This window comes from Oceanimonas baumannii (assembly GCF_002245495.1).
Classification (GTDB): domain Bacteria; phylum Pseudomonadota; class Gammaproteobacteria; order Enterobacterales; family Aeromonadaceae; genus Oceanimonas; species Oceanimonas baumannii.
In genome coordinates this window covers 1-55,040 of the sequence record NZ_NQJF01000011.1, presented here as the reverse complement: position 1 = coordinate 55,040, position 55,040 = coordinate 1, and the positions used below count along the sequence as shown (strand labels likewise).

Below are 55,040 nucleotides of genomic sequence, written 5' to 3'. Positions count from 1 at the left end.
GTGCCAGGGTAGTGCCTGAGTATCCGCCGTGCGTAGCACGGTGCCGGCCAGCCTGGCCCGACCGGGCAAGCCGGCCAGATCTGCCAGTTGTCCATAGCTGACCACGTTCCCGGCGGGGATCAGTGCCAGCACCGACAGAATGGCCTGCTCGCCGGAATGAGCCATATCAGGAGAAAGTACGGCTCAGGTTATTCAGGCTCTGAGAGCGTTCAAGCAGCTCCTTGCTGGAATCTTCCACCTGGGTAATGGTGTTCAGGTTGGCAGAGGAGGTTTGCGAAATCTGATGGACATTGCGGCTGATTTCTTCCGCTACCTGCTGTTGCTGGCCGGCGGCGGCAGAAATTTCAACGGTCACATCCACAATGTGATCGATTTCCTGCACTACTTTGCCCAGGCTTTGGGTGCCCGCCTCGGCGGCGTCCACGCACTCCTGGCTGTGGGCCATATTGGCATCCATCATGGTGCGCCAGTTGGCAAGGGTTTGCTGAATCTGCCCGATGCTGCTCTGGATCTGCTCGGTTGCTCCATGAGTGCGGGTAGACAGTGCCCGCACTTCTTCTGCTACTACCGCAAAGCCACGACCGTGCTCACCTGCCCGGGCTGCTTCAATGGCGGCATTCAGGGCCAGCAGATTGGTTTGATCGGCAATGCCCTGAATTTCTGTCATCAGAATACCAATGCGGTTGGACTCTTCCGACAGCGCCACGGTGGCGTCGGCGGCATGCTCGGCTTCACGGGCCAGCTCAACGATTTTTTGCCGGGTCTGCTCCAGCTGGCTCTGGGTCAGGTGGCACTGATGCTGAGCTTCTTCGGCATTGCTGGCGGCTTTTTGAGTATTTTGTGTGATCTCATGGGCAGTGGCCGACATTTCATCAATGGCAGCGGCAATCTGGTGAGTATCGCTGTCCTGACGGCTGAGATCATCCCGGGCACTGGTCATGGCCTGCATCATGCTGGTAGCCAGGGATTTGAGTGAGCCGGTGGCATCATCCACCCGGCCCAGTATGGTACGGGAACGGGCTTGCCATAAGCCAAGATGGTAGTCAGCAATGGAATGAGGGGCATCACCGGAATATACCTGCCGGGAAATGCTGTCATATTCCTGATGCAGACGCTGAAAAAAGCGTGCACTGCCGAATAACTGCTGGCGGTAGCACACTAACAGCCAGGCGATTGGTAACAGGCTCCAGGCCAGACCGCTGATGCCGTTGTTCTGCCAGGCTCCGGCCAGCAGAGCAAGCATCACGGCACCGCCCAACCAGGGCTTTAGTACAGCCAGCGAAGCGCCGGTCTTATTGCTGCTGCGCCTGTTTTTTTCTGCCGCCAGCAGGCTGGCATAGGCTTTTTCGGCGCGATCCCGCACCGTCGGATCCAGTTTGGTTCTGACAGACTGATAACCGGTAATTTCGCCATCTTCATAGATGGGAGTGACATAGGCATCTACCCAGTAGTAGCGGCCATCTTTACAGCGGTTCTTGACGGCACCTCGCCAGGCCTGCCCTTGCTTCATGCATTTCCACAGATCTTTAAACGCGGCTGCGGGCATATCGGGGTGGCGCACTATATTGTGGTTTTTCCCCTGTAACTCTTCCGAGGTAAAACCGGCAACCTGGCAGAAAATGTCATTGGCGTAAATGATGACACCGCGTTTGTCAGTGGTAGACACCAGCTGTTCCCGGTCACTGTAGGTTACTTCTTCATCGATGACGTGCTGATTTCTGCTGTTCATTGTGTTTTCTTTTATTCTGCGGGAGAGACCTGATTGTTAATTATCGGCCCGTGACATGGAATCTTGAGCTGTAATCTTTGCGCTCAGGGCTTTCGGTCTGACTCTGCACTGCTTTTTTCCGGCACCACGGTGACGGCCAGTGCGGTTCCTTCCTGGCGGGGATCGGCAACCCCCGCCAGGCCATCTGCCTGTCGCATGATCACATGCAGTCCGGAATCCAGTTCAGTAAAACGGGTGGTAAAACCCAGTGTCGCCATGGCTGGCTGCAGGGCGGTGTTAAGGGGAGAGGGCTCCATCTCAAGTGCGCTGTCTCGATGTAATACATGAGGCTGATGTAATGCCTCCCGAATGTCCATGCCCCAATCCAGGATGCTTATCAGGCTGTGCAGCACATAACCGACAGTGCGGCTGCCACCGGACGAGCCAGCCAACAGCAGCAGTTCACCTTGCTGATCAAACACCAGGGTCGGGCTCATGAAGGAGTGGGGACGTTTGCCGGGTGCAAAGGGCAAGCGGCTCACACTGTTATTGAGCATAAACCCCTGCACCATCAACCGGGAACCAAAGATGCTTTCGAGGGATGAAGTCAGGGACACCGCATTACCGCTGGCATCAATAATGCTGATCTGTGTGCTGGAAGCAAGCGTTGGAAACATCTCGGATGAGGGGGGCTCCGGTTGCCCTGTGATCAGTGCAGGCTGCGCTTTGTTACTTTCTTTCAGCAAGCCTGCCCACTCACCGAGGTGATCGGCATGCAGCCGTTCAGCAATCGTCTCAACGTCGCCATCTGTGATGTTGTGGTGGTGATGGTCGGCAAAGGCCAGTCGCGAGGCATCAGCAATCAACCGCCAGGCATCGGGGGAGGTGGGACCCATTTTGCTCAGTTCAAAGTGCGACAGTGTGCCCAGGATCTGGCCGAGTGCCAGCGCACTGGAGCCGGGAGGTCCCATGCCGCAAATACGATATTGACGATAAGGCGCACAGAGAGCAGGCCGTTCTTGCACCCGGTAGCGAGCCAGATCATAGAGAGACAGCAAGCCGGGCTGAGGGGATTGAGCCACTTTCTCGACGATCAGCTCTGCAATTTTCCCCTGATAAAATGCCGTTGGCCCTTCAATGCTGAGCCGGGTCAGTATAGCGGCAAGAAGCGGGTTCTGCAGCCGGTAGCCGGCAGGCAAAGATGCCCCCCGGTCATCAAAAAATAGCTGGCGGGCCTGAGGATCCTGCTTCAGACTGTTACTGTGTCTGGCTATCAGGCGGGCAAGCCGGGGCGACACCTCCACGCCGTTGAGAGCAAACTGAATGGCAGGAACAAATAGCTCACGCCAGGGGAGCCGGCCAAAACGCTGGTGGGCCTGCCACATCAGCATAACGGTACCCGGTGTTCCGACAGAGCGCTCGCCGGTTTGCTCCAGAGACAGCTCCTGTCCGTTCAGGAAGCAGGTAGCAGGCACTGACAACGGGGCAGTTTCGCGACCGTCAAGGGTGGTGATTTCCTGTTTATCCTGTTGCCAGTACACCAGAAAGCTGCCGCCTCCCAGACCGGATGACTGAGGTTCAACCAGTGCCAGCACCATCTGGGCGGCAATCATCGCATCCACGGCACTGCCCCCGTTGGTCAGTATTCGCTGCGCGGCCTGGCTGGCGTGCGGGTTGGCGGTGACCACCATGGCTTGTCCGGCCCTGACCAGGGGTTTGTCTTGCCAGCCGGTGGTTCCGGGAATGGCCCGGTTGTCGGCATGGGCCACGGGCAGCCAGAGCAGAATGAGCAACAGCAACGGCATTATGATGCTCCTGAACGGATGTGAAATCACAGCTTAGCAGGCGGCGGCAACAGAGCCTGCTAAAAAACACCCAAGATGCTGAAAATAAAAGCAAATAAACTTCATTAATAAAAAATGGCTTGTATTAACAACACACCTGCCTATAATGCCAGTCCATCAGCAGCGGCAAGCTGTTGAGCCGGAATATAAGAGAACAGCATGTTTTATCTTATCCGTATAAAGATAGTATCGCTATCTTCTTGTCAGTATGTAAATGGTATGCGGGAATAGCTCAGCTGGTAGAGCACAACCTTGCCAAGGTTGGGGTCGCGAGTTCGAATCTCGTTTCCCGCTCCAATTTACCCTCTGTGGCGCGTTAGCAAAGCGGTTATGCAGCGGATTGCAAATCCGTTCAGTCCGGTTCGACTCCGGAACGCGCCTCCATTATTTTCTATTGATTCCATTCCTTTTCCACGCGTACATACCAGTTACCTTCGCTGTCCTGGTAGTTTTTTCGATCCCGTCGTTCAGTCGTGGCACGGCCACCGGTCATCCAGCCCAGCTTGTGCTGTGCTTTGAACTGCGCGTCCGGAAGTTCATGACCCCACCGTCCCAGCGTGCCCGGAGCTCTTTCAGGTAATGTTGTATGTTGAGGGTAAAATAATCTTCCTTTTAATATTAGTCGTTTGTGCTCGGGCATCAGTCCTTCGGAGATAAGTGCCCGGCGTACTACCGGTTGCTCACTGAGGCGAAGTTGGTGCTGCTGCATATGATCCAGCTTGCGTCTCAGCCTGTCGCAGGGGTTGATGCCAAGTGCACTGTCTTCCGGGGTGGCGGTATCGGTGATCAGATAAAACTTAACCGACAGCTCCCAGTGCTCCACCCGCATGTGCTGGCTGTCCCACAGCAAAAAATCAAAGGCACCGAGGGTTTTCCCTGCCACTACTTGCTGACGGTTATAGCCCAGCACCTGAAAACGCGGAGAATCAAGCAAAAAGAAGTGCCATAAGGTCTCAAAATACTGGCCCAGCCGGCGACAGTGGGCACAATGACGCTGCAACAGTGCCGGCTGGCGATCCAGTGCCAGTAATCGAGGCCAGTATGCATGTAGCAGTTCGGCATACCAATCATCATCAGGTGCCATGGGTAAGCCGGGCAATAGCCCGGGGCTGCCGATGGCCCAGGCAAGATCCCGTACTTCATGATGGACAAAGCAGGCCAGGGTCTGCTTCGGTAAAAGGCACATAAAACCGTTCTCTTTTGTTTTACAATGAGCGCATTCAACCATACAACCATGGGAGCCAGCATGAACAATCTGGAGCTCGAGCAGCTGTTAAACAAGCAGCTGAATACACAGGCTATTCGTGATTATTGCCCTAATGGGCTGCAAGTGGAAGGCCGGACCGGGGTGCAGCACATTGTAACCGGGGTAACGGCCAGTCAGGCGCTGATTGATCAGGCTGTTGCGCTGAATGCCGATGCTATTCTGGTACATCATGGCTATTTCTGGAAAGGGGAAGCGCCATCGGTGCGGGGCATGAAGCGGCACCGGCTAAAGGCGCTGCTGGCCAACGATATCAATCTCTATGCTTATCACCTGCCTCTTGATATTGCTCCGGTACTGGGTAACAACGCCCAGTTGGCGGAGCTGCTCGGCATCCAGGTTACCGGCCCCCTTGAACCGGATAATGCCTTATCGGTGGCAATGCGGGGGGAATTAACTACGCCCCTCAGTGGTACTGAGCTGACGGCTAACATAGAGCAAAAGCTGGGACGGTCAGTATTGCATGTGGGGGAGACCGGCCCTCAGCTGATCCGGCACATCGGCTGGTGTACCGGTGGTGGTCAGGGGTATATCGAGCTGGCAGCAGAGCAGGGCATGGATGCGTTTATCAGCGGTGAAGTGTCAGAGCAAACAGTGCATTCGGCCCGGGAGCTGGGTATTCACTTTTTTGCGGCTGGCCACCACGCCACCGAACGTTACGGAGTGAAGGCGCTGGGGGAGTGGCTGGCTGTGGAGCATGGTCTGACCGTGCAGTTTGTGGACATTGATAACCCGGCATAAAAAAGACCAGGGCCGAATGCCGACCCTGGTTTTGCAGCAGCCACACGGGCAAAAGCATGGTTCTTAGTGCGCAGATGCATGGAAATGCAGACAGTGTTCTAACGCTAACAACTCATCTCTGATGTTTAAAATATGTTAACATCATGTTGTTGCAAGGCAAGCTTTTTCAGCCAGGAATCATAAAAAGTGACAATGGATACAATGAGAGAAATACGATGGTAGATAAAAGGCTAACTGTATTGATGGTGGAAGACACGCCATCACTGGCAGCCATGTATCAGTTGTTCTTGCAGGATGAGCCTTTGACGCTGACGACGGTCAGTAACGGCCAGCAGGCGCTCGAACACATTCGCCGGCAGCCTCCGGATATTCTGTTACTGGATCTGATCCTGCCCGATATGCCGGGGATGGATATATTGCAATGGCTGCATCAGGAACAGCTGAATGTCACCACAATTGTGATGACGGCGCATGGTTCGGTTGATGTGGCCGTTGATGCCATGCGTCTGGGAGCCCATGACTTTATCAGCAAGCCGGTTGAGTCTGAACGGCTGAAAGTGACCTTGCACAACACCATGAAGTTTCGTCATCTGAATCAGCTGGTGAATAAGTATCGTCATGAAATGGAGCGTGAGCGTTTTCAGGGGTTTATTGGCGAAAGCTTGCCCATGCAAAAGGTCTACCGGCTGATTGAAAATGCCGCTCCCAGTACCGCCACCGTGTTTATTACCGGCGAAAGCGGGACCGGTAAGGAAGTCTGTGCTGAGGCTATTCATCAGCTGAGCGGGCGTGCCGAGGGACCCTTTATCGCTCTGAACTGTGCCGCCATTCCGCGGGACTTGATGGAAAGTGAGCTGTTTGGGCATATCAAAGGGGCGTTTACCGGCGCACTGCAGGACCGGGACGGAGCAGTGATCCGTGCCAATGGCGGCACCTTGTTCATGGATGAGATCTGTGAAATGGATCTGGAACTGCAAAGCAAGTTGTTGCGCTTTTTGCAGACTGGCCTGATTCAGCCGGTGGGTAGCTCCAACCACATTAAGGTGGATGTACGCATTGTCTGTGCCACCAACCGTGATCCGCTGGTTGAGGTAGAGCAGGGCCGTTTCCGGGAAGATTTATACTACCGGCTGCATGTTATTCCGGTGCATCTGCCGCCTTTGCGTGAGCGGGGGGGGGATGTTATCAGTATTGCCACTGCACTGGTACGGCAGGCATCGCGGGAAGAAGGCAAAGATTTTGTGGGGTTGTCGGAGTCTACCAAAGACAGGCTGCAGGCTTATCACTGGCCGGGTAACGTCCGCCAGTTGCAGAACGTGATCCGGAATGCGGTGGTATTGCATCAGGGCGAGTGGATTGACGTAGACATGTTGCCGGCACCGCTGGATCGTGCCATGTCCGGTATGCCGGTCAGTGATGGCGATGGCACTCCTGCTCCCCAGCCAATATTGCCTCTGGCAGTGATTGAGCGTCAGGCCATAGAGCGTACCATAGCCTATTGCGACGGTAATATTTCCCGTGCCGCGGCCATGCTGGAAGTCAGCCCGTCCACCATTTACCGCAAGTTGCAAAGCTGGGGGGAAGAACATGGCTGACTGGCAAACCCTGTACCCGAGATTACCACTGCTTGAGCCTGCGCGGCTTAAGCTGCTGGCCCAGGACCTGGGTGATGATGCCTTGGGCCGCTTGCTGGTGTTATTTGCAGAGGATGGCATACAGCAAGGAGAAGCATTGGAACAGGCCTTCGGTAATCATGATCATGAGCTGATGGCACGCTGGTGTCATAGCCTTAAGTCGGCTTGCGGAAGTTACGGTGCCCTACGTTGTCAGTTTCTGGCAGAAAAACTGGAAACAGCCTGTCGTCAGCAAGACGGCGGTGATATTGCATTGCTGATGGCGGCCTGGCAGATGACGCTGGCGGATACCCTGAAGGCGGTGAACTCAAGAAGAGAAAGTCGTTAAACAGGTAAAAAAAATGGCCAACCCAATGGGTTGGCCGAACTTCAGCGGGAGCTGAAGAGAGCACGGGATAAAAACGACTGCTTAGATATATGAAATTATCGTGCCAACTTTTTAAAGCCCCGTCATGACGGGCTTTTCGGCACAAGAGCTCAGAAAACGCTCGATGCAAAGTGCAAAAAAACGCATAATGCCAATAGGGTTTATTGCAATATGCGATTTTTGGTGTGATGTCCGAGGAAAGCCGGTGTTGAAATCAGTGTAAATATTTCTTGAACTGAAGCTATGTTTACACCTAAGGTGAAGCTGAAGATACACAATTTTTACAAACTCCGAGTCCGCTACACCTACGTTGATGCTTCAATAGGGTGACCGGACCGCTCGGGTCAGAAAGGCCCGTAAGGGTGCCATCAGAAATGGTGTCGCCTCCCATTTTGGAAAGGTGTTTATGCTGGAGTTACAAGACGCATTCGCGCGCAAGTTTCATTATTTGCGGCTGTCGGTGACCGACGTCTGCAATTTTCGTTGCCAGTACTGTCTGCCCGATGGTTACCGTCCTGATGGCCGGAAAACCTTTCTGACCCTGGATGAAATTCGCCATATTACTCAGGCCTTTGCCACCATGGGCACCAACAAGGTGCGTATTACCGGTGGCGAGCCTTCCATGCGCCGGGATTTTACCGACATTATTGAAGCCGTGGCTTCAACCCCGGGAATTCGCAAGGTAGCCACCACCACCAACGGTTACCGTATGGCGGAGCGGGTAGCAGACTGGCGTAGTGCCGGTCTTGATGCCATTAACGTGAGCCTGGACAGCCTCGATCCGCGCATGTTTCACCAGATCACCGGACAGAACCGCTTTCATGAGGTCATGGCGGGCATTGAGGCTGCCTTTGCTGCCGGCTTTGAGCAGGTAAAGGTGAATACCGTGCTGATGCGCGGTCTCAACGACGGTGAACTGGGGCAGTTCCTGGCCTGGATAAAATCCAACCCAATTCAGCTGCGCTTTATTGAGCTGATGCAGACCGGTGAGATGGACCAATTGTTTGAGCGTCACCATGTCCGCGGGGCTGCCATTAAGGAAAAACTGCTTGAGTCGGGCTGGCAGCAAAGGGTTCGGGCCCACAACGACGGTCCGGCTGAGGTGTTCTGGCACCCGGATTATGTGGGGGAGATCGGTCTTATCATGCCCTACGCCCAGGACTTTTGTGCCAGCTGTAACCGGCTCAGGGTCTCGGCTCTGGGTAAGTTGCACCTGTGCTTGTTTGGTGAGTACGGGGTGGAGCTGCGAGACTTACTGCAGCACAAGGGACAGCAGGCCGCGTTGCAGCGACGTTTGCGTGAAGCGCTGGCCGACAAAAAAGCCACTCATTTTCTGCATCAGGGTCAGAGTGGTATGACTCCCCATCTGGCTTCCATCGGCGGCTGATACCAGCAATTTCACCACGGCGGTTGTGCTGACGACCGCCCTCAATTTGACCCTGCTCAAACCTCCTTCGATTTTCTTATTTTTGTCATGCCTTCCGGTCTTGCCTTTTCATACTCTGTAACCAGGAATCTGGATTAGACTTACAGCTTAACATTCCGGCTACATTGGTAGATTGGTACAAGAGATGAGGGCCATATGGATAGCACTCCCGATTTATCTCGACGGCGCTTGCTCAGGGGCGGGGCAGGTACCGGTCTTCCCGTTCAGGCGTTGCCCTGGACGGTGTCGTGGGCGCAATTTACCGACCGTTGCAGCCGCTGTGGCGACTGCGTGAACGCCTGTCCTGAACATATCATTGTCAATGCCGACGGTGGCTTTCCGGCCATTGATTTTACCCGGGGAGCGTGCACGTTTTGTGGCGACTGCGCCATGGCCTGTGCGGAGCCCCTGTTTCACCCCGAAACAACACCTCCCTGGCATCAGCATGTCGTCTTTGAACATGCCTGCCTGGCGTATCAGGGCGTGCATTGCCGCAGCTGTGAAGACGGCTGCGAGCCTGCCGCGATTCGTTTCAGCCCCCGGCTGGGAGGCCTGGCTGTACCTGAGCTGAATAAGGATGCCTGCAACGGCTGTGGTGGCTGCGTGGCAGTCTGCCCGGTGAGTGCCATCGGCATGGTGAAGGAGGAGCAAGCATGAAGGAGCATGAGTGGCATGTGGCCAGTCTGGTGGTGCATTGCCGGCCCGAATTCAGGCGGGCTGTCATTAATGCCATTGAGCAACTGACCGGTGCCGAGGTACCGGTCAGTAGTGAACAGGGGAAGCTGGTGGTGTCTCTGGAGGGGCCTGGCCAGCAGCACATTGTTGAGCACATCGACATCATTGCCCTGATGGACGGCATTCTTTCCACCACCCTGATTTATCATGAGTTTGCCGAGCTTGAGCCCGGCAAGGAGCCAGCATGACACTGAATCGTCGCGATTTTATGAAAGCCAATGCCGTGGCTGCAGCCGCCGCTGCCGCCGGACTGGCGTTGCCGGCCGGAGCCACCAATCTGATTACCAGCCGGGATGAAACCGCCATCAAATGGGACAAGGCACCCTGCCGGTTCTGCGGTACCGGCTGCTCCGTGTTAGTGGGCTCACAAAATGGCAAGGTGGTGGCCACCCAGGGGGATCCCAAGGCCCCGGTAAACCGGGGACTGAACTGCATCAAGGGTTACTTTTTATCAAAGATCATGTACGGCAAGGACCGGCTGACCACACCGCTGCTGCGTATGACGAACGGCGAATATGATAAACACGGTGAATTTACGCCCGTCAGCTGGGAGCGGGCCTTCGATATCATGGCCGAAAAATGGAAAGCAGCGCTGAAGGCCAAAGGTCCCGAAGCGGTGGGCATGTTTGGCTCCGGCCAATGGACCATTATGGAAGGCTACGCCGCGGCCAAGTTATTCAAGGCCGGTTTCCGCACCAACAATCTGGATCCTAACGCCCGCCACTGTATGGCCTCGGCGGTGGCCGGCTTTATGCGGACCTTTGGCATGGATGAGCCCATGGGCTGTTATGACGACATTGAAGCCACCGACGCGTTTGTGTTGTGGGGCTCCAACATGGCGGAAATGCACCCCATTCTCTGGTCCCGGCTGACCGATCGTCGCTTGAGCACGCCCCATGTACAGGTGCACGTTCTATCCACTTTCGAGCACCGCAGCTTTGAACTGGCCGACAACGGCATGGTATTCCGACCCCAGACCGATCTGGCGATTCTTAACTATATTGCCCATTACATCATTACAACCGGCCAGGTGAATCAGGGCTTTGTAAGCCGCCATGTGCGTTTTGCCAAGGGTGAAGACGACATCGGCTATGGTCTGCGGCCTGCACATCCACGCCAGGCAGCAGCAGCTCACCCCGACTCGGGGGCCTCCAGCCCCATGAGCTTTGAAGAGTTTGCCGCGTTTGTTGCCGACTATGATGTCGATACCGTAGCCAGCCTTTCCGGCGTGCCTGCCGAGCGGCTGGAAGCGCTGGCAGCTGCTTATGCGGATCCTGCCACCAAGGTGGTGTCATTCTGGACCATGGGCTTTAACCAGCATACCCGGGGCACTTGGGCCAACAATATGGTCTACAACATTCATTTGCTGACCGGCAAGATTTCCGAGCCTGGCAACAGTCCGTTTTCCCTGACCGGCCAGCCCTCCGCCTGCGGTACTGCCCGGGAAGTGGGCACCTTTGCTCACCGCCTGCCCGCCGACATGGTGGTGGCCAACCCTGAGCATCGCGTTGTGGCGGAAAAGATCTGGAAGCTGCCCGAGGGCACCATTAATCCCAAGCCGGGTTACCACGCGGTGCTGCAAAACCGCATGCTCAAGGACGGCAAGCTTAATGCTTACTGGGTCATGTGTAACAACAACATGCAGGCGGCGGCCAACATGAACGAAGAGAGTCTGCCCGGTTACCGTCACCCCGAGAATTTCGTGGTGGTGTCCGAGCCTTATCCCACTGTCACCGCACAGGCGGCGGATCTGGTGTTGCCTACCGCCATGTGGGTGGAAAAGGAAGGGGGCTATGGCAATGCAGAGCGGCGGACTCAGGTGTGGTATCAGCAGGTGAAGGCCCCTGAGGGTGCACGCTCGGATCTGTGGCAGCTGATGGAATTTTCCAAGCGCTTCACCATGGAAGAGGTCTGGCCCGAAGAGCTATTGGCGAAAATGCCGGAATATCAGGGCAAGTCTCTTTATGAGGTGCTGTTTAAAAACGGCCAGGTCGACCGGTTCCCCGCCGAGGACTGCAAGAATGAGTTAAATGACGAGCGGGATCACTTCGGTTTTTACGTACAAAAGGGGCTGTTTGAGGAATACGCCGGGTTTGGCCGGGGTCATGCGCACGATCTGGCGCCCTATGACCGTTATCACCAGGAGCGTGGTCTGCGCTGGCCGGTGGTGAATGGCGAGGAAACCCTGTGGCGTTACCGGGAAGGTTACGACCCTTACGTGGAAGCGGGCAGCGGGGTGCAGTTTTACGGCCATAAAGACCACAAGGCGGTGATTTTTGCCTTGCCCTACGAGCCGGCGGCGGAAGAGCCCGATGACGAGTTCGATCTCTGGCTGTCCACCGGCCGGGTACTGGAGCACTGGCACTCCGGCTCCATGACCCGGCGGGTGCCCGAGCTGCACCGTTCGTACCCGGCAGCTCAGGTGTTTATGCATCCGGACGATGCCGCTTCCCGGGGGCTGCGCCGGGGGGATGAGGTGGTGGTGGCATCCCGCCGGGGTGAGATGAAAACCCGGCTGGAAACTCGGGGCCGCAACCGGCCGCCACAAGGGCTGGTGTTCGTTCCCTGGTTTGATGAAAGCCAGCTGATTAATCGCCTGACCCTGGATGCGACCTGTCCGCTGTCCAAGGAAACCGATTACAAGAAATGTGCCGTCAGAGTCACCAAGGCCTGACCGACCCGTGAGCAAGGTGGAGAACAGATGATGACCATCACCGCAAGATATCTTATCGCCCCGCTGCTGGTCCTGTCGGGACTGGCCGTGGCTGCCTCCGGTGCCGGTAACCTCGGTTCCCTGCGTGGCCAGATGGCACTGGATCAGGACCCGGCACCGGCGCGTATTGAAGATCCGCTTAAAGACCAGGGTATTCAGGACAGGGTGTACATTCATCAGCCGCCACTGATCCCGCATCAGGTGCGGGACTATGAAGTGGATCTCAAGGTTAATCAGTGTCTTTCGTGTCACGGCTGGAAGAATGCCACCGAACGCAATGCCCCCCGGGTCAGCCCGACCCATTATGAAAACCGGGACGGTCTGACCCTGAGCGATATCAGTCCGCGGCGTTATTTCTGTCAGCAGTGCCACGTGCCCCAGACCGGTGCCGGGCTGTTGGTGGAGAACACCTTCATGCCGGTTGAGTCATTGCGCTAAGGAGGCCTCATGGCGAACAACAACGGACTGCTCAGGAGATTGTGGCAGGTGTTCCGCACACCGGCGCGGGCTGCTGCCGGACTGGTACTGTTGCTGGGTTTTATCGGCGGGATCATCTTCTGGGGGGGCTTTAACACTGCGCTGGAGATGACCAACACCGAAACGTTTTGCATCAGCTGCCATGAAATGCGTGACAACGTGTATCAGGAATACCGGGACACCATTCACTATGCCAACCGCTCCGGCGTGCGCGCCAGTTGTCCGGACTGTCATGTGCCGCATGAATGGACCCACAAGATAGTGCGCAAGATTGCTGCTTCCAAGGAAGTATGGGGCAAAATTACCGGTATTATCGACACGCCCGAGAAGTTTGAAGTTCACCGCCGGTATATGGCCGGACGGGAGTGGCAGCGGATGAAGGAAACTGACTCCCGGGAATGCCGTAACTGCCACAACTTTGACTATATGGACTTCAGTGTGCAGGGTAACCGGGCCGCTGAAGCCCACTCCACATCCCTGGCCAGTGGTGAGAAAACCTGCATTGACTGCCATAAAGGTATCGCACACCGGTTACCCGATATGACGGGAGTGAGCGGATTCTGATCCCGAACCATGCAGTGGCAATCAGCCTGTGGCAATATGGCCACGGGCTTTTTTACGGGCTTGACCCGCCGCCGCCCAGCAGGAACAATGCCCCAGAGTATTTTCAAATAAAAGGATTAAGGTGACCCTATGAGTCATGCAAGCCAGGAGCTGGTACCGCTTAATATCGCGGTGCTGACCGTGTCTGACACCCGAACCGAAGACAGTGATACTTCCGGCCGCTTTCTGGCGGAAGCGCTGACCGGTGCCGGTCACAATCTCGTGGAAAAAGCGATTTTAAAAGACGATAAGTATCAGATCCGGGCACTGATCTCACGCTGGATAGCCAGCCCGGAAGTGCAAGTCGTGATCATCACCGGCGGTACCGGTTTTACCGGTCGCGATACCACCCCTGAGGCGGTAGGGCCACTGCTCGATACCCAGATTGACGGTTTTGGTGAGTTGTTCCGCCATATCACTTATCAGGAGCTGGGCACTTCCACCGTACAAAGCCGTGCGCTCGGCGGTCTGGCCAACCGGACGGCAGTGTTCTGTCTGCCGGGCTCCACCGGGGCCTGTCGCACTGGCTGGAACGGCATTCTTGCCGAGCAACTCGATGCCCGTCACAAGCCCTGTAACTTTGTACAGCACCTGGTGTAACTCATGAACCAACTGACCCACATTAATGCGTCTGGTGAAGCCAATATGGTGGACGTGAGCGACAAGGCAGTGACCAGTCGGGAGGCCAGAGCCGAGGCGTGGGTGCTGATGGCTCCCGACACGCTGGCGCTTATCGTGGAAGGCCGGCATCACAAGGGCGACGTGTTTGCCACCGCCCGCATTGCCGGCATTATGGCGGCCAAGAAAACGTCCGACTTGATCCCGCTGTGCCACCCGCTGGCGCTGTCCAAGGTGGAGGTTAAACTCGAGCCCGACAGTGCCCGGGGCGGGGTCCGGATTGAAAGCTACTGTAAACTGTCGGGCCAGACCGGCGTCGAGATGGAAGCACTGACCGCCGCCTCGGTAGCGGCACTGACCATTTACGACATGTGCAAGGCGGTGCAGAAAGATATGCTGATTGAAGGTGTGCGCCTGCTGGAAAAGCGGGGCGGCAAGTCCGGGGAGTTTAAAGCCAAATGATTAAAGTGGTATTTTTTGCCCGAGTGCGGGAACAGCTGGGCATGGATGAGCTGGCGTTGCAGGCTGAGTTCGCTGATGTTTCCAGCCTGCGGACACACCTGGCAAAGCGTAATGACAACTGGGCCAGGGTGTTTGCCGATCACAACCTGCTGGTGGCGGTGAACCATGAAATGGCCAGCTCGGCTACTGCCTTGACAAGTGGCGACGAAGTGGCGTTTTTTCCGCCGGTTACCGGAGGCTGAGATGATTCGGGTACAGACCGACGACTTTTGCCTTGCCACCGAATACGCCGCTCTCAGTCAGTCTCACCAGACCGGCGCCGTGGTCACCTTTGTGGGCAAGGTGCGCGACATGAATCAGGGAAGTGTGGTCAGCGGCATGACCCTGGAGCACTATCCGGGTATGACCGAACATGCCCTGCAGCAAATTGTGGCCGAGGCAAAACAGCGCTGGCCGCTGCTGGAGTGTCGGGTTATTCACCGGGTCGGTGCGCTGGCGCTGGGGGATCAGATCGTGTTTGTGGGCGTGGCCAGCCAACACCGGGAAGCGGCGTTTGCCGCCTGCCATTTCATTATGGACTACCTGAAAACCCGCGCTCCTTTCTGGAAAAAGGAGCGTACCGCTGACGGTGAACGCTGGGTGGAGGCCAAAGACAGTGACACCGATGCGGCCAAGAAATGGTAGGTTGCGATGACTGAGGAACAGGCGAGGGTGATACCGGCCTTCAGCCGGCATGACGGCTAACAAGAACAAGGCCCCTCCAATGGCAGGGGCCTTTGTGTTACCAGTACAGCCCGTCGATCAGCTCCAGGGTGACGGTTTCGCCTTTTTCCACCTGGCCTCTGTCCTGCTCCAGGTGCAGCAGGCAGTTGGCTTCGGCCATGGCGCTGAAGACCGCCGAGCTTTGGGAGCCGGCCGGCACGACTCCCAGGCTGCCATCGGCCTGACGAGCCACCTGACCACGCTGAAAGTCCATACGCCCCGGGGTCTTTTTAAAGGGCATCAGGGCGGTGGCCTGCAGGATCACGCCAGGGGTGAGCTGCTCGCCGGCCAGCTTGGCCAGCGCCGGGCGCACCAGCAGGTGAAAGGTCACCGCCGCTGATACCGGGTTGCCCGGCAGACCGAAAAAGGCGCATTGCTCAATATGGCCGAAGGCAAAGGGTTTACCGGGCTTGATTGCCAGTTTCCAGAAGCCAATACGACCCACTTCTTCCAGTACGGTTTTGGTATGATCCGCATCGCCGACCGATACGCCGCCCGACGTGATAATGGCATCATGGCTGGCCGCCGCCTTGATAAAGGCGCTGCGGATCAATGCCGCATCATCGGCAATAATGCCGTAATCGGTGATCTCTGCGCCCAGCCGGTCCAGCATGGCTGTCAGGCCGATGCGATTGGAGTCATAAATTTCACCCGGAGCCAGTAATTCGCCCGGGCGTTTCAGTTCATCGCCGGTAGACAGCAGGGCCACTCTGAGCGGCCGGCGTACATAAACCTGTTCCAGCCCCAGTGAAGCCAGCACCGCCAGTACTCTGGCATTAATACGCATACCGGCCTGAAACACGGTCTCGCCCTGAGCCACATCCTCTGCCGCCTGACGCACATGCTGCCCCTGCCGGACCGGCTGCTGAAAGGTCACCCGGTTGTTTGCCGACACGCAGTTTTCCTGCATTTCTACGCTGTCGGTGCCCAACGGCAGGGCGGCTCCGGTCATAATACGCACACACTGACCGGCTTCCACCCGGCCGGTAAACGGATGGCCGGCAAAACTGGTGCCAATAAGCTCAAGTCCCTGTTCGGTGCTGGCATCCTCTGCTCGCAGGGCATATCCGTCCATGGCTGAATTGGCAAAGGCCGGTACATCCATCGGTGAGGTTACCGTATCTGCCAGTATCCGGTTCAGTGCCTGCTCAAGAGGCACCAGCTCCGCGGCGGTAATTGTCTCCAGCTGCCCCAGCATATCGGCTTTGGCATCTGCAAAAGGGCGAAGGCCCGGCTGACTGCAACAATCCTGAATGGCCATATTCCGGCTCCCTGAATGGTATGGACTGATCGCATTATTCCAGACCCGGGTGTCAATTGTCATGGCGGTTTCACTAAAATGAGCGATACTCCGTCATTCACAGCCAGTCCCAAATGCACTAACATGCCCAAAGCTTGTATACCCTCACGGAGAAGATCATGACTGCATTGAGCGATGAAGCCATTCGGGTCCGCTCGGCCCTGGAAGCCCGGGGCCTGGAAACTCCGATGCGCAGCAATAACCTGACGACGGCCCAGCAGCAGGAACAGATTACTGGCCTGATGACCCAGGTAATGGATGTACTGGGGCTGGATCTGGAAGATGACAGCCTGGCTGAGACGCCGCAGCGTATTGCCAAGATGTATGTGCGGGAGATCTTCTCGGGGTTGGATTACACTCAATTTCCCAAAATTACCCTGATCGATAACAAAATGAAGGTTGATGAAATGGTTCAGGTGCGTGATATCACCATGACCAGCACCTGTGAACATCATTTTGTTACCATCGACGGTACCGCGACGGTGGCTTATATCCCCCGCGGCAAAGTGATCGGCCTGTCCAAGATTAACCGTATTGTACAGTTCTTTGCCCGCCGGCCTCAGGTTCAGGAGCGGCTGACCCAACAGGTGCTGCTTGCCTTGCAGACGCTGCTAGAGTCCGACGACGTTGCGGTGAGCATTACCGCCACCCATTACTGTGTGAAGGCCAGAGGGGTTATGGACGCCACCAGTACGACCACCACAACGTCATTGGGCGGTATTTTCAAAAGCCGGCAGGAAACTCGTCAGGAGTTTCTGCGCGGTGTGCGTTGAGCCATGCAGTCCAGGCCCAGGATAGAAATACGCTACTGCAGTCTGTGCCGCTGGCTGTTGCGCTCTGCCTGGCTGGCTCAGGAGATCCTGTCCACCTTTGCCGATGAGGTCGGTGAAGTCGCGCTTATCCCCGGAGATAAAGGACAGTTTCAGATTTTTGTTGATGGCACCCTGATCTGGTGCAGGGTGGCCGATGACGGTTTTCCCGAAGCCAAGGAAATCAAGCAGCGTATCCGGGACGAGATCGCGCCCGGGCGCGATCTCGGGCACAGCGAACGTCGTCCCTGAAGGTGTTGATTATTCTTCTGCATGAGGTGCGATATAACGCCGGTATCGTTCCGGTTTGAGTCGTGCCAGGTCCACCATCACCAGGCCGTCGACGCAATCGGCAAAATCCGGATCCGTACCAAAGTCAATAAACTGTACACCGCCTGGCTCGCACAGCTCGGCATACTGCTTATACAAGGTTGGTATTGCCACTCCCAGGTGATCCAGCCGCTGTTTCAGGTGTTGCAGATCCTGACGGTAGTCATTACCGGTGAATGCGTTCAGCAAATGGTCCGGGCTGGCCGGTAACGGCCGGCGTGAGCGGGCCAGTTTTCCCCGGGCGGGAAAATACAGCCGGTAGAAGGCCACCATCAGGTCCCGGGCGGCCACCGGCAGAGAGGCGCTGAGCGACACCGGACCAAACAGATAGCGATATTGGGGATGGCGGGCCAGAAAGGCACCAATACCGAACCACAGATAATCCAGGCTTCTCCGGCCCTGATAGGCGGGCTGAATAAAGCTGCGACCCAGCTCAATGCCTTGTTCAAGGTAGGGGCTCATGGCCTCATCAAATTCGAACAGCTGCTGGGTGTACAGCCCGTTGGTGCCATGACGCGCCAGCTGTTGGGCTGCAGGAACAAAGCGATAGGCACCGATAACTTCCAGGTCTTGCGGATCCCACAACAACAACTGGTAATAGTCATCATCAAAGGGATCCAGATCCCGGCGTTTACCCGTGCCTTCTCCCACGGCCCGGAATGCCATTTCTCGCAGCCGGCCTATTTCCCTCAGGATCACACAATGTCCCGATGGATCTCTCTGGGCGAGGTAAATGGCTTTACCATCCCGGGTGCTGCCCAGTAACTCGCATTTTTCCACCGCTTTTTTCAGTACCTGACGGGGCTCAGGTGGCGCAATGGCAATCTGGGTTTCAAACAGTCCGCTTTTGCCTTTACCAATATGATAAAGGTGGCTGCGAAACAGCATGGCCAGCCCTTTGTCGCTGACACCACTGCGCCGGCAATGCTGCCATGCCACCGGCCGGCCAATCCGCAGGCTGACCTGACGGTTACGCTGACGAAACATTTCACGCACCAGCAGCACGCCGCTCAGCGGACGATACAACAATGAGCTTAAATAAAAGAAAGTGGAATTACGGCCTTCCAGGTGAATGGGGACGATGTCGGCCCGGGCCCGGATGGCAAAGCGGATGAAGCTGGCGTGCCAGCGGCCATCGCGTATGCCGGTGGCGCCCAGGCGGGAGACCTCGCCGGCAGGAAAGATGATGACCACACCGCCGGTACCCAGATGATGCTGCAGGGCATTGAGCTGGGCCCGGCCGGTTCGGCCTCCCAGGTTGTCTACGGGCAATAACAGCGAGCTGAGCGGCTCTATTCTGGCCAGTAACTGGTTGGCGACAATTCGGGTATCCGGGCGCAGCCGGCATACCAGACGCAGCAGGGCCAGCCCATCCAGAGAGCCGATGGGGTGATTGGCAACGATGACCACAGGGCCGGTGGCCGGTATATGTTCCAGTTCCTGCTCGTGAACCTGCACGTGAAAATGAAAATATTCGAGCACCTGCTCAACAAAATCGAGACCACGCAGATGGGGATATTCGGCGGCGAAATCGATAAAAGCCTGCTCGTGTAACAGGTAACGCAGCACTGCCTTGCAACCGGGCACATGTTGCAGCCGGGGCAAAAACTCGGCGGCCAGGGTGTCTACTGAAAACATGACGGGTTCCTTTTACTGGCAGTTGGCCCAGTGTGAGCAGTGACCATGACGTTCCTGTGGCCTCGCCATGATGATTTGATGACAGGGTTGTCCATGTTCAGACAGCAAATGGAGTTAACGCATCAGGTGCCCGCAGGCGGGACAATGCAGGCGGGCAAGATTGCATTGGTTTGCGAGGGCGGCGGCCAGCGGGGGATTTTCACTGCCGGGGTGCTGGATGCCTTTATGGCCGAGTCCTTTGATCCTTTCCGGCTGTTTATCGGCTCCTCGGCCGGTGCCCAGAACTTATCCAGCTTTGTCTGTCACAGCCGGGGCTATGCCCGGGAAGTGATCACCGGCTACACTACCCGTTCCGATTTTTTTCGCCCTCTGCGTTTTGCCCGGGGCGGCGATCTGGTGGATCTGGACTGGTATTTTGAGGTGTTACGCTATGAGTTGCCGCTGGATATTCACGGGGGACGCCGGCGTCTGGGCGAGCGGGAGCTGCTGTTTTGCAGCACCCGGGCGCGGGATCACCGGGCACACTATTTCCATCCCGGCAGTGCCGACTGGCTACTGGGGCTGAAGGCATCCAGTGCCATTCCGCTGTTTTATCGGAAAGGGGTGGAATGGCAGGGAGAGCGTTACCTGGACGGGGGTGTCGCGGATGCGATTCCGGTGCGTGAAGCCTGGTTGCGGGGAGCCAGTGTGCTGGTGGTGATCCGTACTCAGCCCGCAGCTCAGCACATGAACCTGAGCTGGTTGCGCCGGCTGGAAGCCCTGGCCGGCAAGGAGCGGATCGGCGAGCTGCTGGCCATTGTAAGGGCACACCAGCGATGCTGTTATGATGCCTGTCGTTTTATGGCGCAGCCACCGGCCTCGGTGAAAATATTTGAAATCGCGCCACCGGCTCCGCTGCACAGCTGGGTACTGGGCTCTGGCCGGGTACAACTGGACCAGGATTACCAGCTGGGAGTGCACTGCGGGCAGGCGTTTTTGCTGGAACATGGTGAGCGTCTGACACAATGGGCGTCTTGCTGATGATATTTACTGTTGATCCCCGCTGGTCAGCCGGGACCGGCGGTTGTAAACTCGCGGCCCCGGTTTTTTATGATGGCCATTACTGGCAAACTGTTAAACCGATTCATACTCGTACCGGGCCCATCGGGGCCCGGATTTCCTGTGACCCTGAACAAAAAAGGGGACAAAGAGCATGGCTGAATGGTCCGCAAACGATGCGCTGAAGGTGTATAACCTGCCTTACTGGGGCGCCGGTTTTTTTCATCTTGACGAGCAGGGGCGTGTATATGTCACGCCCGATAAAACCAGGCCGGACGCCAAAGTCGTGCTGGCCGATGTGGTGGAGCAACTGAAGGAAGAAGGCTATGCCGCACCGGTGTTGCTGCGTTTTCCGGACATTATTAAAAGTCGCATTGATGCGTTGTTCCACGCCTTTAATGGTGCTATCGAAGATTATGGCTATGAAGGCGATTATCTGACCGTTTATCCCATCAAGGTAAACCAGCAGCGGGGCGTCCTGGATGCCGTGACCAAAGCCTACAAAGACAAGCCCCGGCTGGGGCTGGAAGCCGGCTCCAAGCCCGAGCTGCTGGCGGTACTGGCGCATACGCACGAAACCGAATCGGTGATTGTGTGCAACGGCTATAAAGACAAGGAATATGTACGGCTGGCCCTGCTGGGCATCAAGATGGGCCATCAGGTATACATTGTCATTGAAAAACTGTCCGAGCTGGCGCTGGTGATGGAAGAAGCGGCCAAACTCAAGGTCTCGCCACGGCTGGGCGTGCGTGCGCGGCTGGCGTCCCAGGGGGCGGGCAAGTGGCAGTCAAGCGGTGGCGAAAAATCCAAGTTCGGCCTCAGTGCCACTCAGGTGCTGAGCCTGGTCAACCAGCTGAAAGAAGCCGGCTGTATTGACTGGCTGCAATTGCTGCACTTTCACCTGGGTTCACAAATCGCCAATATCCGGGATATTCAGAAGGGCATCCGTGAGTGTGGCCGTTTCTATGCGGAACTGCGCCGGCTCGACGTGCCGGTGAATATTGTAGACGTGGGCGGTGGACTGGGCGTGGATTATGAAGGCACCCGCTCTCAAAGCTATTGCTCTGCCAACTATAACCTGCGCGAATACGCCAATAATGTGGTGTGGGGCATTGGTAATGTGTGTCGTGAATATGATCTGCCTCATCCGCGTATTATCAGCGAATCTGGCCGGGCCATTACCGCGCATCATGCCCTGCTGGTGGCCAACGTCATCAGTATTGAATCGCCGCAGGCCAGCCATCCGGTGGAGCTTGCCGATGATGCCCCGTTCCTGCTCAGGAACATGTGGGAAACCTGGGAAGATCTGTGCCGGGAAGATCCGCCGCTGCTGGAAATCTACCACGACACGGTGGCCGAGCTGGCCGACGTACACGGGCAGTACAGCATGGGCATGATGACGCTGGAAGATCGAGCCTGGGCGGAAGAAGTGCACCTGAATATTTGTCTGGGCATCAAGCAGAAGCTGGATCCGGTGAACCGGGCGCACCGGCCGATTATGGATGAGCTGAACGAAAAGCTGGCGGACAAATGTTTTGTTAACTTTTCGCTGTTTCAGTCGCTACCCGATGCCTGGGGGATTGACCAGATCTTTCCGGTGCTGCCCCTCGATGGCCTGGATCGGGCACCGGCACGGCGGGCGGTGATCCTGGACATCACCTGTGATTCCGATGGTGCCATCGATCAGTATGTTGACGGCCAGGGAGTGGAAACCACCTTGCCGATGCCGGAGTTTGTACCCGGGCAGGCTCAGTATCTGGGCTTTTTCCTGGTGGGGGCCTATCAGGAAATTCTGGGCGATATGCACAATCTCTTCGGTGATACGCACAGTGCGGAAGTGGTGCTGGATGAAGATGGCACCCCGCGCATCACCAATATCAAGGAAGGCAGCAATGTGGCCGAGCTGCTGCGTTATGTGGACATCGATCCGACCGTGATCAATGCACAGTATGAGCTGCAGGCCAGTCATCCGGATCTTGATGAAGAAACCCGAGCCCTGTTGCTGAAAGAACTTTCCGCCGGGCTGGAAGGTTATGCCTACCTGGAGGATGAGCTCTGAGTCGGGATCTGAGTCCCGATGAGCAAGGGCGAGCCGGTGGTATGGCTGTGACGCTGATGGCGCACGTCTAACCCCGCCGGTTAGCTAAGTCAGGGCCGCGAAGTTCAGTCTTCGTGGCCCTTTTTTATGTTATCCGTTGGCTGAGTGGCCAGTTTGCGCTCGAAATCCCGGGTCACGATGGCCAGTGCGGCCAGGGCCTGCTCGGGTGGTATGTTGTTGGCTTCCAGCAGCTCGATCAGATCGACGGCCAGCTGTATATGGGCGGGAGCATCTTTCAGGCTCATGGTGGCAGTACCCCGGGAACAAAAGCCCAGAGTGTATCCGAAAAATGGCAGACAAAAAAACGCCCAGCAATGGGCTGGGCAAAGACTTAGTGCTTAATTGCAGTGGCACTATGTATGAACCCCTGCCAGCGAAAAGGTTCCTGCTTTTTTCAGAAATTGAATAAAAAACATTCAGCTCCGTCCATCCCTTGACAGCTGACGCCATCAAACATAGATTTTAAACAGTTGTTTAAAACTCAGCGAGGTGTCCGGTGGCGCAACACAATACCAAGCAGAAAATACTGGATGCTGCCGAGGTGCTGTTTGCCGGGCAGGGCTTTAACGACACCTCCCTCCGGCAGATCACCAGTGCGGCGGATGTGAACCTGGCATCGGTCAACTACCATTTCGGATCGCGGAAAGACTTGATTAAGGCGGTGATGGACCGTTATCTGGGGCTGTTTATGCCAGAAGTGAACCAGGCTCTGAAACAATTACTGGCACAACCCGAGATCAACGTAAAGCAGGTATTTGAATGCTTCGTGGGGCCCTTGATGGGGCTGAAACGAGTACGCCGGCGCGGGCCGGAAATCTTTCTGCAGTTGCTGGGAGGGGGCTATATGGATAACCAGGGGTTTTTACGCTGGTTTATCGTCAATCACTACGGTGAGGTATTAACCAACTTTTCCCGTTGCATCCGGCGGGCGGCTCCCGGGCTGCCGTCTGCCGAGCTGTTCTGGCGACTGCACTTTACGCTGGGCACCGTAGTCTTCACCATGGCATCCAGTGATGCCTTAAGAGACATCGCCCGTAACGATTTTAATGAAGACATTGACGTGGAAGGCCTGGTGCACAAGGTCATCCCTTATCTGGCTGGCGGCATGGAAGCCCGCAACGATTGACGCAACCAGAGAGGTTGAGGAGGTCATAATGAGTTTACGCAAAAAATGGATCAGTACGCCGGCGTTCAAAATCTTTAAAAAGGTGTTACCGCCGCTGTCGGCAACGGAGCGTGAAGCCATGGAAGCCGGCTCGGTCTGGTGGGACGGCGAACTGTTCAGTGGCCGTCCCGACTGGTCAATGCTGTTGTCTTACGGCCCGTCATCGCTCAGTGAGCGGGAGCAGTCGTTTCTTGATAATGAGGTGGAAACCCTGCTGGCCATGCTGGATGACTACAAGATTGTCAGCGAAGAGCGGGAACTGCCCGGCCCGGTATGGGACTATCTGCGTCAGCATGGTTTCTTCTCGCTGATCATTCCCGAGTCTTATGGCGGGCGGGCATTTTCGGCCTTCGCCAATTCGACCATAGTGGCCCGCATTGCCAGTCGCAGTACCAGCGCCTCTGTGACCGTGATGGTGCCCAACTCACTGGGTCCGGGGGAACTGCTCACCCATTATGGTACCGATGCGCAGAAAGAGCGCTGGTTACCGGGCCTGGCTGATGGCACCGAAATTCCCTGTTTTGCGCTGACCGGTCCTGAAGCCGGCTCCGATGCCGGTGCCATTCCCGATACCGGCGTGGTGTGCATGGGGGAATATCAGGGCGAACAGGTGCTGGGTCTGCGTCTTAACTGGGATAAACGCTATATTACCCTGGCTCCCCGGGCGACAGTGCTGGGGCTGGCCTTTAAACTGTATGATCCCGATGGCCTGCTGGGTGATAACACCGAGCCCGGTATTACCTGTGCCTTGATCCCCACATCGCATCCGGGGGTAGAAACCGGCGACCGGCATTTGCCCATGGGACTGGCGTTTCTGAACGGCACCACCCGCGGCAAGGATGTGTTTATTCCCATTGACTGGATCATCGGTGGTCCCGACTATGCCGGACGTGGCTGGCGCATGCTGGTTGAATGCCTGTCGGCGGGGCGGGGGATCTCTCTGCCGGCCCTGGGGGCAGCCAGTGGCCACCTGGCCACACTCAGTACCAGTGCCTATTCGGTAGTGCGCAAACAGTTTGGCTTGTCCATTGGTCATTTTGAAGGGGTACAGGAAGCCCTGGCCCGTATCGGCGGCCTGACCTATCAATTGGAAGCGACCCGACGGCTGACCACCCGGGCGCTGGATCTGGATCAAAGCCCGGCTATTGTGACTGCCATTTCCAAATATCATATGACGGAAATGGCACGGACGGTGATGAACGATGCCATGGATGTACATGCCGGCAAGGCCATTCAGATGGGGCCGAAAAACTACCTGGCCCACAATTACATGGGCATGCCCATTGCCATTACCGTGGAAGGGGCCAACATTCTGACCCGTAATCTGATGATCTTTGGTCAGGGTGCCATCCGCTGCCATCCTTATGTGCTCAAGGAAATGGAAACCGCTGCCAACCCGGATCCACAGGCGGGACTGGCAGAATTTGACCGTCTGCTGTTCCGCCATATGGGGTTTGCGACCGGCAATGCGCTGGGGGCACTGTGGCAGGGGCTGACCGGTGCCCGTTTCAGCGGCTCGCCGGTATCCGGTGAAACCGCGGTTTACTTTCGCCAACTGGGTCGCATGAGCCGGGCGCTGGCCTTGTGTGCTGATGTGTCGATGCTGATGCTGGGTGGCAACCTCAAACGCAAAGAAATGCTGTCGGCGCGGCTGGGGGATGTACTGAGTCATTTGTACCTTGCCAGTGCCACGCTCAAATATTTTGAAGATAACGGCCGGCCGGCGGAAGAGCTGCCTTTTGTGCATTATGCCGTGAGCCGTAATCTGCATCTGATCGGTGATGCGCTCAGTGGATTTTTACAGAATTTCCCCAACCGGAGCGTGGCGTTTGCCCTGAAGGCACTGATCTTCCCTCTGGGTAATCGTTACCGTATGCCGGCAGACCACCATGTTCATGCCATTTGCCGGCAATTGATGACGCCGGGAGGGGTACGTGACCGGTTGTCTGCCCTGTGTTACCGGCCACCGGCCGGTGAGCCCGGACTGGGTGAGCTGGAAGCAGCCTTTGAAGCCATGGTCGCGGTGTCAGAGCTGGATAAGAAAATTGCCCGGGCTCAAAAAGACGGTATTGTTCCCCGTAAGCTGGGTCTGGCCGACTTGCTGGAGCAGGCTCAGAATGCCAAGGTGATCAGCAGCGCGGAGGCACAGCAACTGCAAGAGGCCGATCAGCTTCGCCGCCGCGCCATTGCGGTAGACAGTTTTGCTCCCGGCGTATTAAGCCGGCAACAGGTGAAAAGAGAAAATGCAGCCTGACAAGATGATGGAGGCGCTGACCGAGCGTATCGGCAGTCTGAAAATACTGCCATTGATCACCCTTGAGCGGGCAGAAGACATTCTGCCCCTGGGGCGTATTCTTGCCGGTAACGACCTGCCGGCGGCAGAAATTGCCTTTCGTACGCCGGCGGCTGCCGGAGCGATAGCACTGTTGCGCCGGGATCAGCCCGATATGTTAATCGGTGCCGGTACCGTGCTGAACCGGCAGCAGGTTCAGGCGGCAAAAGAGGCCGGTGCCGATTTTATTGTGTCACCGGGCTTTAATGCCAACACCGTCCGGAGCTGCCGTGAGCTGGGCATCCCCATTATTCCCGGTGTTAACAATGCCAGTACCATTGAGGCTGCACTGGAAATGGGCCTGACAACCCTCAAATTTTTTCCTGCCGGGCCCTCGGGTGGTGTGGCCATGATCAAAGCCTTGCTCGGGCCTTTCGCTCAGCTCAGGCTTCTGCCCACCGGCGGCATTCATGCCGGTAATCTGATGGAGTACCTGGCTGTGCCGGGGGTACTGGCCTGTGGTGGTTCCTGGCTGGCAGACACTCAGCTGATCGCCGCAGGGCGGTGGGATGACATTTCCCGCCAGATCCGGGAAGCCGTGGCACTGACGGGACAATAACAACGAAAAAGGCCGGGAAACGCCCGGCCTTTTGCTGTATGTGCCAGCAGTTCAGGGCTTATTCGACGGTCAGGATCTTGCAAGTATTGGTACTGCCCACCACTTCCATCATGTCGCCATGGGTCAGCAGCACCAGATCGCCGCTGCTGACATGACCGGAGGCTTTCAGTACGGCCAGGGCATCGCGGCAGATCTCGGAAATGTTTTTGCTGTCGTCGGTCTTGAAGTAAACCGGTGTGACCCCACGGAACAGGTTGGCCCAGGACAAGGTTTTTTCTTCCTGGGAAAGGGCAAAAATGGGCAGGCCGGAGCTGATGCGTGACAGCAACAGCGGAGTGGTGCCCGAGTGGGTCAGAGCCACAATGGCCTTTACACCCTGCAGATGGTTGGCGGCATACATGGTGGACATGGCCACAGTTTCTTCCACCGAGGTGAACGTAAAGTTCATACGGTGATTGGACACATTGATGCTGGGGTGTTTTTCGGCGCCCAGACATACTTCGGCCATGGCCTTGACGGTCTCAACCGGAAAATCACCGGCGGCCGTTTCTGCCGAAAGCATCACGGCATCGGTGCCGTCGAGTACCGCATTCGCCACGTCCATGACTTCGGCCCGGGTAGGCAGCGGCGCGCTGATCATCGATTCCATCATCTGGGTGGCGGTGATCACGATACGGTTCAGGCGACGACTGGTGCGGATCAGTTTTTTCTGAACACCAACCAGCTCGGGGTCGCCGATTTCCACACCCAAGTCACCGCGGGCTACCATCACCGCATCGGATGCCAGCACCACGTCTTCCATCGCCGCATCGGTGGCCACGGCTTCGGCACGCTCTACCTTGGCCACCAGTTTGGCATTGCTGCCGGCGGCACGGGCCAGTTCACGGGCGATGCGCATGTCTTCGCCGGTACGGGGGAAAGACACGGCCAGGTAATCCACGCCGATCTTGGCGGCGGTTTTGATGTCTTCCTTGTCTTTCTCGGTCAGGGCCGGGGCGGACAGGCCGCCGCCTTTCTTGTTGATACCTTTATTATTGGACAGCGGGCCGGCCACGGTGACTTCGGTCAGCACCTTGTTGCCATCCACGTCTTCTACGCGCAGTTGTACCCGGCCATCATCCAGCAGCAGAATGTCACCGCTTTTCACGTCTTTGGGCAGTTCTTTATAATCAATGCCCACGCTTTGCTGGTTGCCTTCTCCTTTGGGCAGGTCAGCGTCCAGGATAAACTTATCGCCGATATTGAGCTGAATTTTGCCGTCTTTAAACGTGGATACACGAATTTTGGGGCCCTGCAAATCACCCAGAATGGCGACATGCTTGCCCAGTTTTCTGGCAATTTCCCGTACTTGATTGGCACGGTTCATATGATCTTCCGGGGTACCGTGGGAAAAGTTCATGCGAACCACGTTGGCACCGGCAGCGATAATCCCTTCGAGATTATTGTCGCGATCGGTTGCAGGACCCAGAGTGGTAACAATCTTGGTACGTCTTAACATGAGAGACTCCAACTGGAAGAAAGAATGAATACGACGGGTAAAACAAAATTGTGCATCAGAGCGGATGAACCCGGCTGTGAAAAAATCCGGAATATGTCGGTAGTGGCAGAGGAAACAGCTGCATCCTGAGCCGAAATTGGCGATTTATGGTAAGGCCACGGCATGCTCACAGTCCGACGCTTCATCCTTGGTTTATGAAATTGTTATCGATGATAACTGAAGTGGCAGAAAAAGTGTAGACGGGATCACAAAAATGCCGTGCTTTTCACGCTGTGTTGATCCGTGTCAATGTTTGAATGAGGGAAAATGCTTGTATTGTTTCAGTACAATGACAAGTTAATGATATATATAGAAAATAATGATTAATTATAGTTGGCAGGAGCTGGTTGGCCGTACTGAATGAATCCCGCTGAACAAAAAAGTGTGTGCATTTTAAGCAGGAAATTGCTCTGACATATGGTTAACATTTTCACGCTAAGTTAACATTTTCGGGGCGTCCGCGTCCGGAGCCTGTGCCGGACACGGACGCTGAACAAGACTCAACTATGAGGGTTGTCGAAACGGGAGTTCTTGATGCCTTCCTTGACTTTTTTCAGGTTCTCGCGGAAACGGGCACCCCGGCGCAGAATAAAGCCGGTGGCGAGTACATCGATCAGTACCATCTGGGTCAGACGCGAGGCCATGGGCAAATACACATCGGTGTCTTCCGGTACGTCCATCGACAGGACGACATTGCACTCGCGCGCCAGGGGAGAATCTTTGGCGGTTAAGCCGATGACCACGGCGTCGTTCTGGCGGGCCAGTTGAGCGACTTCTACCAGCGCCTTGGTACGGCCGGTGTGGGAGATAAGCACGACCACGTCGCCTTCCGAGCTGGCAATGCAGCTCATGCGCATCATCACCACATCGTCAAAGCACAATACCGGAACATTGAAGCGAAAGAACTTGTTCATGGCGTCGTGGGCCACGGCGGATGAGGCACCCAGCCCAAAGAAAGACAGCTTGCGGGCCTGGGTAAGAATATCGACGCAGCGATTGACGCCCTGCGGATCCAGACTCTGACGGGCGGAATCGAGGCAGGCCATGCTGGACTCAAAAATTTTGGCGGTGTAAGACTCGGGGCCGTCGTCTTCTTCTACATGCCGGTTTACATAGGGAGTGCCGTTGGCCAGGCTCTGGGCAAGGTGCAGCTTAAAATCGGGAAATCCCTTGGTATCGAGGCGGCGGCAAAAGCGGTTGACCGTGGGCTCACTCACATCGGCCAGTTTGGCCAGTGCGGCAATGCTGGAATGAATGGCCGTCTGCGGTGAAGCCAGAATAACTTCGGCGACCTTACGTTCGGACTTGCTGAAACTATCGAGATGTTTGGTAACTTTTTCCAAGGTATTCATCTGAACTTCCGGCTCAGTGAAGCGGGGAGTACCCGCCGGAATGATACAAAATAACGGGAGCCACTATACAGGACAAGTGGTGGGCACGAGAGCCCTGATATACCAAAGTATTACAAATTCGGGAAAAAAGCAGTCAGGTGATGAAAAATAAACCAATAAAACTGTAGTTAAACAACAAATGAAATGAATGAACGACAGGCGAAAACAAAAAAGCCCCGTTACCGGGGCTGAATACTGTGGGTAGCGTGGCTCAGGCCAGCTCGGCCCACAGATCATATTCGTCGGAGTGAGTGACGGTCACACTGACCATGTCTCCGGGCTTGAGTCCGGTTTCACCGTTCAGATACACCATGCCGTCGATTTCCGGCGCATCGGCGCTGGAGCGGCCAATGGCACCTTCTTCATCCACTTCGTCGATCAGCACCTTGATGGTTTTGCCCACCTTTTGCGCCAGGCGACGGGTGGAAATTTGCTGCTGCAGTGCCATAAAGCGCTCATAGCGCTCCTGCTTGATGTCTTCCGGCACCGGATCTGCCAGCTCGTTGGCACGGGCACCTTCCACCGGGCTGTAGGTAAAGCAACCCACGCGGTCCAGTTCGGCCTGCTCGATAAAGTCGAGCAACATCTGAAAGTCTTCTTCGGTTTCACCGGGAAAACCGACGATAAAGGTGGAACGGATGGTCAGCTCGGGGCAGATTTCCCGCCAGCGGCGAATGCGCTCCAGCGTACGCTCTACGGCACCGGGGCGTTTCATCAGCTTGAGAATACGCGGGCTGGCGTGTTGCAGCGGAATATCCAGGTAAGGCAGGATTTTACCGTCGCGCATCAGCGGAATCAGGTCGTCCACGTGCGGGTAGGGATACACATAGTGCAGGCGCACCCAAACGCCCATTTTACCCAGCTCTTCACACAGGGCCTGAATGTGGGTTTTTACCGGAGTGCCGCTGGCAAAGCCAGTCTTGTGCTTTACATCCACGCCATAGGCGGAAGTATCCTGGGAGATCACCAGCAGTTCTTTCACGCCGGCATCCGCCAGACGACCGGCTTCGGCCAGTACATCGCCGATAGGACGGCTGTCCAGATCACCACGCATGGACGGAATAATACAGAAAGTGCACTTGTGGTTGCAGCCTTCCGAAATCTTCAGGTAGGCGTAATGCTTGGGGGTCAGTTTGACGCCTTGCTCGGGCACCAGATTGACAAAGGGGTTGTATTCGGGGCGAGGCACATACCGATGAACATGCTCCAGTACCTGCTCATAGGAATGAGGGCCGGTAATTTCCAGCACCTTGGGGTGGACTTCGCGAATTTGATCTTCCTTGGCACCCAGGCAGCCGGTCACGATGACCTTGCCGTTTTCGTTCAGGGCCTCGCCGATGGCTTCCAGAGATTCCTGAACGGCACTGTCGATAAAGCCGCAAGTATTGACGATCACCATATCGGCATCATCGTAGGAAGGCACGACCTCATAACCTTCAATACGCAACTGGGTCAGAATACGCTCGGAGTCGACCAGGTTTTTCGGGCAACCGAGAGACACAAAGCCGATACGGGGAACAGACATACTCACTAGAAAGAACTCACTCTGAAGAACGAACACAAGAAAGGGCGCATTTTACACCCAGGCGGGCTGATTAAAAAACCCCCAATAACAAAAACACCCCGGCAGGCCGGGGTGTTTTCCTGACAGAAAAACTTACTTGGAGAAGTTTTCTGCTACGAAGTCCCAGTTAACCAGGGCCCAGAAGGCTTTAACATAGTCAGGACGCACGTTACGGTAATCGATATAGTAGGCGTGCTCCCAGACGTCACAGGTCAGCAGCGGAGTCAGACCGGCTTCGGTCAGCGGGCAGCCGGCGTTGGAAGTGTTAACCAGACCAACGGTACCGTCAGCTTTTTTCACCAGCCAGGTCCAGCCGGAGCCGAAGTTGGTGACGGCAGACTTGGTGAACTCTTCTTTGAAGGCGTCGAAAGAGCCGAAAGCGGCCTTGATGGCATCGGCCAGGGCACCGGTAGGCTCGCCGCCACCGTTAGGGGACAGGCAATGCCAGTAGAAGGTGTGGTTCCATACCTGAGCGGCGTTGTTGAATACACCACCGGTAGAGGTTTTGATGATCTCTTCCAGAGACTTGCCTTCGAACTCGGTACCCGGAACCAGGTTGTTCAGGTTAACCACGTAGGTGTTGTGGTGCTTGCCATAGTGGTATTCCAGGGTTTCCTGAGAGATATGCGGCTCCAGGGCGTTCTTGGCATAAGGCAGTGCGGGAAGTTCAAAAGCCATTTTAAATTCTCCATTATTATGCGCCGGCTGAACCGGCGAAGACATTGCTGCTTCTTCTTTGGTGACAGTGACGACTGATCCAGCATAGCCGCACACCGCTAAATTGCTGAATAGATTGTAACAGTTTGCGCGCGGGCTAAACAACAACAGCTTTTGTACGGATAACCGGGATAGTAATTTATGGGCTGCGGCCCTTGAGACCGGCAAGGGATGAAGTAGAATGGAACCTTTATCACTCCTGTCCGAGGTGGTCATGGACACCATTGAAAAGATCAAAACCCAAATCAGTGAAAATCCCATCCTGCTGTATATGAAGGGATCTCCCAAATTTCCCAGCTGCGGTTTTTCCGCTCAGGCATCTCAGGCGCTGATGAATTGTGGCGAACCTTTTGCCTATGTCGATATTCTGCAAAATCCGGAAATTCGCGCCGAACTTCCCAAATATGCCAACTGGCCGACTTTCCCCCAGCTGTGGGTGGACGGTGAGCTTATCGGTGGTTGTGACATCATTATCGAGATGTTCCAGCAGGGTGAGTTACAGACCCTGATCAAGGACACCGCCGCCAAGCATCCCAAGCCTGAGCAGGCATGATGCTTCTAACGGCAGCCAGAGGCTGCCGTTTTTTTACCTTTCAACGAGTGATGCAGGAGCCAGGAAACCCTCTGGCCGCTCCTGTTCTGTGGCGAAGGCCAGATGATGACGGATGCTGACATTCTTATTATTGGTGCCGGCTCGGTGGGGATGGCTGCGGGGTATTACGCAGCCCGCCGGGGAGCCCGGGTACTTCTGATCGACGAGGGGAGTCCTCCCCATGCGTTGGGTTCTCACCACGGCAGCACCCGTCTGACCCGTACCGCTTATGGTGAGGGGGCGGTTTATATTCCGCTGTTGTTACGGGCCAGAACTCTGTGGGCCGAGCTGGAGCAACTGAGCGGAGAGCCGTTGTTTGAGCCCTGCGGTGTGCTCAATCTGGGCGAGGCCGACAGCCCCTTCCTTGCTCAGGTGGAGCGCAGTGCCGCTGACTATAAACTGGCACTGGAGACGGAAAATGCGGCTGGCATTGAAGCTCGCTGGCCGGGCTGGCGAGTCCCTGCCGGCTTTGTGGGCGGTTTTGAGCCTGACGCCGGTGTGCTTTATTGCGAACGGGCACTAAGTGCCTGGCATCGCCTCGGGGCCGGCCATGGCGCCTGTTTGCTGGGCGGGCGCATCGTCACCGGCTTGCGGGCGTTTTCCGGCGGGGTGGAGGCGGAGCTGGCCGATGGTGCCCGGCTGACCGCGGCCCGGGTGCTGGTTTGTGCCGGTCAGAGGGTGGCCCCCCTGATGGCGTCACTCGGGCTGGCCCTGCCGTTACAGCGGGTGCGAAAAACCTTTGCCTGGTACCGCGCTGAATCCGGCCGTTACGGGCCTGCGGCGTTTCCCGGTTTTTCCGCTGATCTGGCTGATGCCATCTATTACGGCTTTCCTGCCCTGAACGGAGAAGGGCTCAAGCTGGGGCGGCACGATGCCGGCCAGCCACTGGCACCCGGAGAGCCGCTGCTGCCTTTTGGTGGTTGTGCCGAGGACAGGGCTGAGCTGGATGCCTTCGTGCGTCGTTTCCTGCCGGGAGTGGGGGAGTGTCTGGAGGGCAAAGTCTGCCATTATATTCGGACACCGGACGAGCATTTTCTGCTGGACAGGCATCCCGAGTTTGAACAGGTATTTTATGCCAGCGCCTGTTCCGGGCATGGCTTCAAGTTTGCCGGGGTACTGGGCGAGGTCTTTGCCCACTGGATGCTCGACGGTGAGCCGGGCTTTGATCTGAGCCACTTTGCACTCAGCCGTTTCGGTGCATAAAAAAGCCGGGGTCGGTGAACCCCGGCTTTAAATACGTCAACGGTGTTTATACCGCCGGGATCTGCTGGGTAATGCAGTGAATATTACCACCGCCGAGCAGGATTTCCCGTGCCGGTATACCTACCACCTCCAGCTCCGGAAAGATGGATTCCAGCCGGGCTTTTGCTTCGTCATCGGTACGCGGATCCAGCAGCGGAAACAGCAGCCGGCCGTTGCTGATCAAAAAGTTCACGTAAGAAGCTGCCAGCCGCTCGCCCGCCGGGCGCGGCACGCCGCTGCCGGTGGCGATGCCGGCGGCTTCTTCCTCGCTGATGTGCAGCGGGCCGGGCTGGGGAAGCAGCCATACCTTGAGCTTGCGGCCCTTGGCATCGGTAGCCGAGCTTAATACCTCAAAAGCGGCCTGAGAGCGCACATACTGCGGATCCTGCGGATCTTCACAGCTGTGCAAAATAACTTCGCCCGGGCGGGCGAAACAGGCCATGTTGTCGATATGACCGTCGGTTTCATCCATGTATACCCCTTCATCCAGCCAGATAAAGGTGCTGACTCCCAGGGTGTCGCGCAGGTGCTGTTCAATCTCTGACTGATTAAGGTGCGGGTTGCGGTTGGCATTGAGCAGGCACTCTCTGGTGGTCAGCAGGGTGCCTTCGCCGTCCACATGAATTGAGCCGCCTTCCAGTACCAGAGGGCTTTCTACTGCCGCTATCCGATGTTGGGCCAGCATGGCCTGGGCCATGGCCTGATCCTGATCCCAGGGTGCGTAGAGCCCGCCCTGTTCGCCGCCCCAGGCGTTAAATCGCCAGTCGATGCCCTTGATGTTGCCCTCGTCGTTGATGACCACGGTGGGGCCAGTGTCCCGGGCCCAGGCGTCGTCACTTTCTATCTCCACCAGGGTCACGGCCGCTGGCATGGTCGCCCGGGCCTTGTCCATGTCGGCCGCCGGCACCGCCATAAACACCGGAGTCACCGCCGAGATGGCATCGGCCAGTCGTGCGAAGGTGGCCTGAGCCTGAGCTCCGTTTTCCCGCCAGTTGTCGGGGCGATGGGGCCAGATCATCCACACCGCCTGCTGGGGAGCCCACTCGGCGGGCATATAAAAGCCCTTGAGTGCGTCCATCAGCGACCTCCGCTCTGCTTGCCGTCGGAGGTCAGCAGGGTCTGGTACATGGCCGGGCGGCGATCCCGGAACAGGCCCCAGCTGTGACGGGTCTTGGCGACGGCATCCAGATCAAAGCTGTGTACCAGTACGCACTCGCTGGTTTTGTCGGCCTGTTGCACCAGCTCGCCGAAATGGTCGGCGATAAAGGAAGAACCGTAAAAGGTAGTTTCCAGGTTGTCTTCGTATTTGCTCTGCTCGGTACCGATGCGGTTGGAAGCGATCACCGGAACCAGGTTGGCGGCGGCATGGCCCTGCTGGGTGCGGGTCCAGTGGGGCTGACTGTTAATGGTCGGATCCTGCGGCTCGGTACCGATGGCGGTAGGGAAGAAGATCAGCTCTGCCCCCATCAGTGCCAGGCTGCGGGCGGTTTCCGGGAACCATTGATCCCAGCAGATGCCCACGCCGATTTTGGCATAGCGGGTCTGCCACACCTTGAAGCCGGTATCGCCGGGAGTAAAAAATTGTTTTTCCTGATAGCCGGGGCCATTGGGAATATGGGTTTTGCGATACAGATCCAGCACGGCACCATCGGCGTCGATCACTACCAGAGAGTTGTAATAGGCGTTGCCGGCGCGTTCAAAGAAGCTGAGCGGCAGCACCACTTCCAGCTCTTTGGCCAGGGCCTGAAAATGGGTGATAAGCGGACTGTTGTCTACTTCCTGGGCCAGAGCAAAGTGCTCCGGGCTCTGATCGATGCAGAAATAGGGGGCTTCAAAAAGCTCCTGGATCAAAATGATCTGGGCTCCCTGGCCAGCGGCCTGGCGCACCAGCTTTTCGGCGCGGGCGATATTTTCATCTCTGTTCCAGCTGCAGGCCATCTGGGTGGCGGCCACGGTTACTATTGCCATGGGAAAGCTCCTTGCATGAGGTCAAAAGGCCGGTGCCGGTTGCGGCATGCCGGTTTGGATTGCTGAGTCTGCGGCTTGCCAAGCCATTCATCAAATAAATAATATGAATTCTATTATCCATAGTGTGAATGTTGTATGAAACTCCATCAGCTCGATCTTAATTTGTTGCTGGCATTTGACGCCCTGATGACCCAGCGTAATGTGACCCGGGCTGCCCACCAGTGCTTTATCAGCCAGCCGGCGATGAGCCATGCCCTGAATCGCTTGCGTCAGTTTTTTGAGGATCCATTGCTGGTACGCAGCGCCAGTGGCATGCAGCCTACCCTGCGGGCTCAGAGCCTGCATCAGGCGGTGCGACGGGCGCTGACCCTGCTAGAACAGGAACTCAGTCGGGAAGAGCATTTCGAACCGGCCAGCTCGCGCCGTCGTTTTGTGCTCAGCACCACCGACTATGTGGAGTGCGTGCTGATCCCGCCACTGATCCGCCGGCTCAAAACCCTGGCACCGAGGGTGCATATTGAAATTGAAATCCTGCGGGATCCGTTGCCCGAGACCGCTTTGGCTAATGGTGAGGTAGATCTGGTATTGGGTTTTGATGAATACATGAAGGTACCGGCGTCATTGCGTACCGAAACCTGGCTTACCGAGCCCTTGGCCGGTATTGTCGCCGACGATCACCCTGAGGTGGGCGAGACGCTGACACTGGAGCAACTCACCGTGCTGCCTCATGTGTTTCATTCGCCGCTTGGAACCCGTGACGCGAGCATTGATACCTGGCTTGCCAGCCAGGGGCTGAAACGGCAGATTTCGGTTAACAGCCAAAGTTATATGTCGGCGGCGGCCATTGTGGCGCAAAGCGATCACCTGCTGGTGCTGCCGAATAAGGTAGCGGCTCTGCTGGCCGGAGCCTGGCCGTTACGGCAGGTGGCGTTGCCGGCCGATCTGCCGGCCTACCACCTCAACTGCGTCTGGCATCCGCTGCACGACCGCCAGCCCGCCTTGCAATGGCTGCGTACGCTACTGCGTTCGCTGATCTAAGACGTTGTCTGTGAAATCTGTGTACTGTGAAGCACCATCAGGGTTACTTCCGCCGGTTTTTGAACAGACACCACAAATGTTTCGAATGAACAAACAAAAGTGCCGGGCAATGCCCGGCACAAACTCACAACTTAATAGTGAGTTGAGGGTTACAGCACCATGGCAGCCAGCCAGCCAAAGCCGATCAGCGGAAGGTTGTAGTGCAGGAAAGTGGGTACAACAGAGTCCCAGACATGGTCATGCTGGCCATCGGCATTCAGCCCCGAGGTGGGACCCAGGGTGGAATCGGAGGCGGGGGAGCCGGCGTCTCCCAGCGCTCCGGCGGTGCCGATAATGGCCAGGGTAGCCAGCGGAGAAAAGCCCAGAGAAATGCATAACGGCACATAAATAGGGGCGATGATCGGAATAGTGGAAAACGATGAACCGATCCCCATGGTGATCAACAGACCAACCAGCAGCATGGCCAGGGCGGCGAGTGCTCTATTGTCACCCAGCACGGTGGCAACGGCCTGCACCAGAGTGCCAATACCATCGGTGGCTTTGATCACTGCGGCAAAACCTGCGGCAGAAATCATAATAAAACCGATCAGCGACATCATTTTCACGCCCTGAGTAAAGGCGTCCTGACTTTCCTTGAATTTGATGACGCCCCCCATGGTAAAGATCACAAAGCCCACCATGGCACCGAGAATAATGGAGTCACTATATAGTTGCAGGCTCAGTGCGCTGAAAATGGCCAGTATCGCAATACCAATATGCAGCGGGTTAATCTTAATATGCTCTGGCTCGACGGCAATGATTTTACTTTCATCGTAATGGCGGGGTTTGCGGTAGCTGATAAACAGAGCAAATAACAGGCCGAGGAACATGCCGGCGACCGGAATGCCCATGGCCACCGGTAGCATGCCTTTGGTGGCTTCAACTCCGTTATCAACCAGGTTGGCCAGCAGAATATTGTTCAGAAAAATACCGCCAAAACCCACCGGTAGCATCATGTAGGTGGCAGTCAGACCGAAGGTCAGCACACAGGCTACCGCCCGGCGATCCAGTTTAAGCCGCGCCATGACATGCAGCAGGGGAGGGACCAGAATGGGAATAAAGGCGATATGAATCGGGATCAGGTTCTGGGACGCCACCGCCGCCAGCAACAGGGCACATAACAAGACGGCCTTTATCCATAATACCCGGCCCTGGCTTGCATCCTGACCCAAGGCCTTGATGATGTGTACTGCCAGTAAATCGGTAATGCCCGAGCGGGAAATGGCCACGGCAAAGGCACCGAGCATGGCGTAACTCAACGCGATGGTGGCACCACCGCCGAGTCCATCGGCAAAAATACTGGCGGTTTCGGTCAGCGACATGCCTGCTACCAGACCGCCCACCAGGGCGCTCAGTGCCAGTGAAATCACCACGTTGATGCGCAGCAGGCTCAGCACCAGCATCAGACATACGGCGACGACAACGGGATTCATGAAATATCCTTTTAGTTATAAACGTAAAATGAAGCGGCTAGTTTGCAAATTGAATCGGAAAAGTCGAGCATTATTTGCCAAACCGCAGAAAAACAGCACTGTGTGAACTTTGTTCAAGCGCAATGTTATTGGTGCACTTGGCCCTTGGGTTTGTAACTTACCGCCCATATACTGTTGATTCCGCCGCGATAAATTTTCGCGTGTTAACACAGCAAGGAGATAAACATGAGCGTACTGGTAGGCCGTCAGGCTCCCGACTTTACCGCCGCTGCCGTTCTGGGTAATGGCGAAATCGTTGATAACTTCAACCTCAAGGAGTTCACCAAAGGCAAAGCCGCCGTGGTGTTTTTCTACCCGCTGGACTTCACCTTTGTGTGCCCGTCTGAACTGATTGCCTTTGATCACCGTTTTGATGAGTTCCAGAATCGCGGCGTGGAAGTGATCGGTGTATCCATTGACTCTCAGTTCAGCCACAACGCCTGGCGTAACACTGCCGTTGAAAATGGCGGTATCGGTCCGGTGAAATATCCGCTGGTTGCCGATGTGAAGCACGAAATCTGCCAGGCCTATGATGTTGAGCATCCGGAAGCCGGTGTTGCCTTCCGTGGTTCTTTCCTGATCGATGCCAATGGTGTGGTTCGCCACCAGGTAGTGAATGATCTGCCTCTGGGCCGTAACATTGACGAAATGCTGCGCATGATCGACGCCCTGCAGTTCCACGAAGAGCACGGCGAAGTGTGCCCGGCTCAGTGGGAAAAAGGCAAAGCCGGCATGAAAGACTCTCCGGAAGGTGTAGCCAAGTACCTGTCTGAGCACGCTGCCGGCCTGTAAGTTGGCTGCTGCTTAACCTTGATATCAATGCCGGCGTTCTGCCGGCATTTTTCATTTCTGGATTACTTGTTCTTATCAGGCTGGGGTGGGCTCTTTCAACAGTCCCAACAGTGCTTGTGCATGCTCGGCTGTTTCGCGTCCGAGTTCGGTAAGATATCCCCCATCAGTTTGAGTAATCAGTCCTTTTTCATGCAGACGGGTGGCCGCGTCAATCATGCCGGGCGTGGCGTCGTGGCGCACTTTGATACCTTGCTGAGTGGTATCAAGATTGAAATGCAGCAGCAGGTTCAGTTCTTCCATTACCTCTGGGTGATAACGCATGGGCACTCCTTGTGTGCGGTGATGAACCATGACGTTAGCCTGTAATGATATCAAGGGCTGGGGCATGGCTCACAATTACCGCCGGTAACGTCGTTTTTTCGGGCTTGCATCCTGGGTGTTGGTTGCGGAGTATGTGAGTTTTGTCACAGCAATAAAGGATACGCTTTCATGAGCGCCATTAAGATCAAGGATGCTTGTTTTGCCATCAGTGAACGCCACCGGCTTCATATTCCTGAACTGAACCTGACTGAGGGGCAGTGCTGGGCCTTTGTGGGAGCAAACGGCAGCGGTAAAACCGCGCTGGCCCGAACGCTGGCAGGCGAACTTGAGCGGATCAACGGGGAGGCAGAACATGGTTTTGCCAGTGTGGAGTGGGTCTCGTTCGAGCAACTGCAGCAACTGGCTGACCGGGAACGGGATGAAGATGAAAGTGACTTGCTTGATAGCCAGGACGATGGTCACAGTGCCCGTCAGATCATGCTGGAAGGGGGCAGTGATCCAGTACGGCTTGAGTCGCTGGCCGGGAGGTTTGGCATCACTACGCTGCTGGATCGCGGTTTTAAATATCTTTCTACCGGTGAAACCCGCAAGGTATTGTTGTGCCGGGCGCTGCTGAGCCGGCCTGAACTGCTGGTACTTGACGAGCCCTTTGATGGTCTGGATGTGAACGCCCATGAAAACCTGATGAGCCTGCTGGCAGAGCTGGTGGCATCGGGGCAGACGCTGGTGCTGATTGTTAACCGTTTTGAGGAGCTGCCTGATTTCGCCACTCACCTGGGTTTGCTGGCGGAGTGCGAGCTGGCGCAGGCCGGTCCCCGTGAGGTGATTGCTGTCTCGGCCGAATTGCAGCAGCTTAACCATCTGGCAGTGCTTGAAGCCGGTACCCAGGCTCTGCCTCTGGCGGATCCTGATGCGGAGCGGCGCGAGTTGGACGCCGCCACCCCGCGCATTGTGATGCGCGATATACGGGTCAGCTATGGTGACAAAGTCATTCTGAACGGCCTGAACTGGCAGGTAAACCCCGGTGAACATTGGCAGATTATGGGGCCTAACGGGGCGGGCAAGTCCACACTGCTGAGTCTGGTAACCGGGGATCATCCCCAGGGTTACAGCAACGATCTCACTCTGTTTGGCCGCCGTCGTGGCAGTGGCGAGACCATCTGGGACATTAAACAACATATTGGTTATGTCAGTACCACCATGCAGCAGGATTACCGGGTAACGGCGACGCCCAGAGCGGTGATCCTCTCCGGCTTTTTCGATTCTATCGGGGTGTATCAGCAACCCGGTGATGCTCAGCTTCAGCTGGCGGAGCAATGGCTGACCCTGCTGGGCATGATGCACCTGGCCAATGAGCCATTCCGTCACCTTTCTTACGGCCAGCAGCGACTGCTGCTGATTGCCCGGGCGATGGTCAAGCATCCACCCATTCTTATTCTTGATGAACCTCTGCAGGGGCTGGATACGTTTAACCGTCACTGGGTGAAACGCTGGATTGATTTACTGGTGGCTGAAGGGGGCACTCAGCTGCTGTTTGTGTCTCACCATCCTTCAGATGCACCTTCCTGCATCAGCCACAGGCTGAGTTTTGAGCCCGACGGAGAGGGTGGTTACTGCTACCCCTGTGAAACAGTGCAGAAAGCTTGACCAAATACGGGAGCGGGGTCAGGATAAAGATCCCACTTGTTCGTCGGGTCTGTGCCGATGTTGAATATGGACTTTTCTCAATCCCTCACTCTGGGTTATCAAGCTGATCGCTGGCAGCCATCACCGGTGGCGGGGGTCTGGCGCTATCCACTGGAACGTGAAGCCGCAGAACATGGTCATGTCACCAGCCTGGTGCGGTTTCAGCCGGGGGCCGTCTTTACTGAACATGAGCATCCGTTGGGTGAGGAATTCTGGGTGCTGGAAGGCACCTTTTCCGATGAAAACGGTGATTATGAGGCCGGCAGCTATGTCCGGCATCCGCCAGGCAGCCGTCACCAGGCGTTCAGCCGCTCCGGCTGTGTGATCTTCGTCAAGCTGAATCAGTTTAACGATGCCGACCGGGAATTCAGGGTCGTGCGCGAAGATCAGGGCTTGTGGCTGACAGGAGACCATGGTTTCAGGAGGCTGTCGTTGCACCGTTATGGCGGCGTTAATACCAGCTTGCTGGAGTTTTCCGAAGGGGGACGTTTCCCGGCTTGTTGTTACCGGGCCGGACTGGAAATACTGGTACTTGAAGGTCAGCTGGATGATGGCAGGCAGTTATACGGACCGCTCAGCTGGCTACGACTGGCACCCAGCTCGGTACCAGAGCTGATTGCCAGCGGGCATACCCGGTTATGGGTGCGTACCGGTCATCTTGCCGGTGTGGCACCGGCAAGCCAGGCTGGCTGATTGTCAAAGCCCGCCTGAAAGCGGGCTTTTTACCGTCATTATGGTATTATTCCTCTGGCTGAGAGAGACCGAAATCCGGTGTGTCGGCTGGGGCGGGAGGCCAGCCACCCAGCAGTTTCCAGCGGTTAACGATGGTGCAGAACAGCTCGGCCGTTTTGCGGGTATCATACAGGGCGCTGTGTGCTTCCTTGTTGTCAAAGCTCATGCCGGCAGCGCGGCATGCCTTGGCCAGTACTGTCTGGCCCAATGCCAGACCGGCCAGGCTGGCGGTGTCGAAGGTGGCAAAAGGATGGAACGGATTGCGTTTTAACTCTGCCCGGTCGGCAGCCGCCATCACAAAGCCATGATCAAAGGAGGCATTGTGAGCGACGATCACCGCTCGCTGGCACTGATTTGCCTTAATACCTTTACGTACCCCTTTAAATATTTGTTCCAGCGCTTCCCGCTCGGTGACGGCACCACGCAGGGCACTCCAGGGATCAATGCCGGTGAATTCCAGTGCTGCCGGCTCCAGGTTGGCTCCTTCAAAGGGAGAAACATGGAAATGAAAGGTCTGATCCGGCACTAACCAGCCATTTTTATCCATCTTCAGGGTAATGGCGGCAATTTCCAGCAGGGCATCGGTTTTGGCATTAAAGCCACCGGTTTCCACGTCGATCACCACCGGATAGTAACCCCGAAAACGCTCGTGTAGCTGATTGGCTGAAGTTGTTGCCGTCATGTTGGTCCTGTTGCTGCAAAAAACGGTCGTCCATTATGCCAGAGTCAGCGGACATCGTCGCCCGTTCTGCCAAGAGCCGGAAAATGCTGTAATAATGTTCAAACGAGTAGACCATCTGATAAAAAGGGTTGCAGCCGACGCCGGTGTTGCCTACTATACGCCCCGCTGAACAAGACGGGTTGCCCGCTGTCAGCAAACAATCTGGTGAGGTGTCCGAGTGGCTGAAGGAGCACGCCTGGAAAGTGTGTATACGGAAACGTATCGAGGGTTCGAATCCCTCCCTCACCGCCAGATTTGAAAAACCCTGCATAGCAATGTGCAGGGTTTTTTGTTGTTGAAATAATAAATGGCTTCAATTTTGCTTCTGTCTTCTTAGAGAGAAAAGTCATTACCTGCAGATCAGGAAGATAAAGATGGAAGCAGACTGGATTGAACGGTGTTTGTGGCTGCTGCTGGCACTAGATGCCTTGTTGATGCTGATCGTGGAAGGGGTTTGAACCACTGGGGTGTCAAAAAAACGGCGGCATTATATTTAGTCCTGTATAAAAATCACTATCTATTAACTTTCTTCAAGCCAATCAGTGACCTGAGCTACATAAAAGCTGCCGGACTGTAAAATGTTTGCAATACTTGGTGCAGTGGCTCACACCGGCAATAAAGGAAACTCATGACCGCTTCTGATCGCACACTGCCATTGCAAATGTTGTATCACTGGGCCGAACAGCGGCCCGACGCGATTTATCTGCGTCAGCCCAGAGCGGATGGCTGGCATGATCATAGTTGGAGCTCGGTGCTGGAAATGGCCGGCCGGCTGGTTACCGGACTGCGCAGGCTCGGGCTTGAGCCGGGTGATAAAATTGCGTTGTTGTCCAAAAACTGCGCCGAGTGGTTTATCTGTGACTTTGCGCTGCAGATGGGGGGATATATCAGTGTGCCTATTTACCCCACCGCCGGGGCGGAGACCATTCGTTATGTGCTGGAACACAGTGAAAGCCGGGCGGTATTTATCGGCAAACTCGATAATCCCGATACACAGGCCCCTGGCATACCAGAAGGCTTGATACGGCTGGCCATGCCCTACGACACCAGTATTGAAACGCATCATCACTGGAGTGGCCTGCTGGTGCACGAGCCTATCAAACATCAGCCGGTGCCGGCAGCGGCTGACTTGATGAGCCTTGTGTATACCTCCGGCAGTACCGGCAAGCCCAAAGGGGTGATGGTTACCCATGGTGCCTATGCGGCCGCCTGCCGGGGGATTCTGGAAAGTACCGGGCTTAATCAACACGACCGTGCTTTTTCCTATCTGCCGCTGGCCCATATTACCGAGCGGGTGTACATACTGGGCGCCAGTCTTTATGCCGGTACTCAGGTGGGGTTTGCGCATAGTTTGCCGACCTTTGTGGACAACGTTAAAACCATTTCGCCTACGGTATTTATTTCAGTCCCCCGGTTATGGACCAATTTTCGCAGCGGTATTCTGGAAAAACTGCCTGAATCCCGTCTTAATCTGCTGTTGCGTATTCCTCTGTTGTCGGGGCTTATCAAGAAAAAAATCCAGGCCGGACTCGGACTGGATAAGGCCCGTATTCTTGGTTGCGGCTCGGCCCCCATTTCTCCCTGGCTGCTGCGCTGGTACGAAAAGCTTGATATGCCCATTACCGAAGCCTGGGGTATGACTGAGAACCTGGCTTATTCAACCCTTAACTATCCGTTTCGTTCTGATAAAGTGGGCACGGTAGGCAAGGCTGGAGTCGGAGTGGAGATCCGCATTTCCGATGATGATGAAATATTATGCCGTTGCGAAGGCATGATGCTGGGTTATTACAAAGATGAGGAAGCCACGCGGGAGACTCTTCGCGATGGTTGGCTGCATACCGGTGATCGGGGACGGCTCGACGATGAAGGTTTTCTTACTATTACCGGTCGCTTGAAAGATGCCTTTAAAACGGCGAAAGGCAAATATGTGCTGCCGGTGCCCATAGAAGCCATGCTGGTTGAAAACAGCCTGATTGAACAGGTGTGTGTGGTAGGCAGCGGTCAGGCTCAGCCCATGGCGCTGGTACAGCTTTCCGAGCATGCTGCCGGGCAGAATACAGAGCAGCTGAGCAGTGCACTGGCATCTTTCCTGGGGCACATCAACAGTCAGCTCGAAAGCCATCAGCGACTGGGGGGCCTTTTGCTGATTAAGGATCCCTGGACCATTGAAAATGACATCTTGACACCTACCCTCAAAATCAAGCGGCATCTGCTTGAGCAACAGTACAACGCGCTCGACCGGCACTGGCCTAAAGGGCAGGCGGTGGTCTGGGAAAAAGACATGCAGGAATGATTATTCCATAAATGGAATAATCACATAATTTGTTTTGCAAAATAACAGCTAATTAACACCACAAGCCTGTGGTACTGTGCACACATAGCTTACAGTAATCTTTTGTTAGTGGAGTCGGGCAGTAGTACTGCCCATTTTTTTGTCTGTTATTCCTGCTTTCCTTCCCCCATGATCACCCAGGTCGACGCCAGCCGGTTGCGCATATGCTGATCAATAAACTCGATAAACGCATTTAACCGTACCGGGGCCAGTTCGCGTTTGTGATATACCATGTGCAAGGGGCGTTTGCCGCCCAGCCAGCCCGGTAAGACCGGTTGTAGCAAGCCTGCTTCGGTATGGTGGGCCACATAATGGCAGGGTACATTGACGATACCGAGTCCTTTAATGGCCGCTTTCACCGCCGATTGCATCTGGTTCACTGATAATCTTGCGACTGGTTTAAGGTGAAAGCGCCGGCCTTGATGGTCGGTCAGTTGCCAGTTGCGGTGTGGCCAGCATTGAATAATATGGTGCTGATCCAGCTCTTCCGGGTGTTGTAGCTTGCCTTTTTGCGCGAGATAGCCGGGAGCGGCAAACAAACCATATTGCACCTCACCCAACTGGCGTGAGCGCAGGCTGGAGTCGGGCAATTCACCACTGAAAAATACCACATCCAGATCGGTGTCGAGCAGACTGGTATAGTCGTTGCTTTGCAGCAAATCGATACGAATTTGCGGATATTGCAGGCAGAACTCGGTAATGCCGTCCATCAGAAAAGTATTGGAAATGGCAATGGGGGCGGCCACTTTGATCAGACCGCTCATACTCTGGCTCTGGCCCTGAATATCGCCGGTCACCTGCTCCATTTCGCTCAGCAGCGGATTGAGCCGCTCATAATAACGCCGGCCTTCTTCCGTCAGCTGCAGTTTACGGGTGGTACGGCTCAGCAGTTTACAGCCCAGTGCCTGCTCCAGGCTGGAGATACGCCGGCTCAGGGTGGCGGTGGGCATGTTCAGCTGAGCGGCAGCGTGGGAAAAGCCGCCCTGCTGCACAACCTTGACGAACAGATACAGGGCGTCGAGATGTTTCATGATAAGGCTGACTCTGAGTGGAAAACAGCGCTATTGTGCCTGTGCTTGTTTCCTCATTAAAGAGGGGACTGCGTACCCGCATGATAGCGACGCAGCAGCTGTACAAAATCGCCGGCGTCCCGGTCGAGGCAAGATTCATGTACCAGCAGGTCATAGCCATATAGTTCGCGAAGGTGGCTCATACGGTGCCCGAGCATGGCGGCCAGTCCATGATAGTGGCGGCCTGCGGCTGAGCGATACTGATTATCTTCCACCAGCCAGTCGTGCAGCCGGGCACGCTCTATGGCTCCAAAACGCACGCCCATGGCCAGCAGAGGCCGCTGATCCGTCAGTAAATGTACAATCAGCCGCGGCGCCATCAGGGGCAGAAATTCATCATAATCCCGGATTTTGATGCCTATATAAGGCAGTGAGGCCAGCTCGAGGCCACTGTTTACTCTTGGCTGATCTACCCGCACAATGTTGCTCCAGTGCAGGCTCCAGCCGCCAAGACGGTGATGAAAGTGCAGGCTGTCTTTACTGAGTGAAAAGCTGTAAACAGGCTCTCGCAGTTTCAGCAGTCCCAGAACCAGCGCGACCAGGCAGGCCAGCAGCAAAAATATCAGTACCAGCTGTGCCTGGTCATTAAACCAGTAAAGCAGTGGCAGCAAGACTGCCATGCCGGCCAGACCCGCAGTGACCAGGGCGGGACCATGGCGACGGGACACGGGTTCAATATGTTGAGTTTCCTTCACACAGGCTTCCATTCAGACGGACTCAATATTCATGATGATACACAGACCGACATTGAAAGGTGAATATGACAGCCACCATTGAACTGATGCGACAGCATCGCTCCATTCGCAAATTTGCCAGTAAGGCCATCGCGCCTGAGCAGCTGAGCGCCATCATGGCCGCGGCACAGTCTGCATCCAGCTCCAGTTTTTTGCAGGCGTCCAGTGTGATCCGTATTACCGACCAGGCTCTGCGTCAGCAGGTGATGGCGTTGTGTGGCAACCAGGCCTATGTGGGCAGTGCCGCCGAATTCTGGGTGTTTTGTGCCGATTTTCATCGCCATCTGCAATGGGTACCTGAGGCCAGAACCGGTTTTGCCGAGCAATTGCTGATCGGGGCAATAGACACCGCCCTAATGGGGCAGAATGCCATAACTGCCGCAGAATCTCTCGGACTTGGCGGGGTGTTTATCGGCGCGGTGCGCAATCAGCCTCATGAACTGAGTCGCTTGCTCGGGTTGCCGCAGGGGGTGATTCCGTTATTTGGATTATGCCTTGGCTATCCGGCGCAGGACCCCGAGCCCAAGCCACGCTTGCCGGCAGACATGATGTTTATGGAAAACGGCTATCAGCCCCATCACGATGAAGCCCGGATGGCAGAATATGATGCGCAAGTGCGTCATTACTATCAAACCCGCAGTGGTGGTAACAAGGACACCACCTGGACCGGCCAGATTGCTGATACCCTGGCCAGGGAAGCCCGGCCCTTTATGCTGAATTTTCTGCATGAGCAGGGGTTTTGTCTGAAGTAGCCGGCTCCAGTTTAACGACCAGCACATCGCAATCGCTGATATCCACAAAACCCACACTGTTGGCAAACAGGTGACCCCAGAAGCGATGATGAGGCCGGTGGCCGCAGATCAGCAAATCGGCCCCGGTCTGTTTCACCGCCATACTCACCGCCTGATGAAGGTCTCCGCTGGGTAACGAAATGCTATCGACCTGTTTCTGTGCGTCCTGTAACAGCCGCATCAATTCATGACCGCTTTCCAGCCTGAGCTTCATTTGCAGCTTGCGCAGATCCATGTTCAGGCTGCCGACGTAAACACCGCTGAGATCCGGCTGGACATGCACCAGGTGCACTGCAGCGCCGTGGCACTCAGCCAGTTCTGCCGCGCGCTTGAGCAGCGGCTTTTCCCTGGGGTTCAGATTCAGCGCAACCAGAATATGACGATAGGGCATAGGTGTCTCCCGGCGGTTTGTTTTGCCTTAGAATAATAGAAGATCCAGTACTGCTATACCCTGACACAGGGCAGGGCAATATGGTAATGTTTTCGCCAGTCAGGAGGTTCTTCTATGTTGGTCATCGTTTTTTTACTGGCCGCTGTGAGCGGGCTATCGTTTTATGTTGCCGCTCTGCAAAGTGCGCTGCCGCCCCGTCGCTGGGCCATGCTGGGTTGTTTGTTCGGACCGGCAGTCTTGCCCATGTTTATGGCCCGCCGGCGCTTTTTGTTACTCAGCTCCCGTGGTCTTCGCTACGCCTTGCTCAGAGCCTGATGGGGTCAGGCCTCCTTAATACTGCTACACTGTCGGCAAATGCGCTGTCCGGAGCAAAAACATGAGTGCAATGGAAAAACTGATTTGGAATGTGCTGGGCTACACGGCCATGCCGCTGATCTTTTTATTTGGCTTTATTGCGGTGTCAGTGGTGGCGTGCCTGGTATTGATGTGGCTCGACAAACGCAAAGGCTGACCCTTTGTTGACCAGGATCAACGGTGACGTTTTCTTTTTCAGTAATCTGTCACTGGTTGGCGCCACGTCAACAAGCTGATGATCACCGGGGTGATCTCAGATTTTGGTTTCTGTTCATTCGTTAATCATAGAACACGTTTAACTGGCCTTAACCGGCCAGTTTTTTTTTAAGATCATCAAACTGTCATTAAACGGATGCACTCTGCGCCGGGCTGACTTTTAACTGAATCAATCGAAAAATGAATGAATTTTGTCATCGATTTGTTCTATATATGTTATAAGAGTGCTAATCGCGAAAGGGTGCCACAGGCTGACTAAACAGTGAGCTGGCTCCTTGAGCAACCAGGTTTGCAGGGGTATGATGCCCGCCCTTTTGACAAGGCGGGTTCGCCTGAAGGTGAGGTGGAGATGAATATCTTTGTCATGCGTCATGGTCAGGCATCGTCACAGGCAAGCAGTGATGCCCAGAGACCGCTAACAGAGCATGGAAAAGAAGAAGTTTGTCATATGGCGCAGTGGCTTGCGCAGCAAGTGGAGTCGTTCGACCGCGTGCTGGTCAGTCCCTATCTGCGTACCCGGCAGACCTGGCAGCAGGTCTCAGCGGTTATTCCGGGGATGCGAACGGAGTTCTGCAACGAGCTGGTACCGTCTGCCGATGCAGACACAGCTGCCAGCTTGATTTTAGCCTACGGTGATGTTGAACGAACCGGGAACTTGCTGGTCATAAGCCACATGCCCTTGGTTGGCTTTCTTGTTGAAAGCCTTTGTCCGGCCACCATGGCACCGGTTTTTGTGACCTCCGGCGTTGCCAAAATTACGCTGGAAAAAGGGCATGGCGGATTATTTAACTGGCTTGAAGGACCGCACAGTATCCGCCCCCATCACCCACGGCGCTGGCCGCTTTGTGGCTCCATGGGGTAACAAAACGTACAAATATAATGAGCACAGATAAGTAAGGCAGAGGTGAAAAAATGCGAATCTTTAACAACTATCAGCCTTTGTTGATCGCAAAACATGTAAAAACCTTTTTCAAAGGAAGGCTCTACATTCATGGGCGTGGTGCTTACCATTACGCCAAAGGGCTGCTGGTGATGCCGGAGCAGGCAGACGATCAGCACCGTAAAACGGTCAGTGAAGTCAATCGCCTGATTAATCAGCTGAACTCACCGCAGGCGACCGCCTGAATGCGCTACGCATTCATATCGACCAGCCGGGCTTAGCCCGGCTTTTTGCGTTCTACCGCTCGGTTTTAAGCAATACCAGCAGCGCTGCATTGCCGCCCCATTCCCGTGTCGCCTGATGGAATGCCAGCACTTGTGGGTGCTGAGCCAGCCACATGGGCAGTCGTTGTTTCAGAATGTGCTTGCCGTGCCCGTGCATCACAGACACACAGTTCACATTGTTTCGTTGGGCTGCCAGCAACAGCGCCGACAGCTCCTGCTTGGCTTCTTCCTGGGTCAGACCATGCAGATCCAGAAACAGCTCGGGCACGTAATCGCCCCGGCGCAGCCGTTTCAGTTCAAAGGCTGAGGTATCGCCGGCACGAAATCGGGTGGGGCCATCCTGATCCAGCCAGGGTTCATACAAGTCCGAAAACGGATGGGCTTCGGCTCTGTCCTTGCGCTCAGCTGTCCGCATGGCTTTCACCTTGACCGGCGACCGGTGCGGACTTATGGTATCCTGCTTCAATTTGCGGACACCGCGCACCGCTTCCATGAACAGCGTATTATCGTCGTTTTCGGGAGGGGATGAGGCGGTCATGTTCGCTTTGATCATTCAAAAACAGCCATTTTAGCGAGGCGGAGGGGTTTTGGACACGCTTTTTAATGATGAGGCGCTCAACGAGCTGCACACCACGGGTGACTGGCTGCGATTTGCTGCCAGCCGCTTTCAACAGGCCGGTCTGTTTTACGGCCATGGCACCGACAACGCCTGGGATGATGCGGTGCAGCTGGTGTTACCGTTGCTGCATTTGCCTCTCGACTGTCCGCCTCAGGTACGGGATGCTCGACTGGTGCCCGCCGAGCGCCGGGTCCTGCTTGAGGGTATTCGCCGCCGGGTGGAAGAGCGGCTGCCTACGCCTTACATTACCCATACCGCCTGGTTTGCCGGCTATGAGTTTTATGTGGATGAGCGTGTACTGATCCCGCGCTCACCCATTGCCGAGCTGATCGATACCCGTTTTGCCCCCTGGCTTGCTCATGAGCCGGCCCGCATCATGGACATGTGCACCGGCTCCGGTTGCATTGCCATTGCGTTGGCCCATGCGTTTCCCGAGGCAGAGGTTGATGCGCTGGACATTTCCCGTGATGCGCTGGATGTAGCGGAAATCAATATTCAGAATCATGGTCTGGAGCAGCAGGTCATTCCTATTGAATCAGATATGTTTTCCGCATTGCCTGCCGGCGATAAATACGATCTTATCGTGGCCAACCCGCCTTATGTTGACGAAGAAGACATGAGCGATTTGCCCGAGGAGTTTCTGCACGAGCCCGAGCTGGCACTGGCCTCAGGGGTTGATGGCCTCGACTTTACCCGCCGGATGCTTGCTCAGGCCTGTAATTTTCTTACCGACGATGGCGTATTAGTAGTGGAAGTCGGTAACAGCCAGGTGCACATGGAAATGGCCTTTCCCGGACTGCCGCTGTCCTGGGTGGAGTTTGAGCATGGCGGCCATGGTGTATTCGTGATCAGCCGGCGGGATCTGCTGGCGCACCGCGATCAGTTTTAATCATTAAGTTGTAAGGAAAAGTTCATGGCAGGGAACAGTATAGGAACCCTTTTTCGCGTCTCCACCTTTGGCGAAAGTCACGGCCTGGCGCTGGGTGCAGTGGTGGATGGTGTGCCTCCGGGCGTGGCGCTGACCGAAGCCGATCTACAGCAGGATCTGGATCGGCGCAAGCCCGGAACGTCCCGTTTTACCACCCAGCGGCGGGAAGCCGACGAAGTTAAAATTCTCAGCGGCGTGTTTGAGGGTAAAAGCACCGGCACTTCCATTGGTCTGTTGATTGAAAATACCGATCAGCGTTCCAAGGACTATTCTGCCATCAAGGATGTGTTCCGTCCGGGCCATGCCGACTATACCTATCATCAAAAATACGGCATTCGTGACTACCGTGGTGGCGGGCGTTCGTCGGCACGGGAAACCGCCATGCGGGTAGCTGCCGGTGCCATTGCCAAAAAGGTGCTGGCGCAGTTTGGTGTGTCCGTTTATGCCCATCTCACCCAGCTTGGTCCGATCAAGGCCGAGGCCTTTGATCAGAGCATCATTGAAACCAATCCGTTCTTCTTTGCCGATGCCGGCAAGCTGGATGCACTGGATGAATATATGCGGGATCTCAAAAAAGAAGGCAATTCCATCGGCGCCAAAATACAGGTGGTGGCAACGGGCGTACCGGTGGGCCTGGGTGAGCCGGTATTTGACCGTCTCGATGCCGATATTGCCCATGCGTTAATGGGAATTAACGCGGTGAAAGGCGTGGAGATTGGCGACGGCTTTGAGGTGGTAGAGCAAAAGGGCTCCGAGCATCGGGACGAGCTGACGCCGGAAGGATTTGGCAGTAACCACGCCGGTGGCATTCTGGGCGGTATTTCCAGCGGCCAGGATATTGTTGCCAGTATTGCCCTCAAGCCGACGTCCAGCATCATGGTGCCGGGCAAGACCATCGATAAAGACGGCAACGCTACCGAAATGGTCACCCGTGGCCGTCATGATCCCTGCGTGGGCATTCGTGCGGTCCCAATTGCCGAAGCGATGATGGCCATTGTGTTGCTTGACCATCTGTTGCTTAACCGGGCGCAAAACGCCGGCGTACATACCGGTACCCCGCAACTGCGCTGAATGTTGCCGGGGTTTACAGGCGCACCGCTTATTTTGCGGTGATGGCCGATGTCCCCTCTTGTTTGCCCGCTGCCAGCGGGTAGAATAGCGGCCCAACGGAGGGCCGCTGTTATTATGTCGTTTTGTTACCAGGATCTTGTCTCGCTGTTTGATCATACCTTTTACGTCTCTCATAACACGCGTCTGGAGCGTGGTGATGACGAACCCGTGTATCTTCCTGCCGATGAACATGCAGAGCATCATCGCATCGTGTTTGCTCATGGTTTTTTTGCCAGCGCCCTGCATGAGATTGCTCACTGGCTGCTGGCCGGCGATGGCCGTCGTCAGCAGGTGGATTATGGTTACTGGTATCACCCTGATGGTCGCGATGCGAACGCCCAGGCTGCCTTTGAAGTGGTCGAGATTAAGCCTCAGGCCATTGAGTGGGCGTTGTCGCTGAGTTGTGGCTTTGTTTTTAATGTCAGCTGCGACAACCTGGAGGGCACGGTAGAGCCGGACCGGCATGCCTTCCGGGCTAAAGTACGTGAGCAGGCTCTGCGCTATCTTGAGACCGGCTTTCCTGCCCGTGCAGCCCGTTTTATGGCGGTGTTACAGGCCCATTATCAGCGCCCGCCGTTAACCGCCGCCGACTTTATGTAAGGAGCCGTGATGTTCAGAATCGGACTTATCATCAATCCCCTGGCTGGTCTGGGAGGCAGTGTCGGTCTTAAAGGCAGTGATGGCCTGGCGGCCGAAGCGCTGGCCCGGGGAGCCGAGCCCCGGGCTCAGCAGCGCAGCGGCCTGGCATTGGCTGAGCTGACGGAGCTGAAAGACCGTTTTTGCATTTACACCGTGGCTGGCGACATGGGCGAGAATCTGTGTCAGGAGCTGGCATTGCCCTTTGAGGTCTGTCATCAACCCGGGGAGCCCACCACTGCCGGGGATACCCGCGCCGCGGTGGCCAGCCTGGTAGAACACGACATTGACTTATTGCTGTTTGCCGGGGGCGACGGTACTGCCCGGGATATCTGCGCTGTGGTACCGGACAGCCTGTGTGTGCTGGGTATTCCTGCCGGAGTAAAAATTCACTCCGGGGTTTATGGCGTTACCCCCGCCGGCACTGGCCGGCTACTGGCCAAGCTGGTGCGAGGTGAGGCAGTCAGTCTGGTAGAAGCGGATGTGATGGACATTGACGAAGCCGCATTTCGTGAAGGCAGAGTGCGTGCCCGCCGTTACGGAGAAATGCTCATTCCCGGTGAACTCAGCTATGTGCAGGCGGTCAAAGTGGCCGGTAAGGAATCGGCCGAACTGGTGCTGACCGATATCGCCGACGAGGTGATTGAGCGCATGGAGGATGAGGAAGACTGTTATTTCATCATGGGCTCGGGCAGCACAGTTGCCGCCGTCATGGAGCGACTTGAGCTGCCTAACACGCTGCTGGGTGTGGATCTGGTTTATCGAAAACAACTTGTTGCCTCGGATCTGGATGCCCAGGGCCTTTATGAATATATCAGGGACAAAAATTGCAAGCTGGTGATCACCCTGATCGGGGGCCAGGGCCATGTGTTTGGCCGGGGCAATCAGCAGCTTAGTCCGGCGGTGATCAGGGCCGTGGGGCGCGACAATATCTGGCTGCTGGCAACCAAATCCAAACTCAGCTCGCTGAACGGACGCCCGCTGCGAGTCGATACCAATGATCCCGACCTTGACCGCGAATTGGGCGGCCTGATGCGGGTGATCACTGGCTACCATGATGAAGTGCTGGTACGGGTAGTTAACCCGGAATACGAGGCAAATGAATGAATATCTTTGAATTTGAACAACGGCTGCTGAATGAAATTGATGGCAAGGTGGCGGAAGCCACTGAAGATCAGCTGTTCGCAGGCGGCTATTTGCGTGGTCACATTACCCTGGCGGTGGCCCAGAGTGAGATAGCCGGCCGCAACCATGTGCGTGATGTAAAAGCTCGGGTGAAAACCAGCCTGAACCAGGCCATCCTCAGCGGTGAACTTAACGACGATGATCAAAAGCTGGTATTCAGCTACTGGAACGAGCTGCTGGCCCGGGCGGAAGCGGAAGCTGAAGCCTGAGTAGCGGCCCCTGTGAAGTAACGTCGCACTCCAAACACCGTCGCCCCCGTGAAGGCGGGGGCCCAGTCTTCAAGTTGCTGTGCTATCCGGTCTGGATTCCTGCCTGCGCATAAATGACGGAAAAACAGGAAAGTCTACTACTTCAGGCAAAAAGGCCGGCTCAATGAGCCGGCCTTTTACATTTAGCGACAGGGCAGGGGTCAGATAGACCAGTCGCCAATGCCGATAATGCCTTTTTCTTGCAGTGCTGTAATCACCGCATCCGCTGCCTCGTCGGCACTCAGTGCGGTGGTGTCCAGGCGAATTTCCGGATTCTCCGGCTGCTCATAGGCGGAGTCGATGCCGGTGAAGTTCTTCAGCTCGCCGCGGCGGGCCTTTTTGTACAGCCCTTTCACGTCGCGCTCTTCTGCCACGTTCAGCGGGGTGTCCACGTGCACTTCAATGAATTCACCCTCTGCCAGCAGCTCCCGGGCCAGGCGGCGCTCGGCGCGGAACGGCGAGATAAAGGCGGTGAGTACAATCAGGCCGGCATCCACCATCAGCTTCGACACTTCTGCCACCCGGCGAATGTTTTCCACCCGGTCGGCATCGGTAAAGCCCAGATCCTTGTTCAGGCCGTGGCGCACGTTGTCGCCGTCCAGCAGGTAGGTATGGTTGCCCTGGGCGTGCAGCTTTTTCTCCACCAGGTTGGCGATGGTCGACTTGCCAGCCCCGGACAGGCCGGTAAACCACAGTACCGCCGGCTTCTGGCTCTTGGTGAGGGCTCGGGCGTCCTTGTTCACATCCACGTGCTGCATGTGAATGTTCTGGCTGCGGCGCAGCGAGAAGTTCAGCATGCCGGCGGCGACGGTGTTGTTGCTCAGCCG

Annotated in this window: 58 protein-coding genes, 3 tRNA genes and 1 riboswitch (1 of these 62 running past the window's edge); of the genes, 40 read left to right on the top strand and 21 right to left on the bottom strand. The window is 56.0% G+C overall.

Annotation, left to right across the window (positions count from 1 at the left end):
• The 3 genes from B6S09_RS13570 to B6S09_RS13560 form a co-directional block, all read right to left on the bottom strand.
• Positions 1-165 carry the 5' end (the start) of an MGMT family protein gene (locus tag B6S09_RS13570; protein ID WP_094279035.1) on the bottom strand. 174 nt of this gene lie to the left of the window's left edge, so only the first 165 of its 339 coding nucleotides appear in the window; its start codon is at positions 163-165; the stop codon falls past the left edge of the window.
• Position 166: 1 nt separating this feature from the next.
• Positions 167-1,729 carry a methyl-accepting chemotaxis protein gene (locus tag B6S09_RS13565; RefSeq protein WP_094279034.1) on the bottom strand — a complete coding sequence of 521 codons (1,563 nt, stop codon included), beginning with the start codon at positions 1,727-1,729 and terminating at the stop codon, positions 167-169.
• 83 nt (positions 1,730-1,812) lie between these two features.
• Complete coding sequence (locus tag B6S09_RS13560; protein ID WP_094279033.1) at positions 1,813-3,513, bottom strand: gamma-glutamyltransferase family protein; 1,701 nt, start codon at positions 3,511-3,513, stop codon at positions 1,813-1,815.
• A gap of 260 nt (positions 3,514-3,773) precedes the next feature.
• Here B6S09_RS13560 and B6S09_RS13555 point away from each other — a divergent pair.
• A tRNA-Gly gene (locus B6S09_RS13555) sits at positions 3,774-3,849 on the top strand.
• A gap of 13 nt (positions 3,850-3,862) precedes the next feature.
• Positions 3,863-3,936, top strand: a tRNA-Cys gene (locus tag B6S09_RS13550).
• 7 nt (positions 3,937-3,943) lie between these two features.
• Here the strand turns inward: B6S09_RS13550 and B6S09_RS13545 are convergent.
• Complete coding sequence (locus tag B6S09_RS13545) at positions 3,944-4,738, bottom strand: DUF1853 family protein (protein WP_166670324.1); 795 nt, start codon at positions 4,736-4,738, stop codon at positions 3,944-3,946.
• Between the two features lie 60 nt (positions 4,739-4,798).
• Here B6S09_RS13545 and B6S09_RS13540 point away from each other — a divergent pair, with 60 nt between their 5' ends.
• From B6S09_RS13540 to moaE, 13 genes are all read left to right on the top strand, one after another.
• Positions 4,799-5,557 (top strand): Nif3-like dinuclear metal center hexameric protein, encoded by a 759-nt coding sequence (locus B6S09_RS13540; RefSeq protein WP_094279113.1) that lies wholly within the window; start codon positions 4,799-4,801, stop codon positions 5,555-5,557.
• A 215-nt stretch (positions 5,558-5,772) separates the two neighbouring features.
• Entirely contained in the window at positions 5,773-7,152 is a 1,380-nt protein-coding gene (locus B6S09_RS13535; RefSeq protein WP_166670323.1) for a sigma-54-dependent transcriptional regulator, read from the top strand.
• Positions 7,145-7,519 (top strand): Hpt domain-containing protein, encoded by a 375-nt coding sequence (locus B6S09_RS13530; protein WP_094279030.1) that lies wholly within the window; start codon positions 7,145-7,147, stop codon positions 7,517-7,519. The genes B6S09_RS13535 and B6S09_RS13530 overlap by 8 nt, the downstream gene beginning before the upstream one ends.
• A 315-nt stretch (positions 7,520-7,834) precedes the next feature.
• Positions 7,835-7,977, top strand: a riboswitch (molybdenum cofactor riboswitch).
• Entirely contained in the window at positions 7,965-8,945 is a 981-nt protein-coding gene (gene moaA / locus B6S09_RS13525) for a GTP 3',8-cyclase MoaA (protein WP_094279029.1), read from the top strand. Its footprint overlaps the riboswitch before it by 13 nt.
• Before the next feature lie 195 nt (positions 8,946-9,140).
• The gene (gene napF, locus B6S09_RS13520; protein ID WP_094279028.1) at positions 9,141-9,641 is read left to right on the top strand and encodes a ferredoxin-type protein NapF; all 501 of its coding nucleotides are present in this window, start codon (positions 9,141-9,143) and stop codon (positions 9,639-9,641) included.
• Positions 9,638-9,907 carry a chaperone NapD gene (locus B6S09_RS13515; RefSeq protein WP_094279027.1) on the top strand — a complete coding sequence of 90 codons (270 nt, stop codon included), beginning with the start codon at positions 9,638-9,640 and terminating at the stop codon, positions 9,905-9,907. The genes napF and B6S09_RS13515 overlap by 4 nt, the downstream gene beginning before the upstream one ends.
• Entirely contained in the window at positions 9,904-12,393 is a 2,490-nt protein-coding gene (napA, locus tag B6S09_RS13510; protein ID WP_094279026.1) for a nitrate reductase catalytic subunit NapA, read from the top strand. The genes B6S09_RS13515 and napA overlap by 4 nt, the downstream gene beginning before the upstream one ends.
• Before the next feature lie 30 nt (positions 12,394-12,423).
• Positions 12,424-12,870 (top strand): nitrate reductase cytochrome c-type subunit, encoded by a 447-nt coding sequence (locus B6S09_RS13505; protein ID WP_094279112.1) that lies wholly within the window; start codon positions 12,424-12,426, stop codon positions 12,868-12,870.
• Between the two features lie 9 nt (positions 12,871-12,879).
• Entirely contained in the window at positions 12,880-13,473 is a 594-nt protein-coding gene (locus B6S09_RS13500; protein WP_094279025.1) for a cytochrome c3 family protein, read from the top strand.
• A gap of 129 nt (positions 13,474-13,602) precedes the next feature.
• A complete protein-coding gene (gene moaB, locus B6S09_RS13495) occupies positions 13,603-14,112 on the top strand; it encodes a molybdenum cofactor biosynthesis protein B (protein ID WP_094279024.1) in 510 nt (169 codons plus the stop codon).
• 3 nt (positions 14,113-14,115) lie between these two features.
• A complete protein-coding gene (moaC, locus tag B6S09_RS13490; RefSeq protein WP_094279023.1) occupies positions 14,116-14,592 on the top strand; it encodes a cyclic pyranopterin monophosphate synthase MoaC in 477 nt (158 codons plus the stop codon).
• Positions 14,589-14,834 carry a molybdopterin synthase sulfur carrier subunit gene (gene moaD / locus B6S09_RS13485; protein ID WP_094279022.1) on the top strand — a complete coding sequence of 82 codons (246 nt, stop codon included), beginning with the start codon at positions 14,589-14,591 and terminating at the stop codon, positions 14,832-14,834. Before moaC ends, moaD begins: the two co-directional genes overlap by 4 nt.
• 1 nt (position 14,835) lies before the next feature.
• Positions 14,836-15,276: a molybdopterin synthase catalytic subunit MoaE gene (gene moaE, locus B6S09_RS13480; protein WP_094279021.1), complete on the top strand. Its 441-nt coding sequence runs from the start codon at positions 14,836-14,838 to the stop codon at positions 15,274-15,276.
• 97 nt (positions 15,277-15,373) lie between these two features.
• Here the strand turns inward: moaE and moeA are convergent, their stop codons facing one another.
• Complete coding sequence (gene moeA, locus B6S09_RS13475) at positions 15,374-16,615, bottom strand: molybdopterin molybdotransferase MoeA (protein ID WP_094279020.1); 1,242 nt, start codon at positions 16,613-16,615, stop codon at positions 15,374-15,376.
• Positions 16,616-16,773: 158 nt separating this feature from the next.
• Here moeA and folE point away from each other — a divergent pair, with 158 nt between their 5' ends.
• Together folE and B6S09_RS13465 are read left to right on the top strand one after the other, a co-directional pair.
• Positions 16,774-17,427 carry a GTP cyclohydrolase I FolE gene (folE, locus tag B6S09_RS13470; protein ID WP_094279019.1) on the top strand — a complete coding sequence of 218 codons (654 nt, stop codon included), beginning with the start codon at positions 16,774-16,776 and terminating at the stop codon, positions 17,425-17,427.
• 3 nt (positions 17,428-17,430) lie between these two features.
• A complete protein-coding gene (locus B6S09_RS13465; RefSeq protein ID WP_094279018.1) occupies positions 17,431-17,715 on the top strand; it encodes an Rdx family protein in 285 nt (94 codons plus the stop codon).
• 9 nt (positions 17,716-17,724) lie between these two features.
• Here the strand turns inward: B6S09_RS13465 and olsF are convergent, their stop codons facing one another.
• Positions 17,725-19,431 carry a bifunctional ornithine lipid synthase OlsF gene (olsF, locus tag B6S09_RS13460; RefSeq protein WP_094279017.1) on the bottom strand — a complete coding sequence of 569 codons (1,707 nt, stop codon included), beginning with the start codon at positions 19,429-19,431 and terminating at the stop codon, positions 17,725-17,727.
• A gap of 93 nt (positions 19,432-19,524) precedes the next feature.
• On the opposite strand from olsF, the gene B6S09_RS13455 reads away from it, so the two are divergent.
• Complete coding sequence (locus B6S09_RS13455; protein ID WP_094279016.1) at positions 19,525-20,451, top strand: patatin-like phospholipase family protein; 927 nt, start codon at positions 19,525-19,527, stop codon at positions 20,449-20,451.
• A gap of 172 nt (positions 20,452-20,623) precedes the next feature.
• Positions 20,624-22,528 (top strand): biosynthetic arginine decarboxylase, encoded by a 1,905-nt coding sequence (speA, locus tag B6S09_RS13450; RefSeq protein ID WP_094279015.1) that lies wholly within the window; start codon positions 20,624-20,626, stop codon positions 22,526-22,528.
• Positions 22,529-22,632: 104 nt separating this feature from the next.
• Here speA and B6S09_RS13445 read toward each other — a convergent pair whose 3' ends face one another.
• Complete coding sequence (locus tag B6S09_RS13445) at positions 22,633-22,812, bottom strand: DUF2496 domain-containing protein (RefSeq protein ID WP_094279014.1); 180 nt, start codon at positions 22,810-22,812, stop codon at positions 22,633-22,635.
• A 251-nt stretch (positions 22,813-23,063) separates the two neighbouring features.
• Here B6S09_RS13445 and psrA point away from each other — a divergent pair, with 251 nt between their 5' ends.
• From psrA to B6S09_RS13430, 3 genes are read left to right on the top strand one after another with little or no spacing between them, the layout of a single operon-like run.
• Positions 23,064-23,693, top strand: a complete 630-nt coding sequence (gene psrA / locus B6S09_RS13440; protein WP_094279013.1) for a TetR family transcriptional repressor PsrA — start codon at positions 23,064-23,066, stop codon at positions 23,691-23,693.
• Positions 23,694-23,721: 28 nt separating this feature from the next.
• Positions 23,722-25,986 carry an acyl-CoA dehydrogenase gene (locus B6S09_RS13435; RefSeq protein ID WP_208321754.1) on the top strand — a complete coding sequence of 755 codons (2,265 nt, stop codon included), beginning with the start codon at positions 23,722-23,724 and terminating at the stop codon, positions 25,984-25,986.
• 7 nt (positions 25,987-25,993) lie between these two features.
• Entirely contained in the window at positions 25,994-26,623 is a 630-nt protein-coding gene (locus B6S09_RS13430; RefSeq protein ID WP_094279111.1) for a bifunctional 4-hydroxy-2-oxoglutarate aldolase/2-dehydro-3-deoxy-phosphogluconate aldolase, read from the top strand.
• Between the two features lie 58 nt (positions 26,624-26,681).
• Here the strand turns inward: B6S09_RS13430 and pyk are convergent, their stop codons facing one another.
• The 4 genes from pyk to sodB all read right to left on the bottom strand — a co-directional run bounded on the left by pyk (position 26,682) and on the right by sodB (position 31,793).
• Positions 26,682-28,121 carry a pyruvate kinase gene (pyk, locus tag B6S09_RS13425; protein ID WP_094279011.1) on the bottom strand — a complete coding sequence of 480 codons (1,440 nt, stop codon included), beginning with the start codon at positions 28,119-28,121 and terminating at the stop codon, positions 26,682-26,684.
• Positions 28,122-28,660: 539 nt separating this feature from the next.
• On the bottom strand, positions 28,661-29,512 hold the full coding sequence (locus B6S09_RS13420; RefSeq protein ID WP_094279010.1) for a MurR/RpiR family transcriptional regulator: 852 nt from the start codon (positions 29,510-29,512) through the stop codon (positions 28,661-28,663).
• Between the two features lie 250 nt (positions 29,513-29,762).
• Complete coding sequence (gene rimO / locus B6S09_RS13415) at positions 29,763-31,076, bottom strand: 30S ribosomal protein S12 methylthiotransferase RimO (protein WP_094279009.1); 1,314 nt, start codon at positions 31,074-31,076, stop codon at positions 29,763-29,765.
• A gap of 132 nt (positions 31,077-31,208) precedes the next feature.
• Positions 31,209-31,793, bottom strand: a complete 585-nt coding sequence (gene sodB, locus B6S09_RS13410) for a superoxide dismutase [Fe] (protein ID WP_094279110.1) — start codon at positions 31,791-31,793, stop codon at positions 31,209-31,211.
• A gap of 253 nt (positions 31,794-32,046) precedes the next feature.
• Here sodB and B6S09_RS13405 point away from each other — a divergent pair, with 253 nt between their 5' ends.
• Complete coding sequence (locus tag B6S09_RS13405) at positions 32,047-32,385, top strand: Grx4 family monothiol glutaredoxin (protein WP_094279109.1); 339 nt, start codon at positions 32,047-32,049, stop codon at positions 32,383-32,385.
• Between the two features lie 102 nt (positions 32,386-32,487).
• Positions 32,488-33,627: an N-methyl-L-tryptophan oxidase gene (solA, locus tag B6S09_RS13400; RefSeq protein ID WP_243832845.1), complete on the top strand. Its 1,140-nt coding sequence runs from the start codon at positions 32,488-32,490 to the stop codon at positions 33,625-33,627.
• 46 nt (positions 33,628-33,673) lie between these two features.
• On the opposite strand, the gene aguA is transcribed toward solA, so the two are convergent.
• On the bottom strand, positions 33,674-34,744 hold the full coding sequence (gene aguA / locus B6S09_RS13395) for an agmatine deiminase (RefSeq protein WP_094279007.1): 1,071 nt from the start codon (positions 34,742-34,744) through the stop codon (positions 33,674-33,676).
• Entirely contained in the window at positions 34,744-35,634 is an 891-nt protein-coding gene (gene aguB, locus B6S09_RS13390; RefSeq protein ID WP_094279006.1) for an N-carbamoylputrescine amidase, read from the bottom strand. Before aguB ends, aguA begins: the two co-directional genes overlap by 1 nt.
• 135 nt (positions 35,635-35,769) lie before the next feature.
• Between aguB and B6S09_RS13385 the strand changes: the two genes are divergently transcribed.
• Positions 35,770-36,672, top strand: coding sequence for a LysR family transcriptional regulator (locus tag B6S09_RS13385; RefSeq protein WP_094279005.1), 903 nt, complete (start codon positions 35,770-35,772; stop codon positions 36,670-36,672).
• Positions 36,673-36,821: 149 nt separating this feature from the next.
• On the opposite strand, the gene B6S09_RS13380 is transcribed toward B6S09_RS13385, so the two are convergent.
• On the bottom strand, positions 36,822-38,144 hold the full coding sequence (locus B6S09_RS13380) for a Na+/H+ antiporter family protein (protein ID WP_094279004.1): 1,323 nt from the start codon (positions 38,142-38,144) through the stop codon (positions 36,822-36,824).
• A gap of 225 nt (positions 38,145-38,369) precedes the next feature.
• On the opposite strand from B6S09_RS13380, the gene B6S09_RS13375 reads away from it, so the two are divergent.
• Positions 38,370-38,975, top strand: coding sequence for a peroxiredoxin C (locus B6S09_RS13375; RefSeq protein ID WP_094279003.1), 606 nt, complete (start codon positions 38,370-38,372; stop codon positions 38,973-38,975).
• Between the two features lie 75 nt (positions 38,976-39,050).
• On the opposite strand, the gene B6S09_RS13370 is transcribed toward B6S09_RS13375, so the two are convergent.
• Positions 39,051-39,296, bottom strand: a complete 246-nt coding sequence (locus B6S09_RS13370) for a TIGR02647 family protein (RefSeq protein WP_094279002.1) — start codon at positions 39,294-39,296, stop codon at positions 39,051-39,053.
• A gap of 168 nt (positions 39,297-39,464) precedes the next feature.
• Here B6S09_RS13370 and modF point away from each other — a divergent pair, with 168 nt between their 5' ends.
• Both modF and B6S09_RS13360 read left to right on the top strand, forming a co-directional pair.
• Entirely contained in the window at positions 39,465-40,943 is a 1,479-nt protein-coding gene (gene modF / locus B6S09_RS13365) for a molybdate ABC transporter ATP-binding protein ModF (protein WP_094279001.1), read from the top strand.
• Positions 40,944-41,009: 66 nt separating this feature from the next.
• Positions 41,010-41,675 (top strand): cupin domain-containing protein, encoded by a 666-nt coding sequence (locus tag B6S09_RS13360; RefSeq protein ID WP_243832844.1) that lies wholly within the window; start codon positions 41,010-41,012, stop codon positions 41,673-41,675.
• Positions 41,676-41,721: 46 nt separating this feature from the next.
• Here the strand turns inward: B6S09_RS13360 and rnt are convergent, their stop codons facing one another.
• A complete protein-coding gene (rnt, locus tag B6S09_RS13355; protein WP_094278999.1) occupies positions 41,722-42,396 on the bottom strand; it encodes a ribonuclease T in 675 nt (224 codons plus the stop codon).
• A gap of 203 nt (positions 42,397-42,599) precedes the next feature.
• Between rnt and B6S09_RS13350 the strand changes: the two genes are divergently transcribed.
• Positions 42,600-42,687, top strand: a tRNA-Ser gene (locus tag B6S09_RS13350).
• Positions 42,688-43,063: 376 nt separating this feature from the next.
• Positions 43,064-44,728 carry an AMP-binding protein gene (locus B6S09_RS13345; protein ID WP_094278998.1) on the top strand — a complete coding sequence of 555 codons (1,665 nt, stop codon included), beginning with the start codon at positions 43,064-43,066 and terminating at the stop codon, positions 44,726-44,728.
• A gap of 146 nt (positions 44,729-44,874) precedes the next feature.
• On the opposite strand, the gene B6S09_RS13340 is transcribed toward B6S09_RS13345, so the two are convergent.
• Together B6S09_RS13340 and B6S09_RS13335 are read right to left on the bottom strand one after the other, a co-directional pair.
• Complete coding sequence (locus B6S09_RS13340; protein WP_094278997.1) at positions 44,875-45,798, bottom strand: LysR family transcriptional regulator; 924 nt, start codon at positions 45,796-45,798, stop codon at positions 44,875-44,877.
• A 56-nt stretch (positions 45,799-45,854) separates the two neighbouring features.
• A complete protein-coding gene (locus tag B6S09_RS13335; RefSeq protein ID WP_243832843.1) occupies positions 45,855-46,532 on the bottom strand; it encodes a DUF2982 domain-containing protein in 678 nt (225 codons plus the stop codon).
• Between the two features lie 65 nt (positions 46,533-46,597).
• Between B6S09_RS13335 and nfsA the strand changes: the two genes are divergently transcribed.
• Positions 46,598-47,323: an oxygen-insensitive NADPH nitroreductase gene (gene nfsA, locus B6S09_RS13330; RefSeq protein WP_094278995.1), complete on the top strand. Its 726-nt coding sequence runs from the start codon at positions 46,598-46,600 to the stop codon at positions 47,321-47,323.
• Here the strand turns inward: nfsA and B6S09_RS13325 are convergent.
• Complete coding sequence (locus B6S09_RS13325; RefSeq protein ID WP_094278994.1) at positions 47,280-47,753, bottom strand: universal stress protein; 474 nt, start codon at positions 47,751-47,753, stop codon at positions 47,280-47,282. The two genes, nfsA and B6S09_RS13325, sit on opposite strands and share 44 nt — an antisense overlap.
• A gap of 114 nt (positions 47,754-47,867) precedes the next feature.
• On the opposite strand from B6S09_RS13325, the gene B6S09_RS13320 reads away from it, so the two are divergent.
• The 4 genes from B6S09_RS13320 (at position 47,868) to B6S09_RS13305 (ending at position 49,448) form a co-directional block, all read left to right on the top strand.
• Entirely contained in the window at positions 47,868-48,068 is a 201-nt protein-coding gene (locus B6S09_RS13320) for a hypothetical protein (protein WP_094278993.1), read from the top strand.
• Positions 48,069-48,138: 70 nt separating this feature from the next.
• Positions 48,139-48,264, top strand: a complete 126-nt coding sequence (locus tag B6S09_RS13315) for a TIGR02808 family protein (RefSeq protein ID WP_228213670.1) — start codon at positions 48,139-48,141, stop codon at positions 48,262-48,264.
• 408 nt (positions 48,265-48,672) lie between these two features.
• The gene (gene sixA / locus B6S09_RS13310; protein WP_094278991.1) at positions 48,673-49,185 is read left to right on the top strand and encodes a phosphohistidine phosphatase SixA; all 513 of its coding nucleotides are present in this window, start codon (positions 48,673-48,675) and stop codon (positions 49,183-49,185) included.
• Positions 49,186-49,235: 50 nt separating this feature from the next.
• The gene (locus B6S09_RS13305) at positions 49,236-49,448 is read left to right on the top strand and encodes a DUF1107 domain-containing protein (RefSeq protein WP_094278990.1); all 213 of its coding nucleotides are present in this window, start codon (positions 49,236-49,238) and stop codon (positions 49,446-49,448) included.
• A 52-nt stretch (positions 49,449-49,500) separates the two neighbouring features.
• On the opposite strand, the gene smrB is transcribed toward B6S09_RS13305, so the two are convergent.
• Complete coding sequence (gene smrB, locus B6S09_RS13300; protein WP_094279108.1) at positions 49,501-50,025, bottom strand: endonuclease SmrB; 525 nt, start codon at positions 50,023-50,025, stop codon at positions 49,501-49,503.
• 49 nt (positions 50,026-50,074) lie between these two features.
• Here smrB and prmB point away from each other — a divergent pair, with 49 nt between their 5' ends.
• The 5 genes from prmB to B6S09_RS13275 all read left to right on the top strand — a co-directional run bounded on the left by prmB (position 50,075) and on the right by B6S09_RS13275 (position 54,174).
• Entirely contained in the window at positions 50,075-50,995 is a 921-nt protein-coding gene (gene prmB, locus B6S09_RS13295; protein ID WP_094278989.1) for a 50S ribosomal protein L3 N(5)-glutamine methyltransferase, read from the top strand.
• A 24-nt stretch (positions 50,996-51,019) separates the two neighbouring features.
• Positions 51,020-52,105: a chorismate synthase gene (gene aroC / locus B6S09_RS13290; protein WP_094278988.1), complete on the top strand. Its 1,086-nt coding sequence runs from the start codon at positions 51,020-51,022 to the stop codon at positions 52,103-52,105.
• 114 nt (positions 52,106-52,219) lie between these two features.
• Positions 52,220-52,744 (top strand): elongation factor P hydroxylase, encoded by a 525-nt coding sequence (locus B6S09_RS13285; RefSeq protein WP_094278987.1) that lies wholly within the window; start codon positions 52,220-52,222, stop codon positions 52,742-52,744.
• Positions 52,745-52,753: 9 nt separating this feature from the next.
• Positions 52,754-53,887 carry an ATP-NAD kinase family protein gene (locus B6S09_RS13280; RefSeq protein WP_094278986.1) on the top strand — a complete coding sequence of 378 codons (1,134 nt, stop codon included), beginning with the start codon at positions 52,754-52,756 and terminating at the stop codon, positions 53,885-53,887.
• Positions 53,884-54,174 (top strand): YfcL family protein, encoded by a 291-nt coding sequence (locus B6S09_RS13275; RefSeq protein ID WP_094278985.1) that lies wholly within the window; start codon positions 53,884-53,886, stop codon positions 54,172-54,174. The genes B6S09_RS13280 and B6S09_RS13275 overlap by 4 nt, the downstream gene beginning before the upstream one ends.
• Positions 54,175-54,374: 200 nt before the next feature.
• Here B6S09_RS13275 and cysC read toward each other — a convergent pair whose 3' ends face one another.
• Complete coding sequence (cysC, locus tag B6S09_RS13270) at positions 54,375-54,971, bottom strand: adenylyl-sulfate kinase (protein WP_439331559.1); 597 nt, start codon at positions 54,969-54,971, stop codon at positions 54,375-54,377.
• Between the last annotated feature and the right edge of the window lie 69 nt (positions 54,972-55,040).

Coding starts and splice junctions, on each gene's coding strand:
- B6S09_RS13345 (WP_094278998.1), top strand. CDS start 43,064: ATGACCGCTTCTGATCGCACACTGCCATTGCAAATGTTGTATCACTGG.
- B6S09_RS13325 (WP_094278994.1), bottom strand. CDS start 47,753: ATGCCCTATCGTCATATTCTGGTTGCGCTGAATCTGAACCCCAGGGAA.
- aguA (WP_094279007.1), bottom strand. CDS start 34,744: ATGGACGCACTCAAGGGCTTTTATATGCCCGCCGAGTGGGCTCCCCAG.
- moaA (WP_094279029.1), top strand. CDS start 7,965: ATGCTGGAGTTACAAGACGCATTCGCGCGCAAGTTTCATTATTTGCGG.
- B6S09_RS13320 (WP_094278993.1), top strand. CDS start 47,868: ATGTTGGTCATCGTTTTTTTACTGGCCGCTGTGAGCGGGCTATCGTTT.
- B6S09_RS13315 (WP_228213670.1), top strand. CDS start 48,139: ATGGAAAAACTGATTTGGAATGTGCTGGGCTACACGGCCATGCCGCTG.
- B6S09_RS13340 (WP_094278997.1), bottom strand. CDS start 45,798: ATGAAACATCTCGACGCCCTGTATCTGTTCGTCAAGGTTGTGCAGCAG.
- rnt (WP_094278999.1), bottom strand. CDS start 42,396: ATGACGGCAACAACTTCAGCCAATCAGCTACACGAGCGTTTTCGGGGT.
- modF (WP_094279001.1), top strand. CDS start 39,465: ATGAGCGCCATTAAGATCAAGGATGCTTGTTTTGCCATCAGTGAACGC.
- moaE (WP_094279021.1), top strand. CDS start 14,836: ATGATTCGGGTACAGACCGACGACTTTTGCCTTGCCACCGAATACGCC.
- B6S09_RS13405 (WP_094279109.1), top strand. CDS start 32,047: ATGGACACCATTGAAAAGATCAAAACCCAAATCAGTGAAAATCCCATC.
- solA (WP_243832845.1), top strand. CDS start 32,488: ATGATGACGGATGCTGACATTCTTATTATTGGTGCCGGCTCGGTGGGG.
- B6S09_RS13515 (WP_094279027.1), top strand. CDS start 9,638: ATGAAGGAGCATGAGTGGCATGTGGCCAGTCTGGTGGTGCATTGCCGG.
- sodB (WP_094279110.1), bottom strand. CDS start 31,793: ATGGCTTTTGAACTTCCCGCACTGCCTTATGCCAAGAACGCCCTGGAG.
- B6S09_RS13535 (WP_166670323.1), top strand. CDS start 5,773: ATGGTAGATAAAAGGCTAACTGTATTGATGGTGGAAGACACGCCATCA.
- rimO (WP_094279009.1), bottom strand. CDS start 31,076: ATGTCTGTTCCCCGTATCGGCTTTGTGTCTCTCGGTTGCCCGAAAAAC.
- B6S09_RS13530 (WP_094279030.1), top strand. CDS start 7,145: ATGGCTGACTGGCAAACCCTGTACCCGAGATTACCACTGCTTGAGCCT.
- nfsA (WP_094278995.1), top strand. CDS start 46,598: ATGACAGCCACCATTGAACTGATGCGACAGCATCGCTCCATTCGCAAA.
- olsF (WP_094279017.1), bottom strand. CDS start 19,431: ATGTTTTCAGTAGACACCCTGGCCGCCGAGTTTTTGCCCCGGCTGCAA.
- B6S09_RS13455 (WP_094279016.1), top strand. CDS start 19,525: ATGTTCAGACAGCAAATGGAGTTAACGCATCAGGTGCCCGCAGGCGGG.
- B6S09_RS13375 (WP_094279003.1), top strand. CDS start 38,370: ATGAGCGTACTGGTAGGCCGTCAGGCTCCCGACTTTACCGCCGCTGCC.
- B6S09_RS13560 (WP_094279033.1), bottom strand. CDS start 3,513: ATGCCGTTGCTGTTGCTCATTCTGCTCTGGCTGCCCGTGGCCCATGCC.
- B6S09_RS13465 (WP_094279018.1), top strand. CDS start 17,431: ATGCAGTCCAGGCCCAGGATAGAAATACGCTACTGCAGTCTGTGCCGC.
- cysC (WP_439331559.1), bottom strand. CDS start 54,971: ATGCAGCACGTGGATGTGAACAAGGACGCCCGAGCCCTCACCAAGAGC.
- B6S09_RS13435 (WP_208321754.1), top strand. CDS start 23,722: ATGAGTTTACGCAAAAAATGGATCAGTACGCCGGCGTTCAAAATCTTT.
- B6S09_RS13280 (WP_094278986.1), top strand. CDS start 52,754: ATGTTCAGAATCGGACTTATCATCAATCCCCTGGCTGGTCTGGGAGGC.
- moeA (WP_094279020.1), bottom strand. CDS start 16,615: ATGGCCATTCAGGATTGTTGCAGTCAGCCGGGCCTTCGCCCTTTTGCA.
- B6S09_RS13275 (WP_094278985.1), top strand. CDS start 53,884: ATGAATATCTTTGAATTTGAACAACGGCTGCTGAATGAAATTGATGGC.
- B6S09_RS13545 (WP_166670324.1), bottom strand. CDS start 4,738: ATGTGCCTTTTACCGAAGCAGACCCTGGCCTGCTTTGTCCATCATGAA.
- speA (WP_094279015.1), top strand. CDS start 20,624: ATGGCTGAATGGTCCGCAAACGATGCGCTGAAGGTGTATAACCTGCCT.
- B6S09_RS13305 (WP_094278990.1), top strand. CDS start 49,236: ATGCGAATCTTTAACAACTATCAGCCTTTGTTGATCGCAAAACATGTA.
- smrB (WP_094279108.1), bottom strand. CDS start 50,025: ATGACCGCCTCATCCCCTCCCGAAAACGACGATAATACGCTGTTCATG.
- B6S09_RS13385 (WP_094279005.1), top strand. CDS start 35,770: ATGAAACTCCATCAGCTCGATCTTAATTTGTTGCTGGCATTTGACGCC.
- sixA (WP_094278991.1), top strand. CDS start 48,673: ATGAATATCTTTGTCATGCGTCATGGTCAGGCATCGTCACAGGCAAGC.
- moaC (WP_094279023.1), top strand. CDS start 14,116: ATGAACCAACTGACCCACATTAATGCGTCTGGTGAAGCCAATATGGTG.
- aroC (WP_094278988.1), top strand. CDS start 51,020: ATGGCAGGGAACAGTATAGGAACCCTTTTTCGCGTCTCCACCTTTGGC.
- moaD (WP_094279022.1), top strand. CDS start 14,589: ATGATTAAAGTGGTATTTTTTGCCCGAGTGCGGGAACAGCTGGGCATG.
- B6S09_RS13500 (WP_094279025.1), top strand. CDS start 12,880: ATGGCGAACAACAACGGACTGCTCAGGAGATTGTGGCAGGTGTTCCGC.
- aguB (WP_094279006.1), bottom strand. CDS start 35,634: ATGGCAATAGTAACCGTGGCCGCCACCCAGATGGCCTGCAGCTGGAAC.
- napA (WP_094279026.1), top strand. CDS start 9,904: ATGACACTGAATCGTCGCGATTTTATGAAAGCCAATGCCGTGGCTGCA.
- pyk (WP_094279011.1), bottom strand. CDS start 28,121: ATGTTAAGACGTACCAAGATTGTTACCACTCTGGGTCCTGCAACCGAT.
- B6S09_RS13430 (WP_094279111.1), top strand. CDS start 25,994: ATGGAGGCGCTGACCGAGCGTATCGGCAGTCTGAAAATACTGCCATTG.
- B6S09_RS13505 (WP_094279112.1), top strand. CDS start 12,424: ATGACCATCACCGCAAGATATCTTATCGCCCCGCTGCTGGTCCTGTCG.
- B6S09_RS13420 (WP_094279010.1), bottom strand. CDS start 29,512: ATGAATACCTTGGAAAAAGTTACCAAACATCTCGATAGTTTCAGCAAG.
- B6S09_RS13380 (WP_094279004.1), bottom strand. CDS start 38,144: ATGAATCCCGTTGTCGTCGCCGTATGTCTGATGCTGGTGCTGAGCCTG.
- B6S09_RS13285 (WP_094278987.1), top strand. CDS start 52,220: ATGTCGTTTTGTTACCAGGATCTTGTCTCGCTGTTTGATCATACCTTT.
- B6S09_RS13360 (WP_243832844.1), top strand. CDS start 41,010: ATGGACTTTTCTCAATCCCTCACTCTGGGTTATCAAGCTGATCGCTGG.
- B6S09_RS13445 (WP_094279014.1), bottom strand. CDS start 22,812: ATGAGCCTGAAAGATGCTCCCGCCCATATACAGCTGGCCGTCGATCTG.
- napF (WP_094279028.1), top strand. CDS start 9,141: ATGGATAGCACTCCCGATTTATCTCGACGGCGCTTGCTCAGGGGCGGG.
- moaB (WP_094279024.1), top strand. CDS start 13,603: ATGAGTCATGCAAGCCAGGAGCTGGTACCGCTTAATATCGCGGTGCTG.
- B6S09_RS13540 (WP_094279113.1), top strand. CDS start 4,799: ATGAACAATCTGGAGCTCGAGCAGCTGTTAAACAAGCAGCTGAATACA.
- B6S09_RS13370 (WP_094279002.1), bottom strand. CDS start 39,296: ATGCGTTATCACCCAGAGGTAATGGAAGAACTGAACCTGCTGCTGCAT.
- B6S09_RS13565 (WP_094279034.1), bottom strand. CDS start 1,729: ATGAACAGCAGAAATCAGCACGTCATCGATGAAGAAGTAACCTACAGT.
- folE (WP_094279019.1), top strand. CDS start 16,774: ATGACTGCATTGAGCGATGAAGCCATTCGGGTCCGCTCGGCCCTGGAA.